The organism is Streptomyces sp. NPDC085481, assembly GCF_044541845.1.
GTDB lineage: Bacteria > Actinomycetota > Actinomycetes > Streptomycetales > Streptomycetaceae > Streptomyces.
The window spans coordinates 959,658-1,017,328 of record NZ_JBITTJ010000001.1 but is presented as its reverse complement, the minus strand read 5'-3'; the positions used below and the strand labels follow the sequence as shown (position 1 = coordinate 1,017,328).

The following is a 57,671-nucleotide window of genomic DNA, read 5'->3' as shown; positions in this document are numbered from 1 at the left end:
CCGGGCCGCACCCTGCCGCTGCGCGTGGAGGCGGTACGCCAGCTGAAGCGCCGCCGCACCCTGGTCATGGGCGCGATCCTGGCCGCCCTCCCCTTCATCCTGATCGCCGCCTTCGCGATCGGCGGCGGCCCGGACGGCCGGGAGAACGGCCGGATCACCCTGATGGACACGGCGACCGCCTCCGGCGCCAACTTCGCGGCGACCTGCCTCTTCGTCTCCGCGGGCTTCCTGCTCGTGATCCCGGTGGCGCTGTTCTGCGGCGACACGGTCGCCTCGGAGGCCAGCTGGTCCTCCCTGCGCTACCTCCTCGCCGCCCCCGTCCCGCGCGCCCGCCTCCTGTGGTCCAAGCTCGCCGTGGGCCTCGGCCTCAGCGCCACCGCGATGCTCCTGCTGCCCCTGGTCGCCCTCGCCGCCGGCACCGTCGCCTACGGCTGGGGCCCCTTGAGGCTCCCCACGGGCGGCTCCCTCCCGGCCGGCGACTCCCTCCTGCGCCTCGGCATCGCGGTCGCCTTCGTCTTCGTGTCCCAACTCGTCACCGCGGGCCTCGCCTTCTGGCTCTCCACCCGCACCGACGCCCCGCTCGGCGCGGTCGGCGGCGCCGTCGGCCTCACCATCATCGGCAACGTCCTCGACGCGGTCACCGCCCTCGGCGACTGGCGCGCCTTCCTCCCGGCCCACTGGCAATTCGCCTGGGCCGACGCCCTCCAGCCCCAACTGGAATGGCCCGGAATGGCCAAGGGCGCCGCCATCTCCGTCACGTACGCCCTGATCCTCTTCGCCCTCGCCTTCAGGGGCTTCGCCCGCAAGGACATCGTTTCCTAGGGCCCGGTCCGTGCGGCATCACACCCACCCCGTCACACCCACCCCCTCCGAGCCGCTTCCGCCCCCGCGCGGAAGCGGCTCGTCGTGCCTAGCGCGGCCATCAGTTCGCCCACGCGGCGGCTGTACGTGCGGGGGGACATGCCCAGGCGGGTCGCGGCGGTCTCGTCGGTGAGGCCGGCGAGGAGGGCGTCGAGGACGGGGCGGAGTTGTGGGGGGAGGTCGCGGGAGGGGGCGGTGAGGCCCGCGAGTTCCTGGCCGGTGTCCCAGCAGGCGTGGTGGGCGCGGACCAGGGCCTGGACCACGACGGGGTCGCGGATGAGGAGCAGGCCGTTGTAGTGGAGCTCCAGGTCGAGGGGGACGGCGGCGACCGTGCGGTCGACGACGATCATCTTGAACGGGATGGAGTCGGCGACCCTGGCCCGGCCCGGCATCCGGATCGCGTCCGCCACCTGGGGGAGGGCGTGGCGGGGCACGATCCGGCGCACTTCGTCGGCCCGCTCCGCCGCCGCGCGCATGCACGCTCCTGCCAGCTCCAGGAACGGCTCGGGGATCGCGCGGGTCGCGGAGGCGGCCGGGTCGTCGAAGGTCAGCAGCTCGTGCCGGGCCGAGGCGGCGAGCCCCGCGAGCGCGGCGCTGACCCGGCGCGTGCCGCGGACCGGACGCCCCGGAGGCCGTTGCAGCTCGGGACCGGCACGGCCCATCGCCGAACGGGCGAGCATCACGGAGCCCGCAGTGTCTGCCACCGGTGACCACCCCCGCCCGTACGTGTGCCACTCCATGTACGCATGCGACTGCACACGGTGACAACCCCTGTTGACAAGGATGGCGAGTCCCTGCCACGGCAGCCCGCCCCCGCCGCCGTTGCCGCATTGAGATCCATCCGCAACTCCTTCGTCTGCTCCTTCCGGCCTGCTCGGACGTCACATTCACAAGTGCGTTACTACGAGGGGGAGATGTCATGGAGTCACGGAAAGCCGCAGCGGCGTTCGCCGGACTGCTCGCCGGTGTACTCGTGCTCACCGGCTGCGCGGGGGGCGAGAACGGCACCAGGCAGACCAGTGCCGATCACGCGGTGCCCGACGCCGGACCCGCGCCCGCACCCGACGGGCGGCGGCCGTCCGGTGCGCCCGAAGCCGCCGACCGGCTGTCCACGTTCGCCCTGGACGTCGACACCGCCTCGTACGGCTACGCCCGCCGCACCCTCGCCGAGGGCCGGCTGCCCGAGCCGAAGACCGTACGGCCCGAGGAGTTCGTCAACAGCTTCAAGCCCGACTACCCGCGGCCGCGGGACAACGGCTTCAGCGTCACCGTCGACGGCGCCCGCTCCGACGCCGACGGCTGGTCGCTGGTGCGGGTCGGGCTCGCCACCCGGCCCAGCGAGGGCGAACGGCCGCCCGCCGCCCTCACGTTCGTCGTGGACGTCTCCGGGTCCATGGGCGAGCCCGGCAGGCTCGACCTCGTCAAGGAGTCCCTCGGCCTGCTCGCCGACCGCCTGCGCGACGACGACTCCATCGCCCTCGTCACCTTCAGTTCCGAGGCCGAGACCCGGCTGCCCATGACCCGCGTCGGCGGAAACCGCGAGCGCCTCCACCAGGCCGTCGACGCCCTGGAGACCAGCTCCTCCACCAACGTCGAGGCGGGCGTCCGCACCGGCTACGACGTGGCCGTCGAGGGGCGCCGCGAGGGCGCCACCAACCGGGTCGTGCTGCTCTCCGACGCGCTCGCCAACACCGGCGACACCGACGCGGCGGGCATCCTGGAGCGGATCGACGAGGAGCGCAGGGACTACGGGATCACCCTCTTCGGCGTCGGTGTCGGCAGCGAGTACGGCGACGACTTCATGGAGCGCCTCGCCGACAAGGGCGACGGCCACACCACGTACGTCTCCACCCCCGAACAGGCCCGCAAGGTCTTCGTCGACCAGCTCCCCGGCCACATCGAACTGCGCGCCCGCGACGCCAAGGCGCAGGTCGCCTTCGACCCGAAGACCGTGGAGAGCTTCCGGCTCATCGGCTACGACGACCGCAAGGTCGCCGACGAGGACTTCCGTGACGACCGCGTCGACGGCGGCGAGATCGGCGCCGGGCACACGGTGACCGCGCTGTACGCCGTCAGGCTGCGCCCCGGGAGCAGCGGGCGGGTCGCCACGGCCACGGTCCGCTGGCTCGACCCCGCCAGCCGTGCCCCGCACGAGCGGTCCGGCTCGGTGGACTCCGGCGCGCTCACCGCCCCGATCTGGGGAGCGGGCCACGACAGCCTCCAGCTGACCGCCATCGCCGCCTACTTCGCCGACCGGCTGCGCGGCGGTGAACTGCCCGGTGCGCCCGCCCTGTCGAGCCTGGCCGCCCGCGCCTCCGCCCTGGCCGAGCGGGCCCGCTCGGCGTCGGTGCGGGAGCTGGCCGAGGCGATCCGCCAGGCCGACGGCTTGGGCGGTTCGGCCGACCCGTACGCGGGGTGATCCGTCATCATGGAGCCCATGCCCGCCCTGCTGCTCGCCCTCGCCATCGTCTCCACCGGCCTCTACGCCGGGTTCATGCTGATCTTCCAGACCGGCATCATGCCCGCGCTCGCCCGGTTGTCGGACGAGGAGTTCGTCCACGCGATGCGGCGGATCAACGAGTGCGTGCCGAAGCCGGTGTTCCTGCTGGTCTTCTTCGGGCTCGTCGCCTTCCCGGCGGCCGCCCTGTTCGTCCCTGTCGACGGGCGGACGGACACCCAGAAGTGGCTGGTCCTGGCGGGGCTCGTGTGCGCCGTCCTCAACCACGTCGTCACGGCGGGCGGGAACATCCCGCTCAACAACGCCCTGGCGGCGTCCGAGCCGGCCGACGAGCCGGCGGCCGCGGTGCGGGCGGCCTTCGAGAAGCGCTGGAACGGCTTCCACCGCATCCGCACCCTGCTGATCCTCGCCTCCTTCGGGCTGCTCACCGCGTCCGCGGTCGTCACCTCCTGACCCCGGCGGCGGGTCCTTGGCGACCGAGAGGTCGGTTTTCCCGTCGCCCTGAGTGACGTTGACGGTCCGCCGGATCCGGCGGACCGTCCGGACCTGACGTTCTGTGGAGCGGGAGGGTTAGGATCAGTGCAGGTCAGAGCACTGCAGATCCGCTTGGTGAGACTCTCTGGTTCACTGCCGACAGGGCTTCGGGTATCTTCCAGCTGCCGGAAAATTGGTACCCCCAGGTTTGTTTTCTCGGGCCACCGGGATGCCGGTTCGGGCGATGAGAGGGACGTGACTCCCATGGCGAAGCAGGATCGGGCGATCCGCACCCGTCAGGCGATCCTGGAGGCGGCCGCGGCCGTCTTCGACGAGCGGGGCTACGAGGCCGCCAAGCTCTCCGACATCCTCGAGCTCGCCCAGGTGACCAAGGGCGCGCTCTACTTCCACTTCGACTCCAAGGAAGACCTCGCGCACGCGGTGATCGACGCCCAGGTGTCGGTCGTGCCCACGGCGCCGCCGCAGATCTCCAAGGTGCAGGAGTTCGTCGACGTCGGCATGGTGTTCGCGCACCAGCTGACGCGCGACAGGGTGCTGCGCGGCAGCGTACGGCTCACCCTCGACCAGGGCGGGCACGAGCTCAACCGCAGCGGGCCGTACCGGGAGTGGACCGAGATCGGCCGGCGGCTGCTCGACGCCGCCAAGGAGGCGGGCGAACTGCTCCCGCACGCCGACCCGGCGGAGGTCGCCCCGCTCTTCGTGGGTGCCTACGCGGGGCTCAACCTGATGACCCATGCGCTCGAGGGTGACCGGATGTCGATGGAGCGCTGGGCCTCCACGCTCTACCAACACTTATTGCCGAGCATCGTCGTGCCCGCCGTGCTGACCATGCTCGACCTGGAGCCCGGCCGCGGAGCCCGCGCGCTCGGGGTGTCGGACGGCGTCTCCTAGGGAAGCCTCCGGGCAAGACAAACAGACCGTCTTGCCTGTTTTCGCGATGGCCTGGCCAGAAGCCGCCCGCACCTCTGCCTGAAATCGATCCCCAAATCATACCCCCGGGTCCAGTAACTGGATCCGGGGGTACGTTTACCTGCTCGTTGACAGCTCGTTGACGAACGCATACGGGGTGAAAAAGGGCGAAAGTGCCGTCCTTTGGGCCCGGGGATTCCGTACCGTCCGGTTTCTTATTGACATGCACCGCGGTCTCTTTTCTAATCGTCCAGGGTCATCCCGTGCACAGACACTGAGGGGGCAAGGTGGACGTCCGGATCCTGGGAGGGCTGTCGGTACGCGAGAACGGGGTGTCGATCACCCCGACCGCCGCCGCGCCGCGACAACTGCTCGCCCTGCTCGCCGCAAGCGCCGATCAGGTCGTACCCGCCAGCGTCCTCATGGAGGAGATGTGGCCGTCCGGCGCGCCGCGCGGCGCGCGGGTCGAACTCCACTCGCACGTCCTCGGTCTGCGGAACCTGATCGGCGCTGCACTGCCCGGCGGCCGGACCGGCGCGCCGGCCGACGGCCGTACCGCCGAGACCGTGCTCGCCGCGCAGTCCGGCGGCTACCGGCTCGACACCGGTGGCGGCTCCCATGACGTCTGGCAGTTCGAGCGTGCCGCCGGCGCGGGATACCGCGCCATGGAGGCGGGCGATCTGCAGCGCGCCGCGCTCCGCCTCGGCGAGGCCCTCGCCCTGTGGCGCGGCGAGCCGTACGCGGGCGTCGACGCCGGACCGCGGCTGCGCGCGGAGGCCGAGCGCCTCGAAGCCTCCCGGCTCAGCGTGCTCGACCAGTGGATCGAGGCCCAGTTGGGGCTCGGCCGTCATGTCGAGATGGTCCCCGAACTCGCCGTACTCGCCGCCCGGCACCCCGCCGACGAGTCGCTGCACGGCCAGTTCATGGTCGCCCTGCTGCGCTCCGGGCGCGCGGACGACGCCCTGGAGGCCTACCGCAGGCTCTGCGCCGGCCTTCAGCGGGACGGCGGCCGGGAGCCCTCCGCGCGACTGCGCCGGCTCCACCGCTCGGTCCTGACCGTACGGGGCTCCGGCCTGCCCCGGGTGCCGGCGCAGGCGACGGGGGGCTGGGTCCGGCCGCGACCGGCCCCGGTCATGGCGGGGATCCTCGTCTGACGCGACCGAAAGACGCGCCGACGGACTCGCCGTCCGAGGCGACCGACTGACGCTCCGTCCGACGTACCGGAGCGAACGGGAATGAAGTGGTCGAACTCACCGTTGACCGACGTCGACGACCGAATTAGTTTCGGCCAGGGGTACGGGTTTCCACTGAGGTGCCCGATTCTGCTCAACAGCGGGAGTTGAGGCATGACCAACCACAGCGCGGACGGGGACGGGGCCGCCGACGCGCTCACCGTCCTCGAGCTGCTGGCCGGGCAGGCCCCGCCGGAGCGGTTCGCCGAACTGCTCGACGAGGCCCGGGCGGCGGGCCTCCCCGAGGACCGGCTCGCCTCCCTGCACAAGGCCGTCGACCTCGCCACGGGCGTCAGCCGCTCCCTGACGGCCCAGGGCCAGCGCGAGGCGGGGTTCGCCGCCCTCGTCGACACCGCGCGGGACCTGACCCACCCGTACGACCTGGACGGCCTGCTGCGGGTGGTCACCCGCCGGGCCCGTCGGCTGCTCGGCCTCGACCTCGCCTGCGTCACCCTGCGCGGCGCCCACGGCGGACGACTGCCGCACAGCGTCGACGGCGCCCTCAGCCCGGTCGACCCGACCGCCGTCCCCGCGCTCTTCGACGCCGACGGACTCGGCGGCCACGCCCATGCCCGGGGCGGGCCCGCCTGGACCGAGGACTACCTCGCCGACGGGAGCTTCGCGCATACGGCCGCGATGGACGAACTGGTACGGGGCGAGGGCCTGCGGGCCATGGTCGCCGTGCCGTTGCGGGCGGGCGACACCGTGCTCGGCGTGCTCTACGGCGCCGACCGCACCGCCCGCCGCTACACCGACGAGGAGATCGGGCTGATCGCCGCGCTCGCCGACCTCGCAGCCGTCGCCACGGAGAAGGCCGGCCTCCTCGCCCAGTCCAGGGCCGAGGTCACCGAGCTCGAACGGGACAGCTCCCGCGCCCGCACCCGCCTCACCCGCATGCGCTACATCGGCGAGGCGCACAGCCGCATCATGAACCTGATCCTGGCCGGCGGCGACCTGCGCAACGTGGCCAAGGCCGCCGGTGACGCGCTCGACGGCGCGGTCCTCGTCCGCGACCCCGGGGGCCGCACGCTCGCCTCCGCGGGGGACATCCCCGGGCTCGACGAGGAGGCGGTGGCGAAGGCCTCGCTCGACGCCCACGCGGGCCGCCGCCCCGTCCGGACGGGAGCCGAGGAGGACGGCGACGGCCCGGACGGCGGCGCCGCCGACCAGACCTGGGTCGCCCCGGTCATCGCCGGTTCCGAGGACCTCGGCGTCCTCGTCGTCCGCGCCGCCACCCCGCTCACCGGCGAGGACGAGCGGCTGCTCGAACTCGCCGCCCAGTCCGTGGCGTTCCTGCTCCTCATGCAGCGTTCCACCGCCGTCGCCGAGGGCCCGGTCCGCGACGAGCTCCTCGACGACCTGCTCGCCGAACCGCAGCACGCCCCCCAGCAGATCGCCCAGCGCGCCCGCCGCCTCGGCATCGACCTGCGCAAGCCGCACGTCGTGGTGGTGGCCCGCCCGGAGGGCGGCGAGCAGGGGCGCGCGGTCGTGTGGGCGTCCTCGTACGCGTACCGCATGTCGGGTCTCAAGACCGTGCAGGGCGGCGCCATCGTGCTGCTGCTGCCCGGGATGGACGCCTCCGCCGCCGCCAAGGCCGTCTCCGGCGAGCTGTCGCCGCTGCTCGGCCACCCGGTGTCGGTCGGCGCGGCGGGACCCGGCTGGAGCCAGGACAGTGTGGCCCGGCTCTATCTGGAGGCCATGCGCTGCCTGGACGCGATGGGCGCGCTCGGCGGGGCGGGAGCGGCGGCGTCCGTGCAGGATCTGGGATTCCTGGGGCTGCTGCTGTCGGACGACCACGACGTCGACGGGTTCATCGAGACGGCGATCGGGCCCGTACTGGACTACGACGCCGAGCGGTTCACCGATCTGACCCGCACCCTGGAGGCGTACTTCGCCTCCGGTGGCAGTCCCACCAACGCGGCCGAGGCGCTGCACGTCCACCCCAACACGGTCTCGCGCCGCCTGGAGCGGATCGGTGAACTCCTCGGCACCGAATGGCAGAAGCCGGGCCAGGTCCTTGAGGTCCAGCTCGCCCTGCGCCTCCAGCGCACCCGCGACGTCCTCGCCCGCCAGCGCACGGCCTTGCGCGACGCCCGCACGGTCACGCCGTCCTGCGAGCGCCCGGGGGCGTGAGCCGCCTCCCGGCGCCCGGCGAACCGAACCGTCGGCCCACCGCCGTGTGCACGCCCTACCCGTACGGCACGGCCCACCGCCGTGTGCACGCCCTACCCCTCCGGCACCCCGGGCCCGGGGAAGCCGGGGTGCCGGACGGGTGTTCACGGGGACGCGCGACCGGTCACGCGCCGCCGGACCCGCCGGCCCCGCGCCGACGGACCCGCCGGCCACGCGCCGCCGGACCCGCCGGCCACGCGCCGCCGGACCCGCCGGCCACGCGCCGCCGGACCCGCCGGCCCCGCGCCGACGGACCCGCCGGTCTGCGGATACGGGCCCGCGCCGCGCCGCCGGGCCCGTATCCGCATGCGAGTCGCGCCGCCGCATGGGACCGGTCGCGCCGCAGGATCAGCCCGCCGAGCGGCCCTGGAGCCTGCCGTACGCCGTGTCGCGGTCCGGAGCGAGGACGGTCGCCGCGTGGGCCGCCGAGGCCAGCGTGATGTGGCGGTGCCAGCCGCGGAACGAGCGGCCCACGAAGTCCCGCAGGCCCGCACCCTCGCCGACCGCGCGGAAGTCCCGCTCCACCCGCCGCGACAGCTTCGTCAGCCGCAGCAGCGGGCCGACCGCCGAGCCCGTCAGGTCGGTGATCCACAGCCGGGCCGGGGCCCGCCGCGGGTCGTCCCACTCGCCGAGCAGCAGCAGCGGCCGCTGCCGCTCGCCCGCCGGCACGGGCAGGGTGACCCGTACCGCCGTGGCGAGCGAGGTCCGCGAGGTGCGCACCCCGGCCACCGAGTCCACCCAACTGACCGGCCGCCGCAGGCCCTTCAGGGACTCCAGGATCTGCTGCGCGGTCAGCGGGCCGGCACCGAAGCCGGGCAGCGAGCGGTCCGCGACGGTCAGCCGGCAGCCCGCGCCGATCCTGGCCACCACCGGGACGCCCGCGACGGCGAGCCGGTGCAGCGCCGCGCGCCCCGCGCCGCCGCGGATGTCGAGCAGCAGCGGCTTGCGGGTCACCTCCGGCAGCCGGGCGGTGTCGAGCGCCGCGTTCACCGCGCACTCCTCCAGCGTCTCCTCCGCCGCACCCTCGGGTACCTCCGCACGATCGCGCCGCGTGCGGTCCTTGACCCAGGGGTCCGGCAGGAAGAGCCGCCAGTTGACCGGGACGCTCAGCTCGTCCGAGGCGAACCACACCCCGAACGCCTGCTGTCCGCGGAAGACCTGGCCGCGCTCCGGATCGAAGCGCCGGTCGACGCCGACCGAGTGCTCCCCGGCCTTGGGTATCGGCATCGGCCGCACCACCCAGGCCTGCGGGGCACTGTTCTGCTGGACGAAACGGGCCAGTTCGGCCCGCATCGGCCGCCAGTCCCAGGTGGAGCTGGAGATGAAGTGGTGCAGGCTCTGCTCGGCGGCGGGCCCGCCGATCTGGGCGGCGATGTTACGGATGGACTTACGGCCCTGCGCGGTCAGCAGCCCGCTCAGATACTGCTCGGCCTTGAGACGCTGGTCGCGGCGCGGGAAGCCGGAGAAGAGCGCGGCGCACAACTCGCCGTACACGTCCTCGTCCGCCGCGTCCCGATGCGCGACGACGGTCCTCAATCTGGTTGCGACGGATGTACTCACGACACTCACGACACTCCTGACGGACGATGGCGCAGCCCCCTCCAGCTGCACCTCTACCGTCGCGTGTCGCGGCCGCCAGGAGGAGGTGTACCCGGCACCCGTCTGGGCCGCCGGATGGTGGCCGGACCACCGCCATACCCCGCGGGGGGATCTGACAGACTCGCCGCACCGCCTTTGACCCGTGTCCTGCCCGGCCCGGACCATCATGGTGAGGCAGCACGGGCCGGACTCCGGTTAATGCCCCAGGCCGGGGACCGTGCCTGTGCGCCTCGCTCACCGGGCGCGCCCACCAGCGCGCCCGCCGGCACCGGGGGTCCGTCCACCCCTGGTCCGCCGGCCGGACGCCGGGGGCCCGCACGCCCCCGGCCGGCCGGTCACCGCCCAGGGCTGTCCGGCGGACAGGCCCTAACCTGGTGGCATGTCCTTCCGCGCCCAGCTTCCGATCGTCGGAGCGGTCGCCGCGGGCGGCGCGCTCGGCGCCACCGCGCGGTACGGCGCGACGCTCGCCTGGCCCACCCCGGCCGGCGCCTTCCCCTGGACCATCCTCACCGTCAACGCGGCAGGCTGCGCGCTCCTCGGTGTGATCATGGTCCTCGCCACCGAGACCCCCACCCCGCCCCACCCGCTGCTGCGCCCGTTCATCGGCACCGGCGTGTGCGGCGGCTTCACCACCTTCTCCACGTACGCGCTCGACGCCCAGCGGCTGCTCGCCGGCGGCGAGGTCCCGCGCGCCCTGCTCTACCTGGCGGGGACCGCCGTCACCGCGCTCGCCGCGGTCTGGGCGGGCGTCACCGCGGCCCGGGCCGCCGCCCGCGCCGTACCTGCAAGGAGGCAGCGATGACCCGGATCACGGGCCGCGCCCTGCGCCTGACCGTCCTCGTCGGCGAACGCGACACCTGGCACCACCGGCCGCTGTACACCGAGATCGTCCACCGCGCCCACGCGGCCGGTCTCGCCGGTGCCTCCGTCTTCCGCGGGATCGAGGGCTTCGGCGCCTCCTCCCTCGTCCACACCACGAGGTTGCTCTCGCTCGGCGACGACCTGCCGGTCGCGGTCCTGATCGTGGACACCGAGGAGCGGGTACGGGCCTTCCTGCCGCGGCTGGAGGGGCTGGTTTCGGGCGGTCTCGTGTTCCTCGACGCCTGCGAGGTCGTCCAGTGCGCGGGCGGCCGGGAGCCCGCGCCGTCACCATCGCCGTCGCAGGGGTCGCAGGGGTCGCAGGGGTCGCAGGGGTCGCAGGGGTCGCAGGGGTGAACTGGCTGCTCGTCGTCCTGGGCGCCGCCGTCGGCGCGCCCCTGCGCTACCTCACCGACCGCGCCGTCCAGGCCCGCCACGACTCGGTCTTCCCCTGGGGGACCCTCACGGTCAACGTCGTCGGCTCGTTCGTCCTCGGCCTCCTCGCCGGCGTCGCCTCCGGCCGCGCGGGCCTGCTCCTCGGCGTGGGCCTGTGCGGGGCGCTCACCACGTACTCGACCTTCTCGTACGAGACGCTGAAGCTGTACGAGTCGGGCGCCCGGTCCTACGCGCTGGCCAACGTCCTCGGGAGCATCGCGGCCGGGCTCGGTGCCGTCTGGCTCGGGGTGGAGCTCGTCGCACCGCACTGACCCGCGGGTTTCAGCCCCCGAAATCGCCGGGCCCGCGCTGTGCGGAGGGAGACGGGCGCGGCGGTCTCCCGGCTGCGGTTCCGGATCCGGGCCGTGCCGCAGGGTGTCCCGCGCCCGTACCCCACGGCGGTGCCCGACCCGCCCTGACCGAAACCGGCGTAGGGGATGCGTCAAGACGGACATCAGCGGCGTTAGGGGCCCGTCAACGACGGCCGTGACGTGGCTGAAAAGCGGTTCCCTCGTCATGTCAGACAATCCGCTCTCATCCCTGTCAGGAGCTCACGATGGCCGACCTGGCCTTCGTGGTCACCACGATCGCGATCTTCGCGCTGGTGGCCTTCATCGCCAAGGGGGTGGCAAAGCTGTGACTGCCGAGAACATCGTCGGCCTGGTCGTAGCCGCCGCCCTGCTCGGGTACCTCGTCCTCGCCCTCGTCAAGCCGGAGAGGTTCTGAGCCCCGACATGAGCCCCGTGGTCGCCGACGCGGCCCAGCTCTCCTCGCTCGCCGACGAGACGCCCGAGGGCCGCTCGATCGTCGTCCTCGCCAAGGAGAAGTACGGGCTGCGCGAGCGCCACCAGGGCGAGCTGGCGCACGCCACGTGGATCGAGTTCACCGCCTAGACCCGCGTGTCGGGCGTGGACCTCACCGAGAACGGCACCGGCCGCCGCGTCCGCAAGGGCGCGACCGGCTCGGTCATCGCCTGGGTCGAGGAGCGCGGCGGCACGGTCGCCGCCGACGCCCGCACCCTCACCGACACGATCTCCCAGGCCGGCGGCACCCCGCTGCTGGTCGCCGTGGAGGACGCCGAGGGCGCCCGCATCCTCGGCGTCGTCCACCTCAAGGACGTCGTCAAGGACGGCATGCGCGAGCGGTTCGACGAACTGCGCCGCATGGGCATCAAGACGATCATGATCACGGGTGACAACCCGCTGACCGCCAAGGCCATCGCCGAGGAGGCGGGAGTCGACGACTTCCTCGCAGAGGCGACGCCCGAGGACAAGATGGCGCTGATCAAGGGCGAGCAGGCCGGCGGCAAGCTAGTGGCGATGACCGGCGACGGCACGAACGACGCTCCCGCGCTGGCGCAGGCGGACGTCGGCGTGGCGATGAACACGGGCACGTCGGCCGCGAAGGAGGCCGGCAACATGGTCGACCTCGACTCGAACCCGACCAAGCTCATCGAGATCGTCGAGATCGGCAAGCAGCTCCTGATCACCCGGGGCGCGCTCACGACCTTCTCCATCGCGAACGACGTCGCGAAGTACTTCAGGATCATCCCCGCGATGTTCGCGGTCGCCTACCCGTCGCTGGACCGGCTCAACGTCATGCAGCTGTCCTCGCCGGAGTCCGCGATCCTCTCCGCGGTCGTCTTCAACGCGTTGATCATCATCGCGCTCGTCCCGCTCGCCCCGTTCATCGGCATCAAGATCATCGACCTGCTCCTCTCCCTCATCCCCGGAATCGGCTGACGGATCATGAACAACTCTGTTGGAAACGCGGGACGGTTGCTCTGGGCGGGCCTGCGCGCCCTCCTCGTCCTGACCGTCGTGACGGGAGTCCTGTACCCCCTCGCCGTCACGGGTGTCGCCCAGGTCGCCTTCCCCGGCAAGGCGAACGGCTCCGAGATCGAGGACGCGAGCGGGAAGGTCGTCGGCTCCGAACTCATCGGCCAGACCTACGACCTCCCCCTCAAGGAGGGCGAGGAGACCGCGAGCCCGGACCTGAAGTGGTTCCAGCCGCGCCCGTCCAACGGCCTCGGCAGCAACAGCGTCAACACCCAGTACAAGATCATCCTCTCGGGCGCGACCAACCGCTCCGGCGACAACGCCGACCTGATCACGTGGGTGACGGAAGCCAAGGCCGCCGTCGTCACGGCCAACTCCACCGCCGGCTACCGGGTGAAGCCGTCCGACGTCCCCGCGGACGCCGTCACCTCCTCCGGATCGGGCCTCGACCCGCACATCTCCCCGGAGTACGCGAAGCTCCAGGTCCACCGGGTAGCGGAGGTCAACCACCTCCCCGCGGCGCAGGTCGACAAGCTCGTCGCCGACCACACCGACGACCGGATCCTCGGCTTCGTCGGCGAGCCCCGGGTCAACGTCCTGCGGCTCAACATCGCGCTGAAGCAGCTCGTGGCGGCCAGGAGCTGACCTGTCCATACGGCAGGACCGCGGGCCCGGGACCCCCGTCCCCGGGTCCGCGGGCGCGTGAACCGGCGGTCTCTAGGCCCCCGGCTTCCGCCAGCCCCCGCTGACCTCCTTGACCGGCTTGTGCGGGAAGCGGCGCTGCGCGTACTCCTTGGCGGGCGAGCCGGGCAGGACGTACAGCGTCTCCTTCTTGTCCTGGAGGGGGCGCAGGACGGTGTCCATGAAGTGTTTGCGGTCGTCGAGGTACGGGCCGAGGACGTCCTCGCCGGCGGGGCAGACGGCCAGGCAGTAGGCGGCCTTGTAGTTGGGTTTGAAGGCGAGGCTCTGCCACATGGAGGCGTTCTCGGCGTCCGTCACCCGGGAGCGGAAGTCGGCGGCGTCCTCGCTGTCGGCCACGGTCTGCACGTAGTCGGTGAACCCCGCCATGAACTCCCGGTAGTTGTGCGTCGCGCAGGCCAGGAAGTCGAAGTCGCCGTCCTTGGAGATCGCCCCGATCGGGCAGGCGGCGACGCAGAGCTTGCACTCCACGCAGGGGTTGTAGTCGAGGGGTTCGCCGTACGAGGAGACCTCGGCCTCCACGAGGACGGTGGCGAGCAGGACGAAGCTGCCGAACCGCGGGTGGATGACGTTGCGGTGCAGGCCCATCACGCCCAGGCCGGCGGCCACCGCGACCGTCTTGTGGGCGACGACCCAGATGCGACCGGGGAATCGGTCCATCTCCATGGGGAAGGTCGCCGAGGGGTTCACCGCCCGGTAGCCGGCGTCCTGGAGTTCGCGCACCACGGTGCGGGCGGCGTCGTTGACCAGCTCTCCGGCCCGGTGGAACTCGTGGTTGGCGACGCTGCGGGCCGCCGACCGCACGTCGTCCCGGTTCATCCGCACCACGAGCGAGACGAGCGCCCGCGCCCCGGGCAACGCTTCCTCCACGTGCTCCCGTTCGCCGGCCAGGTCGGGGTGGTCGAGGCTCACGGCCGCCGCGTCGTCCGCCCCGGCCCGCAGGCACAGCTCCCGCAGCCACGCGGCGTCGATCACCGCGGGCGGCCCGCTGCGGGGCTCCGCCTCCCGGGCCGCGAGCACGGCGCGTACGGACGGATGGCCGGCCAGCCGGGCCGGAAGCTTTCTGGCTCCCATGGAACGCCACGCCCCCTATAGTGAGTCCGTTTGATTTCTGGACTCACTATAGGGGTGGCGGGTTGGAAAACAAGACCGACTGGGGAGTTCGGGGCGGGTGCGTGCTCAGTCGGTGCTGGACCTGCCCGGCAGGAAGAGGGCCGGAACGACGGCCAGGGCCAGCAGGACCGCCGCGACCGAGAAGGCGGTACGGAAGCCGGCCGGGTCCGCACCCGCCTGGCCGAGCACGACCGAGCACAGGGCCGTACCCACCGAGGCGCCGACCTGCGAGTTGATGCTCAGCGCGGTGCTCGCCGCGGCCATCCGCTCCTTCGGCAGGGCCCGGCTCGCGGTGGTCATGGCCGGCATCAGGACCATGCCGGCCCCCGCGCCCATCACCATCGCCGAGACCACCAACCGCCACGCCGCCACGCCTTCCATGCCGGCGTGCAGCCCGGTCAGGGCCATGCCGAGCGCGGCGATCGTGACGCCCACGGGGATCAGCTTCCGGGGCGAGACGGTATCGATCCGCCGGGCGGCGATCTGCATGGTCACGCCGACGGTGAGCCCGACGGGCGCGCCGAGCAGTCCGGCCGTGGTCGCGCTGAACCCCCGTACGCCCTGCCAGTACATGGGCGCGAGCAGCATCGAGCCGAAGTAGCCGCAGGTGAACAGAGCCAGCGTGCCGACCCCGAAGGCGAAGGTGCGGTCGCGGAGCAGCCGCAGGTCGAGCAGCGGCTCACGGGCCGTCAGCGCCCGCCGGGTGAAGGCCGCGACGAGCAGGGCGCCCAGAGCCGTGAAGTCGCCCCTCTCGCCGCCGAGCGAGAGCCCGTACAGGAGCAGGGCGAGACCGGGCGAGAGCATCAGCAGCCCCGGCACGTCCAGGCGGGGAGCGGCGCCGCCCCCGGCGCGCGGCGCGTCGGGCCGCAGCAGCCGTGCCGCGAGGGCCAGTGCCGCCGCGCCCACGGGGAGGTTGACCAGGAAGATCCAGTGCCAGGATGCGGTGTCGAGCAGCCAGCCGCCGAGCGTGGGCCCGGCCACCGGCCCCACCAGGATGGGCAGTCCGAGCAGGGCCATCGCCCGCCCCATCCGCGCCGGGTCGGCGGCCCGCATCACCATCGCCATGCCGACCGGCATGAGCAGACCGCCGCCGAGCCCCTGGAGCGCGCGGAAGGCGATCAGGCTGGCCGCGTCCCACGCGAAGGCGGCGAGCAGCGAGCCGAGGGTGAAGAGGGCGAGGGCCGTGAGGTAGGTGCGCTTGGCGCCGATCCGCCCCATCGCCCAGGCTGCGCTCGGGATCACGGTGGCGAGCGCGAGCGTGTAGGCGGTGGCGGCCCACTGGATGGTGGCCAGCGGGGCGTGGAAGGCCTCGGAGAGGCTGCGCAGGGCGACGTTGACGATGGTCATGTCGAGGACGGACATGACGGAGCCGATGACGACGACGGTCAGGACCCGGCCGAGCGGCGTGCCGGGCGCGGCGCCGGCCGCCGCGCTCGGCGTGGGCGTACGGAGTCGTGCGGTGCTCATGGCGCGTTCCCCCCTCAGGCCTCGTAGGGCAGGGCGGCCCGGGCGTCGCGCAGCGCCCGTCCCCACCAGGTGAGCTGGCCGAGCATGCCCTTCGCGGCGCCCTCGGCGATGGTCGTGTCGCGCGGTACGCCGTCCTCGCCGAGCCCGGACCAGGGGCCGTGCAGGCTGACCGAGTCGCGGACGGTGGTGGCGTGCAGCTCGGCGAAGACCGGCCGGAGTTGCTCGACCGCGCGCAGGCCGCCGCCGAGCCCGCCGTACGAGACGAAGCCGACCGGTTTGGCCTGCCACTGCCCGTGGTGCCAGTCGATGAGGTTCTTCAGGGTGGCAGTGCTGTCGGACATGGCGGTTTCCCCTCCCGTAGCGGTTCCGGACGCCCGGGGTGCGTCCGGCCCTTCGATAAAGTACAACGCACGTTGTCGAAAATGCAACGCACGTTGTACTTGACGGGGGAAGGGTGCCGTGGCGACTACGCTGCGGTGTCGACGAGGAGGAGTGGATGGGCAGCAGCAACGACGCCTGGATGGAACGCGCCCGGCGCGAGGTCCCGCCCCGCAAGCTGGAGAAACAGCTCGTGATCGTCCGTGCGGCCTGCGGGGTCTTCGGCCGCGAGGGCTACGCGCGCGCCTCGGTCGACTCGCTCGCCGCCGCGGCGAGCGTCTCCACCCGGACGCTCTACAACCACTTCCCCGGCGGCAAGGCCGAGCTGTTCCGTACGGTCGTCACCTGGACCTCGAGCGAGGTGCGGGACGCCCAGCTCGCGCGCCTCCGCGCCATCCTGGACCCCGAGCGGCTCCCGCACCCCGACACGCTCGAACGCGACATGGTCGCCCTCGCCCGCGCGTTCACCGACCTGATCGCCGAGTATCCGGACCACTTCGCCCTGGTCCGGCACATCCACGCCGAGGCGGACCACGTTCCCGCCGAGGTCATGGCCGCCTGGCAGGAGGCCGGCCCGGCCCCGGTCACCGCCGCACTCGGGGAGGCCCTGGCCGCCCTCGCCGACGGCGGGCTGCTCGACCTGCACGGCGACGCCTCCCTCGCGAGCATCCACTTCGCGGCGCTCAGCTCGGCGACGATCGTCCAGCGCTCCCACTACGGCGTCCTGCCACTCCCGGCCGCCGAGGCCGACCGCCTCCTGAGAGGCGGTGTGGCGGCCTTCCTGCGCGCTTACCGGCGTACGGCAGGCACGGACGCTGCGGCGGGTACGGCAGGTGTGGACGGCACCGACGGCACCGACGGCACCGACGGCACTGGCGGCACTGACACGACCGGCGGCACCGACGCCACCGGCGGCGCATAGGCGCGGGCGACGGCCCGCCCCCCGGCGGCCTGCGGGGCGACGGCGAGCGCGAAGCCGTGGTTGGCGGCGACCGACCGGATGTGGTCGGCCGACAGCGAACCGTGCCGCTCCAGGGTGAGCGCCGGCAGCCCGGACCGGCCGCGCCCGGCCGGGCGGTGGAACGAGACCACACTCGTCGGCACCGGCTCATGGTGCGGATAACGCCGCCGCGCCGCCAGGTCGTCGGGGTGCGGCAGGACCCGTACCCCGGACTCGTGCCCGAAGTCGGCGACCACGCCGTCGGCGCGCCAATGGGGCGACTCGTGCGGGCGGTTGGCCGCAGCGAGGAACAGGAGATCCGCGCCGGTACGCTCGAGCGCGGCACCCAGGAAGGCGTTGGAGGGGCAGGCCCGCCCCGGTCCCACGACCCGCACCGTCGTCACCCCGTCCCGGACGCAGGTCAGATGCCGGGGCACCCACCCCGCGGCCGGCCCCCGGAAGCCGAACGGGCCGAGCTCGTACAGCTCCTCCATCAGCGACCGCACCTGCCGCCGGGGCAGTTCGGCGGGCAGCAGGGTCCAGTCGAAGAGGCCGGGGATCGCGGACGGCACGGTGGTGACGCTGCCGACGTGCCCGTCAGGGCGCCCCGTCAGCCGGTTGACCCGCCCGACGTCGACGAGGTCGGCGCGCGAGGCGAGGGCATACCGATTGGCGAACCCGTGCGCGACGACGCACCCCGCACCGAGGTCGCGGGCCGCCCGCAGGGCACTGTCCGAGCAGCGGAGGCCCGACTCCCCACCCGCCACACCGCCCATGTCGATCTCCCCGCCCGGCCCCTCCGCCGGCTCCTCCGCCGACCCCTTCACCGGCTCCTTGACCAGCACTGCCCGCTCGTCACCCACTGCCGCGCACCTCCGCAACGTGATTGTTTACGGCGTGCAACGAGCCCGGCCCGATCCGGTCACAACGGGGCGAACGCCGCTTCCCGGAACGCGTCGCGCACCGCCGTCACCGGACCGGTCTCGCGGGTGAAGTAAAGCTTGTTGGTGAGCAGCACGGCCCAACGGCGGCGGGTGGGGCTGACCCACATGCCGGTGCCGGTGAAGCCGTAGTGCACCCACACGTCCTCGCGGACCCCCGTGCCGGGGGCGAGGTGCCAGAACAGGCCGCGTGGCGGGGCGAGTTCGCCGGTACGGATGCGCAGCGACTCGGCGACCCAGCCGGGCCCGAACGGTGCCGGGCCCGGGGTGAGCACGTACCGCAGGAAGCGCCCGAGGTCGCCGACGGTGGAGAAGGCACCCGCTATTCCGCACGACCCGCCGAGCAGCCGGGTGGAGAAGTCGTGCACGGTTCCGCGCAGATGGGCGCCGGTCTCGTCGTCGTACTCCGTCGGCGCACAGCGCGCGGCCACGGCCGCGGGCAGCGGCCCGAACCGCGTCTCGCCCATCCCGAGCGGCCCCCAGATCCGGACGGCCGCCAGCTCGCCCAGGGGCCGCCCGGTGAGGTGCTCGGCCAGATAGCCGAGGACGAGCGCTGCCCGGTCGGTGTACTCGACGGCCTCCCCGGGCCGCCGCCGCAGCGCCTCGCGCAGCACCCCGTCCCGTACGTCCTGGGGGTCGGTCCCGTACAGGTACCGCAGATTGGCCCGCAGCGGCAGCCCCGCGGTGTGGGTGAGGAGCTGATGCGGGGTCACGGCGGCCAGCGGACGCCCGGCGACCTCGGGCCAGAAGGTGCCGAGCGGGGTGTGCAGCTGGAGCTTGCCGGCCTCGACCAGCGTCCCGACCACCGGCCACACGGCGATCACCTTGGTGAGGCTGGCCAGGTCGTACGGCGTGTCGAGCCGCGCGTCCGCCCCGCCACGCCCGGCTTCGAGCGCCCCGACGGCCCCGCTCGCCACCGCCCCGTCACCATCGCCGACGGCCCACACGGCCCCGGGATAGACCCGCTCCCGCACACCGTCCCGAACGAGCTGCTCAATGCGCTGGATGTCGAGCGTCATGGCCTTCCGATCTGCACGGCGCCGTATGCGCTCGGAATCTCTACCCGCCCGCCCCCGTCTCTAGAACCCACGGCACCCGATCGGCCCGCGACAGCCGCCACGCCGGCAGCGCCGCCGCCGACCCCGCTGACCGGTTCCACCCGGACAGATCGAGCCACCCACCGCCCCCCGCCCGACGCCCGCTCCGGCGTCCTGAAACCGCCCACCTGGCCAGGGCATGTGACCGGTACACCGAGCAAGCTCCGCGTGGCCGATCAGGGGCCCGGAGATCGTGACGAACGGCAGGGACAACGCCGTCCGCCGGCAGTCCATGATGGCGATGACGGGCACGCCCGGCTCGACGCGGTACGTCCCCTGAGAACAAGGAAGACCATGGCTGGAGGTGGCCGCTGACCGGAGGGTCAAACCACGTCGACGCCATATCCACGTACGAGGGCTGCCAGACCATGGTCGTAGCCCTGGCCGACGGCGCGGAAGCGCCAGTGCGAGCCCCGACGGTAGATCTCGGCCAGGAGCAGGGTGCGTTCGCTGGTTGCGGCATCCAGAGTGGCCTGGGCCGTAGCCGAAGCATCGATGCCCGGCGCGAGGGTCATCTGGACCGCTCCGATGTCCCCGAAGGTGGCGACACCGTCGATGGCGGCGGCGATTGCGATCCTGTTCGCGGAGGGAGGCAGTGCGGCGAGGTCGACGGCGATGGTCTGCTCGGTCGGACCGTCGCAGAGGAGACGGGTGGCTCCGTCGGGGCTTTCCGGCGCGCTGTAGAAGACGAAGTCCCCGTCGCAGGAGACCTGCTCGTCCTCGTCGAGGACGAAGGCGACGACATCGATCTCGCAGTTTGTCTGCTGTGCCCAGGAGGCACTCACGTGCCACCGGCCGGCGGTGGGAAGTGGGGGAAGGTCGATGACTCCGCCGCGCGGCAGGACGTCGGTCATCGCGTCGCCCTGGGCGTGGAGTTCGGGCGACTCGGGAACGGGGGCTCCGAGCCAGGCGTGGGCGTGGACCGGAAGCCCCAACGCGGTGATGCGGGTCATGCGGCGGTCGAGTTCGCCCCCGGGGAAGAGGACTACGTCGGTGACGCTCGCCGAGAGGTTGATCGCGGCGGCCCCGCCCAGCTCGACGACCCTGGCCCGGGCGGCGGACGCCTCCTCGTGGGTGCCGCCCAGAATCAGGACCCGCCGACGACCGAACGGCTTGGCGGAAGGCGTGGACCCGGGCCGCCTGGGGGCCGGCACGTCTGCGGTCGCGGCGGCAGGCACAGCGGGGGGCGGCGTGGGCATCGCAGGGGGCGTCGATTCCGGGGGTCGCTTCGTTGTCCGAATCTCGTGCGGGGTCCCGGGACGCACCTCTCCCAGCAGCTTGAGGAAGGTGTGTTCGTCGACGACCGTGACCCCTTCGGCGAGCGCGCGCCGTGCCTTCGTCGAGCCCGAGGCGGCGTCGTCGGTGACGAGAGCGCTGGTGTGCCGGCTGACCGACGACATGATGTTCAGGCCGGCGGCGACGGCTCGGGCCACTAGTTCGGCCCGGGAAGTCGCGGTCTCGCCCGTGATGGCGATCTTCATGCCCTGGACGAGCGGACCGCCGGGCGTCAGGCGGCCGGGGTTCCGGTATGCGCACGGGGTCTTCGGCGGGTTCGGCGCGAACTGCGGATCCTGTCGGGGAGGGCAGGGCACCAGCGGCAGCGGGACGTCCAGCCGTGCGGCTTCGGAGAGGGAGGACCGGAAGATCCCCGCAAGGACGCGCGTGTCGTCCAGCGCGTCATGAGCGCTGGTCTGCGGCACGCCGTAGTGAGCGGCCAGCGACGCCAGGCTGAGGTCGACGGCGGGTGGCTCCACGCGTCGGTTCAACGCCAGGGTGCACAGCCGCTGGGTGACCGGGAGATAGAGCCGGGCGCGCGCGAACTCATGGGCCAGGAAGTCATAGTCGAACTGGGCATTGTGGGCCACCATGACGCGGTCCTGTAGGAGCGCTCCGATCCGTCCGGCTACCTGCTCAAAGGTCGGGGCGCCGCTCAGCCGTTCCGCGGTCAGACCGTGGATGTGCACGGGGCCGGGGTCGCAGCCTGGGTTCAGCAGGGTGGAGTACTCATCGGTCTGGGTCCCGTCCGGCCCGAAGGTCAGCACTGCGATCGAGAGGATCCGGTCACGCCGGGCGATCAGGCCGGACGTCTCGACGTCGACCAGAGCCCAGTCGTACGCGTAGTCGGGCAGGTGTGACACGTCGAGCGCGGCGGCGAGAGACATGACGTCAAGGATGATCCGGGCGTGATCGCGGCTTCAACCCGAATGCCGATTTGTCCCCCTCGGCCCTGCGGAGGGATAGTCCCGAAACTTCGGGCCGTTTTCGGGTCGAACGACCGCCGGAGGTCGCCCATGGCCGGTTTCAGCCGGACAGATCCCGCCATCCCGGGGCCTCTGCCCGACCCTCCCGCCCCGACCGAAAACCACCCCCGACCAGCAAAAAGACCCTCCCGAAGGAGGGTCCTCGAATGTGCGCCCCCGGCAGGACTCGAACCTGCGGCCAAGTGCTTAGAAGGCACCTGCTCTATCCGCTGAGCTACGGGGGCCGGTGGTGGCCCGGTGGGTGGCCGGGGACCCACGGGCTGGTGGGGTTCGGCCTTGCCGGGTCAAGGATAGGGCTCTGATCACCCTGGCCCGGTTGCTTCACCTGCGTGACACGATGTGGAGGTTCGGTGAAGCGGTCCGATAATCGCAGGCAGGTGCGATTCCCGCAGCGCTTTTCGCGCCACTCGCGCCGGGTGTTGTGCACTCGTTATGCCCGGGGCCCCCGGCCACATCCGTTCGGTCGGCGCGCAGGGCCCCTATACGCTTCAAAAAGCCTCCAAAATTGGGCATTCTTCACATGTGGTGACCTTGGACGAACGGCCTCAGCTGATCGACGCACTCTCCGCCCTGCGCGACCGTGTCGCCGCCGTGCGTCTCCCCCTTCCGCTCCCAGGCGCCCCCCGCGCCCGGCAGACCCGCGCCGAGCTGCTCGCCCAGCTCGACGACTATCTGGTGCCCCGGCTCAAAGATCCCGACGCACCGCTGCTGGCCGTCGTCGGGGGATCCACCGGGGCGGGCAAGTCCACGCTCGTCAACTCCCTCGTCGGGCGCCGGGTCAGCGAGGCCGGGGTGCTCAGGCCCACCACCCGCACTCCCGTCCTGGTCTGCCACCCCGAGGACCACCACTGGTTCGCCGGCATGCGGGTGCTGCCCCAGCTCACCCGCGTCTGGCTGCCCCAGCAGGACGAGGAGCACCCCGCCGACGAGCCCCCGGAGGACAACTCCCTGCGCGTCGAGACCGCCGCCACCCTGCCCCGCGGGCTCGCCCTCCTCGACGCCCCCGACATCGACTCCCTCGTCGTCGAGAACCGGCTGCTCGCCGCCGAGTTGATGTGCGCCGCCGACATCTGGGTCATGGTCACCACCGCCTCCCGGTACGCCGACGCCGTCCCCTGGCACCTGCTCCGTACGGCCAAGGAGTACGACGCCACCCTCGTCACCGTCCTCGACCGCGTGCCCCACCAGGTCATCGGCGAGGTCTCCCGCCAGTACGAGGCCCTGCTCCACAAGGCCGGGCTCGGCGACCTGCCCCGGTTCACCATCCCCGAGCTGCCCGAGTCCGCGGGCGGCGGCAGCGGCCTGCTGCCCGACAACGCCGTCGCCCCGCTGCGCGGCTGGCTCGCCCACTGCGCCCAGGACCCGGCCGCCCGCCAGCAGGCCGTCGGCCGGACCGCCGCCGGGGTCATCGACTCGCTCGACACCCGCATGCCCGAACTCGCCGGCGCGGTCGCGGCGCAGTACGCGGCGGCCGTACGGCTCGGAGGCGCCGTCGAGGCCGCGTACGAGGAGCAGGGGCAGCGGGTACGCGAACAGCTGCGCCGCGGCGCGGTCCTGGCGGGGGACGCCCGTACCCGCTGGCGCGGCTACCCCCGCGACAGCTCCGCCGAGGAACTCCTCGACGCCCTCGTGGAATCCCTCGCCGCGCTGGTCCAGTGCGCCGTCGCCGCCGCCGACGAGCGGATCCGCGAGGCCTGGCGCCGCGAACCGGCCGCCGGCGCACTGGCACCCCGGGACCGTACGGCGCCGGGCAAGGACGCGGGGGAGCGGATCGCGCTGACCGTACGGCGCTGGCGGCGCGTCCTGGAGGAGATGGTCGAGGAGGAGGTAGGGGGGATGGAGCGCCCGGCGCCGGGCAGCCGGGGGCCGGGACGGGGCTTGGGGGGCGGTTCGGGCGGCGGCTCCGGCGGCGGCTCTGGCGGGGGCTCCGGACGCGGCTCCGCACGTGGCTCCGGCCGGGGGGCCGCCGCGGCGCCCGACACCGAGACCCTCACCGGCCTCCTCGCCGCCGTCCTCCTCGGCGGCCGCCGCACCCGGGCCGCCGGCGACCGGCTGGCCGAACTCCTCGGCGCCCAGGGCGCCCTGCTCCTGCGCGACAAGGGCGGCGAGCTGCTGCGCACGTACCTCGACCGCGCCCTGCACACCGAACGCGACCGGCGCCTCGCCCCCCTCGACGCCCTCGACGTGACCCCCGAGCCGCAGGCCGAGCTGATCGCCGCGCTCTCCGTACTGAAGAAGGAGAAGTGACGCAGTGACAGTGGACGACGACGCACGCGAGTCCCTCGGTGAGAAGGGGGACGGGGAGGCGAGCCGGGAGCGGGAGTCGGGCCCCGCTCCCGAACCCCTCGCCACGCCCACCCGCTGGGACGACGGTCTGATCGCGCGCCGCGCCGCCGAGCGGGCCGTCCCCGCGAGCGAGCAGGAGCCCGTGGCCGAGGACGACGAGGCCGGGCTGCCGCCGCTCGGCGGCGCCTACGGGGGCACCCTGCGCACCCGCCTGGACGCCCTGCACGAGCTCGTCGGCCTGTCCCGTACGCGCGTCGAGAGCGAGGCACTCGCCGAGGCGGGCCGGGTGCTCGACGAGGCCGCGGCGCGGCAGCGGCTCTCCGCGCGGCACACGGTCGTCGCGATCGCCGGCGCGACCGGCAGCGGCAAGTCCACGCTCTTCAACGCCCTCGCGGGGGTCCCGGTCTCCGAGACCGGGCTGCGCCGCCCCACCACCGCCGCGCCGCTCGCGCTCAGCTGGTCGGAGGGCGCCGCGGGCCTGCTCGACCGGCTCGGCATCCCCGGGCGGCTGCGGCGCAGGCCGCTGGCCGGCGGCGCGGCAGACGCCGATCTGCAGGGGCTCGTCCTCATCGACCTGCCGGACCACGACTCGGCCGTCACCGCCCACCGCGACCAGGTGGACCGGCTGCTCGGTCTCGTCGACGCGGTGATCTGGGTGGTGGACCCCGAGAAGTACGCGGACGCCGCCCTGCACGAGCGCTATCTGCGGCCGCTCGCCGGGCACGCCGAGATCACCTTCGTCGTCCTCAACCAGATCGACCGGCTCGGCACCGAGGCCGCCGACCTCGTCCTCGACGACCTGCGCCGCCTCCTCGACGAGGACGGCATGGCGCTCGGCGAGCACGGCGAGCCGGGCGCCACCGTGCTCGCCCTCTCCGCGCTCACCGGGGAAGGCGTGTCCGAACTGCGCGACATGCTCGGCCGGTTCGTCCAGGAGCGCGTCGCACCCGAGCGGCGCATCTCCGCGGACGTGGACGCCGCCGCGGCCCGGCTGCGGCCGGTGTACGTCGCGGACGGCCGCCCCGGGCTCGGCGAGCGGGCCCGGCAGGACTTCGCCGACCGGCTCGCGGTCGCCGTCGGCGCCCAGGCCGCGGGCGAGGCCGCCGAGCGCGTCTGGCGGCGCGGCGCCATCCGCGCCTGCGGCACGCCGTGGCTGCGGCTCTACCGCTGGTACGAGCGGGTCCGCGAGCACGGCAGCACCGACTCGCGCCTGCAGGCCCCGGTCGAGGACGAGCTGACCGCCCGGCAGCGCGTCGAGCAGGCGGTACGGATCGTCTCCGACGAGGCCTCGCGCGGACTGCCGGGCCCGTGGGCCCAGGCGGTGCGCGAGGCGGCGCTGCGCGGGGCGGACGGCCTGCCGGAGGCGCTGGACGAGCTGACGGTGTCCATGGGCGACCCGGCGGCCCGCCCGCCGCGCCCCGCGTGGTGGCCGGCCGCGGTCCTCGCCCAGGTGGTCATGACCTGCCTGCAGTTCCTCGGTGCGCTGTGGCTGGTGGGCCAGATCGTCGGGGTCATGGAGCCGGGCATCCTCGCGCCGGTCCTGATCATGATCGCCGGGATCGTGGGCGGCCCGCTGGTGGAGTGGGCCTGCGCGGCGGCGGTACGGGGCCCGGCCCGGAGGTACGGGCAGGAGGCCGAACGCCGCCTGCGCGAGGCGACGGCCGCGTGCGGCCGGGACCGGGTCCTGGACCCGATCGCGGCGGAGCTCATGCGCTACCGGGAGGTGCGCGAGCAGTTCGTGACGGCCTCGGGTGCGACGCGGGTGGCGAGCAGGATCGGCGGTACGCGGCTGGGCGGGACCAGGCTCGGCCCCACGCGGGGAGGCGTCGCCCGCGCGAGATGACCGGGAACAGCCCGGTGCGGCCCACGACCGGGTGACGAAGTTGTCCCCAACTCCCCATTTGTCCACAGCCTCCAGCGGGCAGGCCGGTTCGGATCCACCATGAAAGCGATCTGAACCGAACGGGAGGAGTGGGCACATGAACGAGACGACGGTGACACTGGTGGGCAACGTCGCGACGAACGTCGAGTACCGCGAGACGGCGACGGGAGGGGTGGCCCGGTTCCGCTTCGCGGTGACGGCGCGCCGCTGGGACCGGGAGCGGGCGGTCTGGACGGACGGACCCACCAGCTTCTACTCGGTCTCCGCATGGCGCTCCCTGGGGGCCAACCTCGCGGCCTCGGTCTCGGTGGGCGAACCACTCGTGGTGCACGGGCGGCTGAAGGTGCGTGAGGAGGAGCACGAGGGCCGCTGGAAGACCTTCGTGGACGTCCACGCGCTGGCGGTCGGGCACGACCTGAGCCGCGGTACGGCGGCGTTCCGCAGGGCCGCGCGACCCACGGCGGAAGCCCTTCTACCGGAATCATCCATTCCGAATCCATCACCCGCTGATGACCCGTCGAACGTCCTGGTAGCGGCCCCCTGACCTTGCGTTGTGGGTATATGTCGATAGCGTGACCAGCGGTTTCGTGCTCAACTTCCGCCGCTGATAACGATTTCGAGTCGGAATGGTTATCAGACCGTACGGCGGGACACGCGGGGCTTCCCCGTCCCTAGGATTCCCGGGTACTCATGAGGCGCTTGCTTCCAGTGGGTCAGTGAGTCTGCTGGCGGGTGCTCCCCCCACGCGTATCGAACGGCGACGCGGAGCAGCCTGCCCGGAGGGGAAATCCATGTTTTCTGTTCAGAGGCGCGGCGCTGCCCGCCTTGCCGCCGCGACCCTGGTCTCCGGCCTCGTCGCGGCGGGTTCGATAGGCCTGGCCGCTCCGGCGATGGCCGACGACGGCACCGGCGGCGCCAGCGCCACGCTCGGTGACCTCAAGATCTACGACAAGGTCACGATCAAGGACAAGGGCTGGCAGGTCAACGCCGGTCTCTTCGAGATGGACGTCAAGTCCGGTGGGTCCATCCAGACCTACTGCATCGACTTCCACACCGGCGCCATCAAGGGCCAGGAGTACGGAGAGGTCGGCTGGGACCAGTCGTCCCTGCACGACAACCCGAACGCGGGCAAGATCCGCTGGATCCTGCAGAACTCCTACCCGCAGGTGAACGACCTCGACGACCTGGCCAAGAAGGCCGGCGCCGAGAAGCTCACCAAGCAGACCGCGGCCGCCGCCACCCAGGCCGCCATCTGGCACTTCTCCGACAAGATCGAGGCCACGCCCGTCGACAAGGGCGCCGAGAAGCTGACGGACTACCTGGAGAAGAACGCGCAGAACCTGGAGGAGCCGAAGGCCTCCCTCAGCCTGTCGCCGACCTCCGTCGCCGGCAAGGCCGGTGAGCGCCTCGGCCCGATCACGGTCGACACCAACGCCGACTCCGCCGCGGTCAAGCTCGCCCCCGGCGCGCCGGCCGGCGTGCAGGTCGTCGACAAGGACGGCAAGGTGATCTCCTCCGTCTCCAAGGGCGAGAGCAAGATCTACGTCGACGTTCCCGCCGGCACCGCCGACGGCAGCGCCGAGGTGACCGTCCAGGGCGACACCACCGTCCCGATCGGCCGCGCCTTCGTCGCCAAGAAGGTCAAGAGCCAGACCCTCATCCTGGCGGGCACCAGCACGTCCACCGTCTCCGCCAAGGCGACGGCCACCTGGGCCAAGCAGGGTGCGGTTCCGGCCGTCACGGCCGAGAAGAACTGCGCCAAGGGTGGCGTGGACATCACCGCTTCCAACAAGGGTGACGAGGCCTGGACCTTCGAGCTGAAGGGCGAGAAGCACACCATCGCCCCGGGCAAGTCCGAGACCTTCACCGTCCCGGTCGCCGAGGACGAGGCCTACAAGTTCACCATCACGGGCCCGAACGGCTTCGAGAAGGTCATCGAGGGCGTCCTCGACTGCAAGACGGCCACCCCCGGCCCGACGCCGCCGAGCCAGAACCCCTCGCCGTCCCCGACCCCGGCCACGGGTGGCACCACCGGTTCGACCACCGGTGGTGGCGACCTCGCCGAGACCGGTGGCTCCAGCGCCACCCCGATGATCGCCGGCATCGCCGCGGCGCTCGTCGTGATCGGCGGCGGCGCGGTCTTCTTCCTCCGCAAGAAGAAGCCGGCCGGCCAGTAACCCCCGGCTGAACCCCTGAACGGCCCCGTCGCGCTCAGCGCGGCGGGGCCGTTCCGCTGCGCCCACACCACCGACGGTGACCCGTCGGCTACCGAAGCGTTCCGGGACGTCGCAGGTCAGCGGGGCGCCGGGGTACTGGTTCGCCCCCGGGGGTGGCGGTCAGGCAAGATGGGGTGTATCTGCCCACCATCGATCTGCCGGACGGTTTCTCTTGGCTGAGTACATCTACACCATGCGCAAGACGCGCAAGGCGCACGGTGACAAGGTGATCCTTGACGATGTCTTCCTGAACTTCCTGCCCGGGGCGAAGATCGGTGTGGTCGGCCCGAACGGTGCCGGCAAGTCCACCGTCCTCAAGATCATGGCGGGCCTTGAGCAGCCGTCCAACGGTGACGCGTTCCTGTCGCCCGGTTACAGCGTCGGCATCCTCATGCAGGAGCCCAAGCTCGACGAGTCCAAGACCGTCCAGCAGAACGTCGAGGACGGCGTCGCGGAGATCAAGGGCAAGCTCGACCGGTTCAACGCGATCGCCGAGGAAATGGCGACGAACTACACCGACGAGCTCATGGAGGAGATGGGCAAGCTCCAGGACGACCTGGACCACGCCAACGCGTGGGACCTCGACGCCCAGCTCGAGCAGGCCATGGACGCGCTCGGCTGCCCGCCCGGCGACTGGCCCGTGACCACCCTCTCCGGTGGCGAGAAGCGCCGCGTCGCGCTCTGCAAGCTGCTGCTCGAGGCCCCCGACCTGCTGCTCCTCGACGAGCCCACCAACCACCTCGACGCCGAGTCGGTGAACTGGCTGGAGCAGCACCTGGCCCAGTACAAGGGTGCCGTCGTGGCCGTGACCCACGACCGGTACTTCCTCGACAACGTCGCCGAGTGGATCCTGGAGCTCGACCGCGGCCGCGCCCACCCCTACGAGGGCAACTACTCCACCTACCTGGAGAAGAAGGCCGAGCGCCTCAAGGTCGAGGGCAAGAAGGACGAGAAGCGCGCCAAGCGCCTCAAGGAAGAGCTGGAGTGGGTCCGCTCCAACGCCAAGGGCCGTCAGGCCAAGTCCAAGGCCCGTCTCGCTCGCTACGAGGAGATGGCGGCCGAGGCCGACAAGATGCGCAAGCTGGACTTCGAGGAGATCCAGATTCCGCCGGGCCCGCGCCTGGGCTCGATCGTCGTCGAGGTGTCCAACCTCTCCAAGGCCTTCGGTGACAAGGTCCTCATCGACGACCTGTCCTTCACGCTGCCGCGCAACGGAATCGTCGGCATCATCGGTCCGAACGGCGCCGGCAAGACCACGCTGTTCAAGATGATCCAGGGCCTGGAGCAGCCGGACTCCGGCGAGATCAAGGTCGGCGAGACCGTCAAGATCTCCTACGTCGACCAGGGCCGCGCCAACATCGACCCCAAGAAGACGCTGTGGGCCGTCGTCTCCGACGAGCTGGACTACATCAACGTCGGCCAGGTCGAGATGCCCTCGCGGGCGTACGTCTCCGCGTTCGGCTTCAAGGGGCCGGACCAGCAGAAGCCGGCCGGTGTCCTCTCCGGCGGTGAGCGCAACCGCCTGAACCTCGCGCTCACCCTCAAGCAGGGCGGCAACCTGCTGCTCCTCGACGAGCCCACCAACGACCTCGACGTCGAGACCCTGGGTTCGCTGGAGAACGCGCTGCTCGAGTTCCCCGGTGCGGCCGTGGTCGTCTCCCACGACCGCTGGTTCCTCGACCGAGTCGCCACCCACATCCTGGCGTACGAGGGCGAGTCCAAGTGGTTCTGGTTCGAGGGCAACTTCGAGTCGTACGAGAAGAACAAGGTCGAGCGGCTCGGCCCGGACGCCACCCGTCCGCACCGTGCCACCTACAAGAAGCTGACCCGAGGCTGAGAGCTTCATGAGGCACATCTACCCCTGCCCCCTGCGCTGGTCGGACATGGACGCCTTCGGGCACGTCAACAACGTGGTCTTCCTGCGGTATCTGGAAGAGGCGCGGATCGACTTCATGTTCCGGCTCGCGCCGGGGAACGGGAGCCCGTCGTTCTCCGGCGGGTCCGTCGTGGCCCGGCACGAGATCGACTACCTCAGGCCGCTGGTCCACCGGCACGCGCCGGTGACCATCGAGTCCTGGGTCACGAAGATCGGCGCGGCCTCGCTCACGATCGCGTACGAGATCAAGGACCCCGAGGTCACGTACGTACGGGCGAAGACGGTCGTCGTGCCCTTCGACCTCGAGGAGCAGCGCCCGCGTCGGATCACCGAGGAGGAGCGGTCGTTCCTCCAGGAGTACGTCGACGACGGGATGACGTCCGCAGCATGACCGCCATAGCGCCGCTGCACTTCTCCGACGCCAGGGAGGCGGCGGGCCTCGCCGCCTTCCTGCGCCGGCTGCTGCACTACGACCGCGCCGCCGCCGTCCGCCTCCAGGCCGGCGGGGGCGCGCTCGCCGTGTTCGGGCGCCCGCCGTCGTTCGAGGTGCTGGCGATCCGCACGGCGCGTCTCGTCGACGCGGTCGACCTGGACGTGACCGTGTCGGCCGGTGAGTTCCTCGAAGGCATCGAGGAGGGGGCGGGCAAGGCGGTCGTCCCCGGCTCCGTCACCGGCCCGCCCTGGGCCGGCGTCCTGCCGCCCCGCGGCGGCTGGGAGCCGGTCGCCGGGCTGCAGTCCGCCGCCGAACTGCGTGCCGCGGTCGGCGCGGCGGTCGCCGAGTTCCGCAGCCGCGACGAGGCACTGCCCGAGGACCGGCGCACCCGCGCCGAGCGCGACCGCATCGGCCGCGAGATCTGGTCCCGGACGCTCGCCCCGACCGGGCTGCCGCTGCGCGCCGTCCACGCGGCCCAGTCGCTCGGCTTCCTGCCCGACCAGGAGCTGCCGGTGGGCCTGCTCGCCGCCGGCCCCTGGCTGCGGCTGCGCACCCCGTACGGCTCGATCGCCCTGCGCAGCGTCCCGATGTCGCTGAGCGTCGCCCCGGGCGGCGTCCGCTAAAGGCGCGTCGCCTCAGGCGCGTCAGCAAGGCGCGTCGCCTCAGGCGCGTCAGCAAGTCGCGTCGCCACAAGCGCATCAGCAAGGCGCGTCGCCAAAGGCGCGTCACCAGATCCGCTGTTCCGTGCCCTCCGCCGCGACCGCCAGCACCGAGAGCGCCGCGCACAGGAACAGCAGGACCGACGGGATCACCAGGGACCCGCGGGAGACGTTGTCGCTCGCCAGGACCGGGTCCATGCGATGCGCGGGGTCGTACGCGATGCGCACCGGGCTGCCCGCGTCGCCGGCCTTCTGCTCGGCCGAGAACTCCGACGGATAGCCGCCCGGGCAGGTCAGCGTGTGGTGGTACAGGGTCTTGGCCGCCGGCGCGCCCTCGCCGAAGGCCGGGTGCTCGGTCACCTTCACCCTGCCCACGACGACGCACTCGACGACTGCACCGCGGACCGCGGAGTCCCGCGCTTCCACCCACACCGCGGCCAGGCCCGCCACGAGCAGCACCGCCGCGAGGACGCTCCCGCCCTCCCGGAAGAGCGCGTTGTGCGCGCCCAGGGCCGCGGCGGTCAGGACGAGGCCGACGAGGACCGCGAACAGGGTCGGGATCCGTACGGGGCTGTGCATGCTCCAGCCCGCCCACAGGTGCAGCAGCAGGCCGGCGGCGGCGGGGACGAGCACCGCGCCGAGCAGCGACGGGACCTTTCCCGGGTACGACAGGGCCATTCCCATGAGTCACCCCCCCGGGTAGGGGGACGCGCCCGGGCGTCCGTACGGTTTCGTCAGCGTTCCGCGTCGTCCGGCCAGACCCCGATGTGGTCCTGCTCCAGTTCGAGCGCCACCCGGTGCTCCATGCCGAGCGCCTCGGTGTACTCCGCGGGCAGCTGGAGCCGGCCGGCCCGGTCGAGCATCGCGTACTCCCGGGCCACCAGCGACTCCTGGCCCTCCGCGTCGATCTCCGTGCGGCGCAGCACCTCCGACGAGGTGCGGCCGTCGCGGATGGCGACCGTACGGCGGACCTCGGAGGCGACGGCCTGGTCGTGGGTGACGATCACGATCGTGGTGCCCAGCTCCTCGTTGGCCCGCCGGAACGCGGCGAAGACCTGCTCCCCGGTGGCCGAGTCCAGCTCGCCGGTCGGCTCGTCGGCGAGCAGCACGGACGGGTCGTTGGCGAGGGCGACCGCGATGGCCACCCGCTGCTGCTGGCCGCCGGAGAGCTGGTGCGGGCGCCGGTCGCGGATCTCGGCGATGCCGAGCATCGCGAGCAGCTCGTTCGCGCGCTGCGCCTTCTTCTTCGCCCGGCCCTTCAACTGCATGGGCAGGGCGACGTTCTGCACTGCCGTCAGATACGGCAGGAGGTTGCGCGAGGTCTGCTGCCAGACGAAGCCGACGACCTCGCGGCGGTAGCGCAGCCGGGCCTTGCCGTCCATGGCGAGCAGATCGCAGCCCGCGACCTTCGCCGCCCCGGCGGTGGGCACGTCGAGGCCGGCGAGGATGTTCATCAGGGTCGACTTGCCCGAGCCCGAGGCGCCGACCAGGGCCATCAACTCGCCCTCCTTCACGAGGAGATCGAGGCCCTGAAGCGCCTGCACCTCCACCCCGTCGGTGGTGAAGATCCGGACCAGACGGTCGCAGGCGATGAGCGCGTCATGACCGTACGAGGGCCGGTCGCGGTGTGCCGTCGCCCGCCGCTCCAGCTCCTCGAGGGTGGCCGTAGGAGTTCCCGAGGTCGTCGTCATCGTGCGTCTCCTGCCCTGAGTTCCTTGATCGAGCCCTTGCGCGCCGCCCACCACGCCTGCACCGCCGCCGCCAGGCCCGCGAGCACCACCACGCCGGCAGCCGGAAGGCCGAGCGACCAGACGTCCGCCCGCAGCGCCGCGCCCACGTCCGTCGCCTCGCCCGGCTCGGCCGCGAGCGCGAGCCGGGCCAGGTCCACGCCCGGCGAGAGCAGCAGGATCGTCGCCCAGCCGACCAGCGCACCGCCCGCCGCCGCGAGGACCGCCTGCGGCAGCGCCTCGAGGCCGAGCAGGCGCCGGCCCTGCCGCCGGGTCAGGCCCATGGTGCGCAGCCTGGCGAGCAGCGTGGTCCGCTCGGGGGCGGTCTGGAGCAGCGAGAGCAGTACGGCGAGGACGGCGTAGCCCGCGCCCGCGCCGATGGCGGTGAGGTAGATCCGCTCCGCGCCGGTCTGCATCGGCGAGTCCACGTAGGTGGCCCGCTGTTCGCTGCGCAGCCGTACCCGGGAGTCCTTGGCCTTCGCCGTCACCGCGGCGCGCAGCGCCCCGCCGTCGAGGGATGCGCCGGAGACCAGGAGCGCGGTGTCCGTGTGGTGGGTCAGGTCGGCGGCGTTGACCAGCAGGAAGTCCTTGCCGGGCAGGGCCGGGGTGGTGGCGCGTACGGCGACCACCTTCACCTGGAACACGCCGGCGGCCGCGACGATCTCCAGCGGCTTGTCGCCGAGCCGCTCGGCGACCTCGGGCGAGGCGATCACCGGGACGACCCGGCTGGTCCTGCCGACGGAGGCGGGTCCGCCCGTGCCGGTGGACCTCAGGAGCCCGGCGGGGAAGGCGCCGAAGCCGGTGCTGGCCGCGAGCCGGGTGTACGAGGCGGGGTCGACGCCGATCAGCGGCGCGCTCATGCCCTGGGCCGAGGTGCCCTGGTACGAGGGCAGCGACACCCCGTACTCGATCTGTACGGGCGCCACCTCCCGTACCCCCGCCGTGCCGCGCACCGCCTCGGCGACGCCCGGCGCGAGCGGGGTCCACTCCAGGGGCCCGGTGACCCTGGCGTCGGCGCCGGTCGTGAGCAGCGCCGCCCGGTCGCGGGCGTCGGCGACCCCGGCCAGCACGGAGCCGCCGAACGCGGCGGTGGTCAGCGCCACCAGGAGCGCGAGCAGGGGCAGGGTGCCGGTCGCCGAGGAGCGCCCGGCGCGCGCCAGCGACAGATAGCCGACCGCGCCCCGCAGCCGGCGCGCGGGCCGGGCCGCCCAGCGCAGCGGCAGCGGATACAGGCGTACGAGGACGAGCGCGGCGATCAGTCCGACGAGCACCGGCGCCGCGCTCACCAGGTAGTCGCCCGCGTCGCCGGTGCCGCGGCGGCGCAGCGCGGTGACGGCGCCCACCGCGAGGGCGAGCAGGGTGAGTTCGGCGACCGTACGGCGGCGCGAGGGGCGGGCGGAGACGAGGTCCTCGCGCCCGCCGTGCAGCAGCGGGCGGCGGTGCCGGACGACCGCGCGCAGCGGGAGGACCAGGGAGGCGATCAGGGCGACGCCCGCGGCGGCCAGGAGCGCGGGCAGCATCCGGGCGCCGCTGTCGGCGCCGCCACCGTCGCCGCCGACGGCGAACCGGGCGAGCAGCAGGCCGAGTGCGGCGGCGGGCACGGCGACCACGGCGGTCTCGCCGAGCAGCCGGCCGCCGATGCCGGGCAGGGAGCCGCCGCGCGAGCGCAGCAGGGCCAGTTCGGCGTGGCGGCGGGCGGTGAACAGGCCGCCGGTCATGGCGAGGACGACGGCGGCGACCGCGCCGATGCCGAAGGCGGCGACGGCGACGACGGGGGCGATGGCGTCCCGCATGCCGCGATAGCCGTCGACGACGTCGTCGAGGCTGGTCTCGAAGGCGCCGTTCGGGCCGAGTTCGCCGCGCAGCCGCACCAGGTCGGGTCCGCTGGTCGCCGAGTCGAGCGCGGCGCTCAGCCGGTCGGCGTCCTGGGCGGTGAGGTGTTCGGCGGTGGTCGCGAACTGCCAGTACAGCTCGGGCTCCCCGGTGGTGCCGAGCAGCCCGGGTGCGGCGGCGGGCGGCAGGAGCAGGGCGGCCTGCCAGTAGTAGACGGGGTCGGCCGAGCCGGGCTTCAGGGCGAAGGCGGGGGTGCGAAGCAGTGGCTGCACGGCCCAGTAGGCGCGCTCGGGGTCGCGCGGCTCGACGATCCCGGTGACGGTCACGCCCTCGGGCTCGCCGTCGCTGCCCGGCACGTGGACGACCGAACCGACCTTCAGCCGGAGCGACTTCGCGGTCTCTGTCGTCACCACGGCCTCAAGGGCCCCGTCCGCTCCGGCGCGCGCGGCGCGGCCGGTCTTCAGGATCGAGTGGGCGGTCAGCCCGGAGGGCGCGGCGAGCACGAACTCGGGCGCCTCGCCGTACGGCTTGGGCAGCCAGGCGTCCAGGCCCTGGAGGCGCTGCACGGTGCGCACCCCGTGGACGGAGTCCTCCGGGACGGTGCGCAGCGGCTGTGGGAGCAGGCCCGTCAGGCGGCCGCGGGCGCGGTCCAGGCCCCCCGGGCGGAGCTGGGCGGCGCGCTGGGCCAGGGTGTCGCTGGAGTCGAGTGGGGTGGTCACGACGAGCGCGGTGTTGCGCGGCTCGGCCGAGGCGACGGCGTGCCGCAGGCCCTCCGTCTCGTACGTGTCGACGGACCGCGGCAGCGCCGCCGCCAGGAACGCCGTCACCAGGACGAGCAGCCCGAACGCGGCCGCCGCGCCCGGGGCGGTCCGCAGCCGGGTGCGCACCCAGGGGGCCACGGCACGGGCGGGCTTGCGGGGCATGGCGTTCGCCTTTCCGGGGGCAGGGGTGGCCGACGGCATCAGTGGTCCCCCTGGGTGCGCAGGGTGACGGCCGGGTCGGTGCGGCGCAGCGCGATCGCGGCGACGATGAGCAGCGGCAGGACGGCGACCCCGGCGAGCAGCAACGCCACGTGGCCGAGGGGGAGTTCGACCAGGACGGCGGGGACGGGACGCTCGGCCCGGCCGGTCAGCACGACGAGCGGGACGACCGCCCGGGTCAGGACGGTGCCGATGAGGACGCCGACCAGCAGTCCGATGCCGACGAGCAGCCCCTGTTCGGCGGCGATCAGCCGGGCGAGCTGGCGGCGCGGTGCGCCGAGCGCCCGCAGCACCCCGAACTCGGCCGACCGCTCGCGCGTCGAACCGGCCGAGCTGACCGCGAAGCCGACCGCGGCGAGTGCGGCAGCGGCCGCCGCGACCGCCATCAGAGCGGAGTTGGGGCCCGCGCCGAGCGGGTCGCCGAGCAGCTCGGCGGCCGCCTCGTCCCGTACGAGCACCTGGGCGGGGTCGGCGTCGGGGCGGGCGCGGAGGGTCTCGGCCACGGCGGCGGCCCGGCCGGGCTCGGTGGTCAGCCACCATTCGGTGGGCGCAAGGCTCGCGTTCGGCCTGGCCGAGAGGGAGCGGTTGGCGGTGTCGAGGTCGACGAGGAGCGCGCCGCCGTCCTGCGGGGTGGCCGCGGGGGCGGTCGCCGAGACCGACACGGCGCCCGGCCCGGTGGTCGGCAGCTCCCGTACGACCTCGGCGATGGTCACGTCGAGGGTGAAGCCCCCGATCATGACCGCGACGGCGTCGCCCTTCTCGGCGCCTGCCGCCGCCAGGTACGCGTCGGTCGCGACGGCAGGGATCCGGGGGACCGGTGCGGAGTGCCGGCCGGGCTTCGGGGCGATGGCTTCGAGACGGGCGGCGGGGGAGCCGTTCGCGAGGTCGGGGCGGAAGAGCATGCCCTCGGCGGCCCGCCGGGTGTCCACGGCGAGGACGGCCGCCGTCCGGCCCGCGACGTCGGTGCTGGCGCGGTGCACGGGCGCCGCCGCACGGACCCCGGGCACGGCCGCGAGCCGGTCGGTCTGCGCCCGGTCGCCGGGGCCCGCACCGAGCACCCGTACCGTCGCGCCCGTACGGAAGTCGGCCTGGTCGCGCTGCGAGCGGTCCCAGGAGTCGCTCTGCCCGATCGCCAGCATGCCCATCGCTACGGCGAGCACGAGCAGCAGCACCGGGCCCGCGCCGCGCAGCGGGCGGCGGCTGAACTGCCAGCCCGCGAGCGCCGCCGGCAGCCCGCGCCCGCCGGCCGCGCGCCGCTCCGCCAGCTTGGCGGCGGGCGGCAGCAGCCGCAGCGTCAGGACGGTGCCGGCGAGCAGGGCGAGGGCGGGCGCGGCGACCAGTAGCGGGTCGATGCCGAGGGCGCCGGAGCGGTCGCCCGCGATCGCCCCGCCGCCCGCGCCCTCGCCGGTCTGCCGGTCGAGCTGCCAGTAGGCGACGCCCGCGATGAGGAGCAGGCCGATGTCGGCCCCGGCACGTACGGGAGCGGGCAGCGTCGCCGCCCTGCCCTTGCGCAGCGACACCATGGCGCCGTCACCGGACGCGAGCGCGGGTGCCACGACGGCGGCCGCGCAGCACAGGGCGACCGCGGCGGCGACCAGCCACACGGTGGGCGGGGGAGTGGCGTCGAGGCCGGGGCCGAGCGCGTCGAGCGCGGACCGGTCCGCGAAGAGCCGGGTCAGCGGGCCGGCCAGCAGCGGGGCTGCGACGGCGGCGGGCACGGCCAGGAGCAGCGCCTCGGCGGCGGCGAGCCCGGCGATCCGGCGACGGGAACCGCCGCGGGCGCGCAGCAGTTCGGTCTCCCCCGACCGCTCGGAGCTGAGCAGCCGGGCGACGAGCAGCAGGGCGTACGCGGCGAGCAGCACGAGCTGCACGGCCACGATCGACAGGGTGGAGCGGGAGACGAGGAGCGCCCGGTCGGTCTGGTCCAGGACGGTGGGCAGCGAGGTGTAGGCGTTGACGGTGGTGCCGAAGCCGGCGGTGTCGGCGGCCAGCGCCCTGGGGCCCTCGGTCGCGGCGGCGCGCAGGGCGTCCATCCGGCCGGTCGTGACGCCGGTGTAGTCGGCGGCGCCGAGCCAGGAGGTCTCACCGGTGGTGAGCCGCCCCGAGGCGAGCACGGCCGGGTCGGCGAGCAGCGGGCCGTAGGTGGTGAAGACGACCGTCCTGACGCCGCGGCCACCGGCCGGGTCGAGCTGCCAGTAGAGATCGGCGCTGTCCATAGGCCGGTAGACGCCGGTGATCCGGGCCTTGACGGGCTTCCCGCCGAGCCGGTCGGCGAGGTCGAGGACCGCGCCGGGGGTGATCTTCAGGCGCTTGGCGGCCTCCTCGGGGAAGGCGGCCTCGACCGCTTCCCGGGGGCCGGTCGCCTTCGGCCAGGCGCCGCTGACCAGGGAGAGGCGTGAGCGGTCGAGCGCGGCGAAGTCGGTGAGGTCGGGGTCGCCGGCGCGGGCGGCGGGGGCCTGGAGGCCGCGGGGCAGCGCGTACGGGCCGGAGCGCTCCAGCTTCCGTACGGTCACGGGCAGACCGGCGAAGGTCTTGCGGGCCCCCTCGCGGGCGGCCGCGTCGGCGCTCGCCCGCTTGTCGGCGGGGACCTGGCCGCTGACGACCAGGGCGGCGGCGGGCGCGGAGCGGCCCTGGAGGGTGCCCTGGAGCGCGGCGTCGCCGATGGAGCCGGAGAAGGCGGCGAGGGTGGCGAGCACCGAGGTGGTGAGCAGGACGGCGAGCAGGGCTGCGGTGAGCAGCAGCCGGTGTGCCCTGACGCGCAGTAGTACGAAGCCCGTCACCCGTCCCCCTGAAAACCCCGTGATCGTTCACTTTCGAACGTTCATCGGATGGTTTCAGAGGGCATCGGATTCGGTAACCGCTTTCGGTCTCACCTTGATCCGATCGTGACCGATATTTGGGGTCCACTCACCGGAATGCGTCCGTCCGCGGACGGACGGGCGATCAGTCCGCCGTGTTGATCATCGAGGCGGCCGCGTAGGCCAGATACCGCCACAGCTCCTTCTCGTGCTCCGGTGCGAGCCCCAGCTCGTCCACCGCGTCCCGCATGTGCCGCAGCCACGCGTCGTGCGCCGCCCGGTCGACCGTGAACGGGGCGTGCCGCATCCGCAGCCGGGGGTGGCCGCGGTGGTCGCTGTACGTGCGGGGGCCGCCCCAGTACTGGATGAGGAACAGCACCAGGCGCTCCTCCGCCGGTCCCAGGTCCTCCTCCGGGTACATCGGCCGCAGCAGCGGGTCCTCCGCGACCCCCTGGTAGAAGCGGCGGACCAGGCGCCGGAAGGTCTCCTCGCCACCCACCTGCTCGTAGAAGGTCTGCTCCTGAAGCGTGCCGCGCGGAATCTCGTTCACCGTTCCATCGTCTCAGATGACCCGGCGGAGGACCGGGGGCTTAGGACCTCCCGCGGCCGGACCCCGCGAGCGGTGGCCGGAAACGGGGGGTGCGCAGGACAGTGGAGCCATGGATGCAGAGCGCGATGAGGCGGAACGGGCGCGGCGGGCCCTCGTGCGCGAGATCGACGCGTACGGGGTCCTGCGCGACCCCGCCTGGCGGGCCGCCTTCGACCAGGTCCCGCGCCACCTCTTCGTCCCCTCCTACTACGTCTCCGGTGCCGGCGGCTACGAGCGCCTCTGGTACGGCGACCCCGACCCCGTGCGCCGCACCCGCTGGCTGCGCGGCGCCTACCGGGACACCGCCCTCGCCACCCGGGTCAAGGACGGCGAGCTGGTCTCCTCAGCGAGCCAGCCCTCCCTCATGGCGCAGATGCTCGAAGCCCTCGACCTCCGCGACGGCCACGACGTCCTGGAGATCGGCGCCGGCACCGGCTACAACGCGGCCCTGCTCTGCCACCGCCTCGGAGACGCGCACGTCACCACCGTCGACCTGGACGAGGAGATCGCCGAGTCCGCCCGCGCCCACCTCGCCACCGCCGGATACCGGCCCGCCGTGCTCGCCCGGGACGGCGCCCGCGGCTGCCCCGAGCGCGCTCCGTACGACCGGATCGTGGCCACCTGCGCGGTGCCCTCGATCCCGTACTCCTGGCTCGACCAGTGCCGGCCCGGCGCGCTCGTCCTCACGCCGCTCTCCACCGGCCTGATCCTGCTGCGGGTGGACGACCGGGGGCATGCGGAGGGGCGCTTCCTGGCCACCTCGGCGTACTTCGTCGCCCTGCGCGGCGGCAGCGCCCGGCCCCCGCTGCGGCGCGCGGCCGGGCTGCCCAGGCGGGTGTACGACGACGAGCGCTTCCAGTTCCTCTCCACGCTGGCGGCGGGGGGCCTGGAGACGCGCGAAGCGCTCGCGCTCTGGCAGCGGGAGCGGCGGCCGGAGCGGGAGCGCTTCGGGGTGACGGTGAGCGGCGGCCGGCAGTGGGCCTGGCTGGACGACCCCGAGGGGCCCTACGCCTGGCCACTGCCGGACCTGTGAGCTGCCGGTGCCGGGACCTGGGGCCTGTCCGACGGATCAGGCCGGGCAGGCCCTAACCCCGTCGGACGGTGATCGTCGTCCAGGCGCCGACGTGCACCCGGTCGCCGTCCTGGAGCTGCACCGGCACATAGGGCTGGATCGGGTCGGGGGCGCCGTTGATCGTGGTGCCGTTGGTGGAGTTCTGGTCCACCACCGCCCACGAGCCGTCCGGCTGCTGCACGAGCACCGCGTGCTGGTGCGAGACGCCCGGGTCCTCCGGCGGCACCGACAGGTCGATGTCGGGCGACTCGCCGGTGGAGCGCCGGCGGCGGCCGATGCTGATCTGGTTGCCCTGGAGCTGGATGCGCTGCTCGGGGGAGTACGCGGGCAGGTTGAGACCCGAGGCCTCCGGGCCGCTGCGGTGCATCATCGCCATGAAGTACTCGCGGTCCGGGCCGATCACCGCGCTCCAGCCGACGGGCGGGCCCGGCTGCTGGTACTGCTGCGGAGGAGCCTGCTGCCCGGGGGCGGCCATGGGCGCCGGGGGCTGCGGCTGCGACGGCGGCGAGATCATCCAGTCGTCGTCGGCTCGCGGCTGCGGCGGTACGGGCTGGGGCGGCGCGGGCGGCTGGGGTGCGGGCGAGTGGGGTGCCTGGTGGAACGCCTGCGGGGCCTGGGGCTGCTGGTGCGGCTGTTGCTGGTGCGGCGGCTGCTCGTGGAAGGCCTGCTGCTGCGGCGGGGCCTGGTGCGGCGGCGGCGCCTGGTGGGGCGGGGCCATCGGCGGGCGCTGCGGCGGGGCCTGGTGGTGCGTCGGGTCGGCGCCCAGCGGCTCGGCCGGACGGTTCACCTGCGAGGGGCGCGAGCCCTGGTACTCGTACGGGTCCGGGTGCTGCGGCTGCGGCGGGCTCGGCGGCGACTGGAAGCCCGGCGGCAGGTTGAGCCCGGGCGGCGGGCCCTGCTGCTGGCCCTGCTGCGGGGGCGGCGCGATCGGCGTGTACGAGGTCGCCGTGTTGGTGAGGAAGTTCCAGCGGCACTCCTCGCAGAACGGCGCCATGTGCTCGCGCGGCGTCCGGCACTGCGGGCAGAGCTCGGCCTGGGCGGTCGCGTTCGGGTCACCGCCGGGGCCGAAGCCGCCGGGAGCGGCCGGCGGCGGCACGGGGCCGCCCATCTGGCCGGGACCACCCGGGCCGGGATATCCGTACGCGGGCGGCGGCGGGGGAGGCGGCGGTACGGCACCCGTCGGCGCACCCGCCCCGGCCGCCATGCGGTGGCCGCAGACCTCGCACCAGTCGTCGGAGACCGACTGGTGTCCGTTCGGGCAGGTCGGCATGTCGGTGCTTCCCCCTCTCTCGCTCATTTCTTCACGCGAACGGTTTTGGTGGAGCGGGTCTCGAGAGTCATCTCGTCCGCTTCCGCGACCTTCGCCTTCAAACGCACAGTACCCGTCGCCGCGTCGACCACGTCCACCACCTTCGAAAGGAGTTTCGCGGTATCGGCGTTGCCGGAGGCGGCGGCGAGCTGCACCGCGCGCCCGAGTTTGGCCGTCGCGCCGTCCCTGTCGCCCGACTTGCGCGCGTCCAGGCCCTGCTGGATGGCGTCCGCCAGCTCGGCCTGCCCGGTGTAGTGGGCGACCTGCGGATTGATCGAGGTGGACATCGCCATGTCGTCCGTCCACACCGCGCGTACCAGCCCCTGGGACAGCGTCGTCGGCGTGCCGCCCGCCGGGTCGGGGACGATCAGCGAGACCCGGGCGGCCAGCATCTCCTGCCCGATCGCGGCCTGCGGGACCCGGACGGACACGTGGTAGTCGCGGGACTCGTCTCCCCAGGATCCGGTCGGGTAGTCCCCGGCGCGCGGTCCCGCATCGGTGCGACGGCCGGTCAGGTCGTCGACGGTCGGGGCCACCTGCTTCACGAAGGAGATCTCCACGCCCACCGGGGTCCACAGGCGCAGCGCGACGTCCGCGAGCTCCTTGCCCATGGCGTGCTCCATCATCGTCGTGAAGTCCGCGGCGAGGCCCGCCGGATCGGCGACGATGTCGGCCGTGCCGAGCAGCGCCGAGGCGATGCCGGTGACCTCCTTGACCTCCCAGTCGGTGCCCACCCCGCGCGCGTCGCAGGTGAACCGGCCGGCGCAGTCGTCGAGCGCGGCCCGCAGCTCCTCGGGCGCCTCGTGCTCGTTGCGCCCGTCCGTGAGCAGGATGCCGTGCCGGATCGATACGTCGGCGGAGGACAGCAGCCGGTCGGCGAGCCGCAGCCAGGTGCCGATGGCCGTACCGCCGCCCGCGCTCAGGGCGCGCAGCGCGTCCTTGGCCTGGGCGCGGGTGCGGGCGTCGGCGACGGCGAGCCGGCCCCCGCCCGGGTAGACCTCCTTCGCCACGTGCGTCCCCGCGACGACGGCGAAGGAGGTGCCGTCGCGCAGGGTGTCGATCGCGGCGGCCGTCGCCTCGCGCGCTCCGCGCATCTTGGTCGCCGGGTAGTCCATCGATCCGGAGCAGTCGAGCATCAGGACGACGGCCGCGGAGCCGCCGGAGGCCGGCAGGACCGCGCCGCCGGCGGTGCCGCCGCCGGTCGAGGTGACGGTGACGATCGCGCTGACGTCCCGCCCGCCCTCGGGCAGGTACTCGTTCTGGTAGACGTCCACCGAGAACTGCGGCCCGGTCGGCTTGGAGAAGTTGGCCATGGTGATACGGCTCCTCGGCGTACGAGAGGGGCGGAAGGATCGGGTCGGGTTCGGTGGCCGCTCAGGCCGATCCTGCCCCGGGGGACGGGACCGCGAACGGCAGCAGCGCGACCGTGACGTTGTCGTGGCCTCCGCCGTCCAGCGCGTGGCCCACCAGGACCTGGGCCCCGTGCAGCGGGCGGTCGGCGGCGTCCGGGGGCACGACCCTGGCCATGTCCTCGGCGCCCTCCGCGTAGTTCCACAGGCCGTCGGTGCAGACCACGACCACGCCGGGCCGGTCCGGCTTGAACGCGGCCGTGTGCGGTTCCAGTTCGTACGCGTCGGCGCCGAGCCAGCCGGTGATGGCGTGGGCGCGTTCGTCCGCGTACGCCTCTGCCTCGTTCATCAGGCCGGCGGCGACCATCTGCGCGGCCCACGAGTCGTCCTCGGTGAGCCGGGCGGGCGGCGTGCTGCGGTCGTCCGGCACCCAGTAGACCCGGCTGTCGCCGACCCAGCCGACCACGAGCAGTCCGCCGGCCACGATCGAGCCGACGATGGTGCAGGCCGGGGAGTTCTGGTGCTCGTGCTCCTTGGGGGTCTCCTCCGCCAGGGAGTTGACCGCCTCGGCGGCCGCGACGATCGCCTCGTGCATGGCCTGCTGCGGGTGGGTGCCGCGGGGCAGCGCGGCGAGCAGCGCGGCGCCCGCGGCGGACGCGGCGGCGCTGGACGCCTCGTCGGGCCGGGTCGCCGAGGAGACGCCGTCGCAGACGATGGCGAGCGCGGCGGGGGAGCCGTCGGGCAGCGCGGTCGAACAGACGGCGAAGGCGTCCTCGTTACGGTGGTGGCGCAGGCCGCGGTCGCTGACGGCGGCGACCGTGGGCAGCTCCTCCTCCATGTGGTCGCGCTCGCGGGGCTGGGCGTGGCCGCAGTGCTCGCAGTACCCGTCGCGGTCCACCCACCCGGTGCGGCAGGCCACACATACCTTCCGGTCGTCGCCCGCGTCCGGGGAGCGCAGGGCGGCGCGCGGGTCGGGCGCGGCGAGCGTGAAGTCCCCCTCGGCCTCGGCCTCGGCCTGGGCCCTGCCTTCGGCCGGCTCGCCGGCGTCCGGTTCGGCCGCGGCCCGTCCCGGTGCCGCCGGCCCCGGTGCGGCCGCCCCCGGTGCGCCGCTCGCCTCCGGCACGCCGTCCGTGCGGACCGGGATCGTCGGCAGGTCGTGGCCGCCCGAGTCGGTGCCCGGCAGGTCGCCGGGGTGCTGGGTCGCCGTCGTGAGGGAGTTCGGGTCGCGCGGCGGCGGCTCCGGCCAGGACGCCGGCAGGCTGATCGGCACCGTCGGCCGGTCCGGCCGTGGCGTCGCCGACAGGTCGTGTCCGCACGCCCCGCAGAAACGGTCCCCCGACTCGAGCGGCTCCGAGCACTCGGGGCAGGTCCCCAGCGGGTGCGGGGGCTTCGGCTTCTGGGACATACTCACACCCACGTCCTGGGGCGGAAACGGTTGGCCCGCTCCACCAGTTCGATCCTCTCCTCGCCCTGCTGGGCGAGCCGGGCGAGCACCCGGTACGAGCGTTCGAGGCCGAAGCGCAGTCCGCGCTCGTCCAGTGCGCTGCCGAGCAGCACCGTGCCGGCCGGACCGGCGCCGGGACTCCCGGAGAGTACCCAGTCGAGCGCCGTGCCGAGCACCTCCGTCGACAGCCGCTCGCGGCGCACCGCGTCGAGCCCGAAGCCCTGCAGCGCCGACACCTGCGCCGCGGCCGCCGTCAGGTCGGCGCCCAGCGGCTCGTTCGCCGGGCGGCGGCGCAGCCGGGCCCGTACCGCCGCGACCCGCGCGGCCGTGTAGTGGATGGACGACTCCGGCACGGACTCCAGGGTGCGCACCGCACCGGCCCGGTCGCCCGCCGCCAACTGCACCCGGGCGAGCCCGAAGGCGGCGCTCACATAGCTCGGGTCCGTCGCCCAGACCAGGCGGTAGTACTCCGCCGCGTTGTCCAGCTGGCCGAGCACCTCGGCGCAGATGCCGAGCGCCAGCTTGGGCGCCGGCTCACCCGGGAAGGCGTCGTAGATCGCGTCGAAGGAGAGCGCGGCGCCCGCCTGGTCGCCGGTGACCAGGGACGTGATGCCCCGGTACCAGACCACCCGCCAGTCGTCCGCGTGCTGCTGCTCCAACGTGGCGAGCGCCCGCACGGCCGCCGCGAGGTCGCCCATCTCCACGCGCGCCCGCAGCTCCCGCAGCCGCAGCTCCAGCGAGGCGACGGGCGCCGCGTGCAGCGCGGTGATCAGCTCCGCGGGGGCGGCGGCCAGCAGACCGGCGAGGAAACCGGCGTTGGGGTCGCCCGGGTCGACCCGCGGCACCGGCAGAGCGAGCGCCGTCGCGGGCACCGCGAGCGGCCGCAGGAAGCTGCCGCCCCGGCCGGCGACGGCCGTCGGCAGCGCCTTGCGCCCGCGCCCCGCAGTCCGCGCGCCGAGCACCGACGCGTCGTCCGTCAGCTCGTCGAACAGCTCCGTGTCCGTCACCCGCACCTCGGCGCCGAACAGCGTCGACAGCGCCGGGCGCGGCCGGCCCGACTGCAGCGCGACGACCTCCCGCAGCACGCCCGTCAGCTGCTCCGCCATCTCCTGCGCGGAGCCGAAGCGGCGCGCCGGGTCGGGGTCGGTGGCCCGCACCAGGAGGCGGTAGAACGACTCGTAGGTGCGGAAGACCTCGATGCTGTCCGGCTCGGGCAGCGAGTCCGCGAACACGTTGGTGTAGCCCTGGAAGTCGAAGGTCAGCACGGCCAGGGTGCGCGCCACCGTGTACAGGTCGCTCGCCACCGACGGGCCGACCTCGGCGACCTCCGGCGCCTGGTAGCCCACCGTGCCGTAGATCGCCGACTCGTCGTCGTCCATCCGGCGGACCGCGCCCATGTCGATGAGCTTCAGCTGGTCCTCGGTCTGGATCGCGTTGTCGACCTTGAAGTCGCAGTACAGCAGGTTGCGGCTGTGCAGGTGGCCGAGCGCCTCCAGCGCCTCGATGCCGTACGCGCAGGCCTGCTCGACCGGCAGCGGGTCGCGCCGGCCGTCCGGGGTGCGCCGGTCGTTGGCGATCTCCTTGAGGGACTTGCCGCCCACGTACTCCATGACGATGTAGCCGTCCATGGAGCCGGTGCGCTGGTCCAGGTGCTCGACGAAGTTGTAGATGCGGACGATGTTGGAGTGCTCGATCTCCGCGAGGAAGCGGCGCTCCGAGATCGCCGCGGCCATGGCGTCCTGGTCGCCGGTGTCGAGCAGGCCCTTGAGGACCACCCAGCGGTCGGAGACCGCCTTGTCGACGGCGAGGTAGACCCAGCCGAGGCCGCCGTGGGCGAGGCAGCCCACCACCTCGTACTGCCCGTGCACGACGTCCCCGCCGGTCAGCTTCGGTACGAAGGAGTACGGGTGGCCGCACTTGGTGCAGAAGCCCTCGGTCCGGCCCGGCCGGTCGCCGCGCGAACGGCCCACCGGGGCACCGCAGTCGGAGCGCGAGCAGAATCGCTTCCGCTCGGGCACCTCCGGGTTCGCCATCACCGCGGCACGCGGGTCGGGGCGCGGCACCTCGGGGACGGTGACCAGGCCCGCGCCCAGCCTGCCCCGGCCCGACTGGCCACCGGTCGAACCGGAGCTGCGCACCGACACCGAACGGGCCGTGGCGGGACCGGACAGCGAGCGCGACAGCCGGCCGGAGACCGAACGCCGGGACGCCGAGGAACGCGCGGAACGCGAGGACGTGCGCGAGGAGGCCTGCGAGCCCGACCGGACCGACTCCGAGCCCTTCCCGGCCGCGGCCATCCCGGTCCGCGTCGACGCGAGCAGCCCCCCGGGCGCGACGACCGGCGCCAGACCGCACATGTCGCAGTACAGCTCGCCGCCTCCCATGTCCTCGTACGAGCCCTCGCACGACGGACGCTGACAGCTGCTCACTCCGGATCCCCCGCTCACCACTGACCTCCCCTGGCGTCCCTCGGTCCCGACAGCACCTCGGCCACCGCCTGCTGGTAGCGCAGCACCGCCTGCTCGGCGACGCGCAGATCGCACGGGGCGCTCCACAGCATCCGCCGGGCCGTGTCGTACCGCTCGATGAGCAGCGGATCCTCCGCCGCCCCGAGCCGGGCCACCTTCGCCTTGTAGGCGTCGAGCCGGCCGCGCAGCTCGGCGCGGACGGCCAGCGGCGCGGTCACCGCGGTCAGCGACTCGCGGGCGCGCAGCAGTTCGTCCTCCGCCTCCTCTTCGAGGGAGTCCAGGAGCGGGGACAGCCGGTGCCACTGGGCGTGCCTGCGGTACTCGGCGGCCGTGGCGAGCCGCTCCTGGAGCGCCGTCGGCGGTCCGCTGACGGCCGGCACCTCGGAGGCGGCGATCTTCGCGAGGACCTCGCCGCGGGCGGCCCTCGCCTCGGCGAGCGTACGGTCGGCCCGCGACAGCACGTCCCGCAGCCGCAGCAGCCGGTCCTCCGAGTCCTGCCGGACCGCGAGCACCGCCTCGATCTCGCGCCGGATGTCCTCCAGGGCGCGGGCCGCCGTGTCGTACCGCCCGGTGTCGGGGCGGCCGCCGCCGGGGGCCGAACTGCCCGCCGCGGGCTGCCAGAAGGCCAGCGGGTCGGAGACCACCTGGGAGCGGAGCGCGGTCAGCTCCTGCGTGATCGACTCCAGCTCGTCGCCGGCCGGGTGCTCGCCCGGCCGCACCCCGACGGAGTGCGCGAGCGAGCGGGTCCGGCCCAGCTCGGCGGCGAGCAGGTCTATCCGGGCGGGCAGGGCCGACCAGACGGCGTCGGCGGTGACGACCACGTCGAGCGAGGCCGCGTACAGCTCGTTCATCCGCTGCACGAGCCGCTCCAGGCTGAACGACTCGGCGAGCAGCGCCTGCTGCTGCGCCCCGCCCGCCACGTGCACGCTCTCGCCGCGCAGCCGGTCGGTGAGCTCGGCCAGCTCCTCGCGGCCGGGCCAGCGGCGCCGGGCCCGCAGCTCACGGGCGTCGTGCAGGGCGGCGGTGTACGCGTCGAAGTACGCCCACAGCAGGGTGATCGTCCGCTCGGTGGACTGCCAGCGGTCCCGGGTCGTCCCGGTCAGCTCGGCGCCTTCGAGCAGTCTGCGGCCGGCGTGGTCCTGGAGCGCGAGGAGCGAGTCCTCGACGGCCTTGTGCTCCGCGCCGAGCCGTGCCAGCGCACGGTCCACCTCGTCCCGGTCCATCACCGGCCCGGGGGGTCCCGCGACGCCCATCGATCACCTCTCGCTCTACTTGTACTTGGGTGCGGGCGGCCCGGATATCCCGGGCAGGTCCGCCTTCAGCCACTTGTCGTACGCCGCCTGCCAGGGGCCCTGCCGGTACTGCACGAGGACCTGGTTGACCCGGCGGACCAGGTCGTCGTTGCCGAGCTTGGCGGCCACTCCGTAGTACTCGGTGGTGAAGGGCTTCCCCTTGAGCTCGACCGCCGGGTCCTGGGCGGCCTGTCCCGCGGCCAGCGCGTTGTCCGTGAGGACCGCGTCGACCTCGCCCATCTGCAGCCGGGCCAGGCAGTCCAGCTGGTTGGGGACGGTGACCAGGTCGGGATCGTCCTTGGTGCCGTCGCCCACGTCCTTGTAGACCGCGCCGAACGACTTCTCCTCCAGCGCCTCGTAGGCCGTGGAGCCCTCGGCGGTGCAGACCCGCTTGCCGCTGAGCGAGGCGTCGTAACCGGTGACCGAGGAGGCCCTGGGCGCGAGGATCTGCTGGCCGACCTGGAAGTAGGCGGTGGAGAACGCGACCTGCTGGATGCGCTTGCAGTTGATCGTCATGGTGCGCACCACGAGGTCGACCTTGCTGCTCTCCAGGGCGGCGATCCGCTGGTTGGTCGGGATCGTGCGGAATATGACCGCGTTCTCGTCGCCGAGGATGTCCTTGGCGATGGCCTTCGCCAGGTCGATGTCGAAGCCCTCCACGGTGCCGCCGGTCTTCTTCAGCGAGCCGTCGGGCTGTCGCGCGAGCGTGGTCGGGGTGCGGTAGCCCCAGCGGTAGCTGGACTGGTCGACGCCGACGACGAGCTTGCCGCGCTTCTTGATGGCGGCGATGGTCGGCCCGTCGGCGCCCGACGGGGTCAGCGAGGCGTCCGGGTCCCGGCAGGTGTCGACCTTGACCTGCAGTCCGGTGCCCACGCCGGGGCCGGTGCCGCCGGTGGGCGGGGTGTCGCCGGGGCCGGTGTGCGGCAGCGACAGCAGGGTCAGCGAGGCGGTCAGACCGCAGGCCACGGCCATGGCGGCCACCCCGCCCCAGCCGCGCAGCCGTCCGGCGACCCGGCGCGCGGCCGCGCGGGCCGTGCGGGCGCCGCGGCCCGCGGGGGCGGTGGGCGTGCCGCCGCCCGGCAGCCCGCCCGCCCGGTTCGTGTGCTCGACGCCGTCCGGCATCCCGCCCCCTCTCACCGGTACTCCGACAGTCTGCGGTTGACGCCCGTCACGGCGCAGGCCGCGCCGAGCACGCCGAGCACGGCCGCGCCCAGCGGCAGCCCGGTCAGCGCGTCCCGGCCGCCCGCGGCGGCCCGGGTGAACTCGTCCTGCTCGTGGGCGAGGGCGCGGCCCAGGGCGGCGTCGACCTGGTCGAAGGACTGGCCGGTCGACTCGCTCGCACCGATGATCCGCTCCATCGCGCTGTCGAAGTCGCCCGCGTCGTCCTTCTCCCGGGCCTGCGCGTGGCGTTCGCGCCACTCGCCGGTGCGGTCGGCCGCCTCGGTGAGCGGTCCGCGGCCCTCTTCGTCGTCGGCGAGCCGGCCGGCCGCGTCGAGCGCGCTCGTCAGGCCGGCGACGCTACTGGCGTAGTCCGCCTCGTACTTGTCGCTCTTGCCGTCCTCGGTGAGGACGGCGCCGCGCGCGACCACGGCCAGGTTCTCGTTGGCGCGGGCCTTCAGGGAGGCGATCCGGGCCTCGTTGAGCACCTGCAGGGAGTCCTGCCCGTGTTCCCTGGCGTCGGTGAGACCGGCCCGGGCGAAGCCGTGTCCGGCGAGCAGCCACACCAGGGCGACCACGCAGGCCGCGCTCGCGGCGACGAGGCCGCGGTTGAACACCCGGTTGGTCATCGCGTAGTTACGGCGCTGGGCCCACAGCAGGACCCCGAGGGCGAGCACGCCGAGGGCGAGCGACGGGAGCGGCCAGGCGCGGGCCTCGTCGTCGTCCTGGTGCAGGCGCCGGGTCTCCGCCGCGTACAGCCGCTCGGCGGCGGGCAGAAGCTCCTTGGCCATCGTCTGGTTGGCGTACCGCAGATAGGCGCCGCCCAGCGGCAGGCCCTGCCGGTTGGCGGCGCGGGCGCGCTCGATCAGGCCGGTGTAGCGCGGCAGGTGCTCGCTGAGCGTGGCGATCTCGCGGGCCGAGTCGCCGCCGGCGTCGGTGGCGGCGGCGGCCGTGACGAGAAGCCGGGAGGCGGTGGTGATGTCGTCCGCGTACCGCCGGCGGATCTGCTCGGGTTCCTGCGGTCCGGCCAGGAAGCCGCTCGCCGCGGTGGCGTCCGCGTCGGCGAGCGAGCGGTAGATGTCGGCGGCGTCGGCGCTCAACGGCTGGCTGCGGCCCACCACGTCGTCCGCGGACGAGGCCCGGTCGGCGACCTCGAAGGCCGTCACGGCCCCGAAGGCCACGACGAGCAGGGCGAGCACGGCGCCCAGGATGCGCAGCCGGCCGGGCTCGGTCGTGGCGGCCCTGCGCAGCACCTCGCGGCCCTCCGCCCAGGCGCCGGGCGCGGCGGGCGGCGCCACCGCGGCGGGCTGCGCGACGCGGCCGTGCGGCGCGGCGGCACCGGCCGGCGGTGCCGCCTGCGCGGGCACACCGGAACCCGGCCGCGCGGACGCGGCTGTTGTGCCCTGCGCCGCCGAGGCGGCGGACGCGTTCGGCGGGTTTGTCACGTGACCTCCCCCTCGGTCTGAGACGTCGACCCGTCCTGCCGGTTGAGTGGCGGACGACTCCCCGGCCAGCAGTATGGCCGCAGCGCTCCACCCGCACACCGGGATTGACTCGATCTTGTTCCTATCGTGCCCCATGCCCGCGCCGCTTCCGCAGGCGAACCCCCTTCGAACTCCTTCTCGCCCCCTTCATCTTGAATACGTCCCGCGGCCGAAATCGGTTCCACCCCGAACGTCCTCGAACGAGTGAACATGCGTGCGGGGCGCCCCCGTAGGGACGCCCCGCACCCACCCACCACCGGGCGTCAGGCCCCGTAGTGCTCCCGCAGCCGCGCCGCTGCCTCCGCGCCCGCCGCGATCTCGTCCAGGGCCAGCAGCCCCGCGCCGAGCACCGGCGGTGCGGTCACGACGCCGATCACCGCCTTCGGGGCCTTCGCCGCGAGGAGTTCGGCGATCCGCGCGTCCAGGTGCGGGTGGCGCGCGGCGAGCACGCTGCCGCCCAGCATCACCGGCGCCGCCTCGTCGAGCAGCCCGAGCCGCCCGAGGGCGACCGCGGCCATCGCCACGACCTCCTCGGCCAGCCGCTCGACCAGGCCGCGGGCCACCGGATCGCCCTCCGCGCCCGTACGGAACAGCACCGGCGTCAGCTCGTGCTTCCGCTCGTACGGGATGCGACCCAGGTGCAGCGCCTCGATCAGCGCGTACATCGTCGGCAGCCCGAAGTGCCCGGGCAGCGTGCGCGCCAGCGCGGTCGGCTCGCCCCGGCCGTCCTCGGCGCGCGCGGCGAACCACAGTGCCTCGTCGGCGAGTCCGCCGCCCCCGCCCCAGTCGCCGGAGATCTTCCCGATCGCGGGGAAGCGGGCGGTCCGCCCGTCCGGCAGCATGCCGACGCAGTTGATGCCCGCGCCGCACACCACGGCCACGCCGCGCGGCTCGTCGAGCCCCGCCCGCAGGATCGCGAAGGTGTCGTTGTGCACCCGGACCGAGCGGCTCCACCGCCGCGCGTGCAGGGCGCGCTCCAACCCCAGTTCCTCGACGGGCAGATCCGCGTTGGCGAGACATGCCGTGACGTGGCCGAATGCCGGCGGAAGGGCTTCGCCCCCGGCCGCCGCCCAGGCCCGGCCCACGATCTCGGCGAGCGCGTCGACCGCCGCCTCCACCCCCACCACCGGCGGCTGGAACCCGCCGCCGCGAGCCGCGCCGAGGACGGTGCCGTCCCGCGCGACGACCGCGACGTCGGTCTTGCTGTTCCCCGCGTCGACGGCGAGGAGCACACCGTTCAGGCCCACGCCAGGTGCTCCCGGTTGTGGGCGATCAGCCGGTCGGTCAGCCCCTCGGCGTACCCGAACTGCCCGACCAGCGGGTGCGCGAGCAGTGCCCTGAACACCCGGTCGCGGCCGCCGCGCAGCGCCGCCTCCAGGGCCAGGTCCTCGTACGCGGTGACGTTCGCGATCAGGCCCGCGTACAACGGGTCCACCGGCGCCACCGGCAGCGGAACGGCGCCCTTCGCGCCCACCGCCGCCTGCACCTCGATCACGGCGTCGTCCGGCAGGAAGGGCAGCGTGCCGTTGTTGTACGTGTTCACCACCTGGTACGGAGAGCCGCCCCCGCCGAGCAGCGACGCCGCCAGGTCCACGGCAGCCTCCGAGTAGAAGGCGCCGCCGCGCTTGGCGAGCAGGGCCGGCTTCTCGTCGAGCGCCGGGTCGCCGTACATCTCCAGGAGCTGCTTCTCCATCGCCGCGACCTCGGCGGCCCGCGAGGGCTTGCTGCCGAGCTCCTCGACGACGGCGTCGTGCGCGTAGAAGTAGCGCAGGTAGTACGAGGGGACGACGCCGAGCCGGTCCACGAGCGCGCGGTCCATGCGCAGGTCGTCGGCGATGGCGTCACCGTGCTCGGCGAGCAGCCGCGGCAGCAGGTTCTCGCCCTCGGGCCCGCCGAGCCGTACCCCGGTCTCCCAGGTCAGGTGGTTGAGCCCGACGTGGTCGAGGTGGACCTCGCCCGGAGCGACGCCCAGGAGCGCGGCGAACCTCCGCTGGAAGCCGATCGCCACGTTGCACAGGCCGACCGCCTTGTGTCCGGCCTGGAGCAGCGCCCGGGTGACGATCCCGACGGGGTTGGTGAAGTCGATGATCCAGGCGCCGGGGTTGGCGCGGCGCACCCGCTCGGCGATGTCCAGGACCACCGGGACCGTGCGCAGCGCCTTGGCGAGACCGCCGGCGCCGGTGGTCTCCTGGCCGACGCAGCCGCACTCCAGCGGCCAGGTCTCGTCCTGCTCGCGGGCGGCCTGCCCGCCGACGCGCAGCTGGAGCAGGACGGCGTCGGCGCCGTCGACGCCGGCGTCGAGGTCGGAGGTGGTGACGATCCGGCCCTCGTGCCCCTGCCTGGCGAAGATCCGCCGGGCCAGGCCGCCGACCAGGTCGAGCCGCTCGGCGGCCGGGTCGACTAGGACGAGTTCGGTGATGGGCAGGGTGTCGCGCAACCGCGCGAACCCGTCGATCAGTTCGGGGGTGTAAGTGGAGCCGCCCCCCACGACAGCGAGCTTCATAACGTCGGCTAGCCCTTCACTCCGGTCAGTGTGACACCCTCGACGAACGCCTTCTGGGCGAAGAAGAAGACGAGGATCACGGGGGCCATGACCAGGACGGTCGCGGCCATGGTCAGATTCCAGTCGGTGTGGTGCGCGCCCTTGAAGGACTCCAGGCCGTAGCTCAGGGTCCACGCCGCCGGGTTCTCGGAGGCGTAGATCTGCGGCCCGAAGTAGTCGTTCCAGGCGGCGAAGAACTGGAAGAGCGCGACGGCCGCGATCCCCGGCTTCGCCATCGGCAGGACGACCCTGACGAGGGTGCCCAGTTCGCCGCAGCCGTCGACCCTGGCCGCGTCGAGGTATTCGTTGGGGATGGTCAGCAGGAACTGGCGCAGCAGGAAGATGGAGAACGCGTCGCCGAAGGCCATCGGGATGATCAGCGGCCACAGCGTGCCGGACAGGTCCAGCTGCTTCGCCCAGAACAGGTACATCGGGATGACGACGACCTGCGGCGGCAGCATCATCATCGAGATGACCAGGATCAGCGACAGATTGCGCCCGCGGAAGCGGAACTTGGCGAGCGCGTACGCCACCGGGAGCGAGGAGACCACGGTCAGGACGGTGCCCACGCCCGCGTACAGCAGGGTGTTGCGCCACCAGGTGAGGAAGCCCGGCGTCTCGAAGACGCGGACGTAGTTGTCCCACTCCCAGGTGTCGGGGGTGAGGTCGCGGGTGAGCGCCTGCTGGTCGCTCATCAGCGAGGTCAGCAGCACGAAGACGAACGGCAGCACGAAGAACAGCGCGGCGGCGACGCCGAGCGAGTGCACCGCGATCCAGTGCAGCAGGGCCTTGCGGCGGGCGGTCCGGGCGGCCGGGGTGGGCCCGGCGTCCGTACGGTGCACGACGTCGGGCGCGTCGAGCACGGTGGGGGACTGGCTCACGGTTCACTCACCTGCCTGGATCAGGCCGCCGCGGCGGCGCATGAGCAGCCCGGTGAAGACCATGGCCAGCGCGAAGAGGATGAGGGCGATGGCGCAGGCCGCTCCGTAGTCGAAGCGCTGGAAGCCGAGGTTGTAGACGAGCTGCGGCAGGGTGAGCGTGGACTTGTCCGGGTAGCCGGGCTCGAACTGCTGCCCGGAACCGCCGATCACCCCGGAGGCGACCTTCCCGGCCACCAGCGGCTGGGTGTAGTACTGCATCGCCTGGATGACCCCGGTGACCACGGCGAACATCACGATCGGCGAGATGTTCGGCAGGGTCACGTAGCGGAACCGCTGGAGCGCCGATGCCCCGTCCAGCTCGGCCGCCTCGTACTGCTCCTTCGGTACGTCGAGGAGCGCGGCCATGAAGATGACCATGAGGTCGCCGACGCCCCACACCGCCAGCATGGTGAGCGCGGGCTTGGACCAGGCGGCGTCCGTGAACCAGCCGGGGGCGGCGATCCCGGCCCCGTCGAGCACCGAGTTCACCGGCCCGGTGCCGGGGTTGAGCAGGAAGACGAAGGCGAGCGTCGCCGCGACCGGCGGGGCCAGGTAAGGCAGGTAGAACAGGGTGCGGAAGACCCCCGCGCCCGTCTTGATCTTCGTGATGAGCAGCCCGACACCGAGTCCGAACACGACCCGGCAGGCCACCATCACGACCACCAGCCACAGAGTGTTGCGCAGCGCGGGCCAGAACATGGGGTAGTCGACGAAGACATACGTCCAGTTGTCCAGCCCGTTGAAGGACGGGGCGGTGAAACCGTCGTAGTCCATGAAGGAGAAGTAGACGGTCGAGACCATCGGGTATGCGAAGAAGACGCTGAACCCGATCAGCCACGGCGACATGAACGCCGCCGTACGAAGCGCCGCCAGCCGGCGCTTCGAACGGAGAGTGTGCGTACGCGTGGTCATGGACGGCTACTTCGCCTTGGTGATGTCGGTGTCGATCTGCCGGGCGGTCTGCTCCAGGCCGGCCTTGAGGTCGCTCACCGAGCCCTTCTCGTACTGGAAGGCGAAGTCCTGGAGGGTGTTGAGGTACGCGGCGCCGTTGATCGCGCCCGCCGGGGTGTTGGACTTCGGGTGCCGGGCGATGTCGAGGAAGGTCGTGAAGCGCGGGTCGAACTTCAGGTTCGGCGACTTCAGCGCCTCGAAGGTGGAGGGCACGTTGCGGATGTCGTTGGCGAAGGCGACGACGGCCTCGGTGTCCGTGGTCATGAACCGGACCAGTTCCCAGGCGGCGTTCTGCTTCCTGCTCTGCGGGGCGATGCCCATGATGGTGCCGGAGAGGAAGCCCTTGCCGTAGTCGCCCGCCTGGCTGTCGGGGACGGGCATCGGGGCGACGCCGACCTCGAAGGGCACCTTGGCGTCGGTGGCCATGCCGAGCCGCCACTCGCCGTCCATCTGCATGGCGACCTGGCCGGTGTGGAAGGGGTGCTTGGCGCTCCACTCGTCGCCGAAGGAGGTGCGGAACCTCTCCAGCTTCTCGTAGCCGCCGAGCTCGTCGACCATCTTCTTCTGGGTCGTGATCATCTCGGCGACCGCCGGATCGGTGCCGACGGTGGACTTGCCGTTCGCGTCGAAGTACGTGGGGCCCCAGCTGCCCAGGTAGTGCTCGCTGGTGGTCTCGTAGCCGTGGTAGTTCGGCATGAAGCCGAGCTGCTCGAAGCCGTCGTCCTTGGTCTTGGTGAGCTTCTTGGCGACGGCGAGGAGCTCGGAGTAGGTCTTCGGGGGCTTCGCGGGGTCAAGGCCGGCCGCCTTGAAGGCGTCCTTGTTGTAGTAGAGCCCGTAGGCGTCCGTCAGCAGCGGCATCGCGCAGCGCTTGCCCTCGAACCGGGTGTACTCGAGCAGCGTCTTGGGGATGATCTTGTCGAGGTCGAGCCCGGACTTCTCGATGAAGGGCTTCAGGTCGGCGAAGGCGCCCGAGGAGCAGAACTTGCCGAGGTTGGACGTCGTGAACGACGACACGACGTCGGGGCCCTTCGAACCGCCCGTGCGCAGCGCCTGGTTGAGCTTGTCGTCGTTGATGTCGCCGACGACCTTGACCTTGATGCCGGGGTGGGCCTTCTCGAAGCGCTTGATGCTGTTGTCGATGGCCTGCACCTCGGAGGGGGCCGACCAGCCGTGCCAGAACGTGATCGTGGTCTGCGCGTTGGGGTCGTCGTTCGCGCCGTTGCTCGGGGAGCCCGTACAGGCGGAGGCGAACAGGGCTATCGAGGCGGTGGCGGCGAGCGTGGCGGCAAGCCGGCGCGGGCGTGCGGGCATGACGGGTCCTCCCTGGGACGGGCTGGGATGAGGGACGGTGTCGGGCTACCGGGAGGTGTCGAAGACCTCGTCCCGGGTGGCGGCGAGCGCGGATTCGAGCGCCCCGCGCAGCACGGGGCGCCGGTCGACGGCGGCGAGGACGAGCCGCGGACGGGAGGCGGCGAGGTCGGCGAGTTCGGACTGGACGCGGGCGCGCAGCGGCTCCCCGCCGGCGGTGATCGCCTCGCCGGACAGGACGAGGAGTTCCGGGTCGAGGACGGCGACGAGGGAGGCGAGGCCGGTGGCGAGGCGTTCCGCGTAGGTGTCGAGGAGCCGGGCGTAGCGCTCGTCCTCGGCGTGGTGCTCGGCGGCGTGCGCGAGGAGGCCGGCCGCGACCTCCACGTACGGCTGCTCGCGGGTCTCGATGCCGACGGCCTTGGCGATCCGGGGGACCGACTGGACCCCGGCGAGCTCCTGGAAGCCGCCGGAGTTGGCCTTGGTGACCTGCCGTACGAGCGGGGTGCCGGGCACGGGCAGGAAGCCGACCTCGCCGGCGCCGCCGGTGAAGCCGCGGTGCAGCCGGCCGCCGAGGACGAGGGCGGCGCCGAGGCCGGTCTCGTTCCACAGGAGCACGAAGTTCTCGTGGCCGCGGGCGGCGCCCAGGCGCTGCTCGGCGATGGCGACGAGGTTGACGTCGTTCTCGTACTCGAACGGCATGGGCAGGGCGACGGCCAGCTCCGCCAGGAGCGTGGGGGAGTGCCAGCCGGGCAGGTGCGAGGCGTAGCGCAGCCGCCCGGTCGCCGGGTCGAAGGCACCGGGGGTGCCGATCACCAGGCGGTGTACGTCTCCGAGGGCGAGCCCGGCGTCCTTGACGGCCCCGTCGAGGACGTCGACGACCTGCCGGACCACGTCGTCGGCGGCGCGGCCGGGGGTGCGCAGCTCGGACTCCCCTACGACCTCGCCGGTGATGTCGGCGACGGCGGCGCGGATGCGCTCGGGGGTGACGTCGAGGGCGGCCGCGTGGGCCGCGCGCGGGTTCACCGCGTACAGCTGGGCGTTGGGGCCGGGCCGGCCCTCGGTGGTGCCGGTGGCGATGACGAGACCGGCGGCTTCGAGCCGGGCGAGCAGCTGCGAGGCGGTCGGCTTGGACAGGCCGGTGAGCTTGCCGATCCGGGTCCGCGAGAGGGGCCCGTGCTCAAGCATCAGTTCGAGTGCGGCCCGATCGTTCATGGCGCGCAGCACGCGCGGGGTGCCGGGGGTTCCCGGGGTCGTACCGGCCATGTCGGATCCACCTGCCTAGCTGCCACGAGCCACTGCACTGTTAGGAAAGTTTCCTATTCGGTGGGAGGAAGGTAAGACCCCCGTCGACAACGCGTCAATACCCGGGAACGCACGACGCCCGCGAAGGCAACGAAAGCGT

At 73.3% G+C, this 57,671-nt stretch carries 44 protein-coding genes, 1 tRNA gene and 3 pseudogenes (1 of these 48 only partly in view); 21 read left to right on the top strand and 27 right to left on the bottom strand.

The features are described from left to right. Positions 1 to 822: the 3' portion of an ABC transporter permease gene (locus ACIGEZ_RS04690; protein ID WP_399825617.1), read on the top strand. 36 nt of this gene lie to the left of the window's left edge; only the last 822 of its 858 coding nucleotides appear in the window; the start codon falls outside the window, past its left edge; it ends in the stop codon at positions 820 to 822. Between the two features lie 32 nt (positions 823 to 854). On the opposite strand, the gene ACIGEZ_RS04685 is transcribed toward ACIGEZ_RS04690, so the two are convergent. Further along, complete coding sequence (locus ACIGEZ_RS04685) at positions 855 to 1,565, bottom strand: DNA-binding response regulator (protein ID WP_399825614.1); 711 nt, start codon at positions 1,563 to 1,565, stop codon at positions 855 to 857. A gap of 215 nt (positions 1,566 to 1,780) precedes the next feature. On the opposite strand from ACIGEZ_RS04685, the gene ACIGEZ_RS04680 reads away from it, so the two are divergent. The 5 genes from ACIGEZ_RS04680 to ACIGEZ_RS04660 all read left to right on the top strand — a co-directional run bounded on the left by ACIGEZ_RS04680 (position 1,781) and on the right by ACIGEZ_RS04660 (position 8,088). Beyond that, the gene (locus ACIGEZ_RS04680) at positions 1,781 to 3,280 is read left to right on the top strand and encodes a von Willebrand factor type A domain-containing protein (protein WP_399825611.1); all 1,500 of its coding nucleotides are present in this window, start codon (positions 1,781 to 1,783) and stop codon (positions 3,278 to 3,280) included. 18 nt (positions 3,281 to 3,298) lie between these two features. After that, positions 3,299 to 3,772 carry a DUF1772 domain-containing protein gene (locus ACIGEZ_RS04675; protein WP_399825609.1) on the top strand — a complete coding sequence of 158 codons (474 nt, stop codon included), beginning with the start codon at positions 3,299 to 3,301 and terminating at the stop codon, positions 3,770 to 3,772. Positions 3,773 to 4,057: 285 nt separating this feature from the next. Beyond that, positions 4,058 to 4,705 (top strand): ScbR family autoregulator-binding transcription factor, encoded by a 648-nt coding sequence (locus ACIGEZ_RS04670; RefSeq protein ID WP_399825607.1) that lies wholly within the window; start codon positions 4,058 to 4,060, stop codon positions 4,703 to 4,705. Positions 4,706 to 5,010: 305 nt separating this feature from the next. Further along, the gene (locus tag ACIGEZ_RS04665) at positions 5,011 to 5,877 is read left to right on the top strand and encodes a BTAD domain-containing putative transcriptional regulator (protein ID WP_399825604.1); all 867 of its coding nucleotides are present in this window, start codon (positions 5,011 to 5,013) and stop codon (positions 5,875 to 5,877) included. Positions 5,878 to 6,069: 192 nt separating this feature from the next. Then, positions 6,070 to 8,088, top strand: a complete 2,019-nt coding sequence (locus ACIGEZ_RS04660) for a helix-turn-helix domain-containing protein (RefSeq protein ID WP_399825601.1) — start codon at positions 6,070 to 6,072, stop codon at positions 8,086 to 8,088. Between the two features lie 387 nt (positions 8,089 to 8,475). Here ACIGEZ_RS04660 and ACIGEZ_RS04655 read toward each other — a convergent pair whose 3' ends face one another. Next, on the bottom strand, positions 8,476 to 9,687 hold the full coding sequence (locus tag ACIGEZ_RS04655; protein WP_399825600.1) for an IS701 family transposase: 1,212 nt from the start codon (positions 9,685 to 9,687) through the stop codon (positions 8,476 to 8,478). A 418-nt stretch (positions 9,688 to 10,105) separates the two neighbouring features. Between ACIGEZ_RS04655 and crcB (ACIGEZ_RS04650) the strand changes: the two genes are divergently transcribed. The 6 genes and pseudogenes from crcB (ACIGEZ_RS04650) to ACIGEZ_RS04625 all read left to right on the top strand — a co-directional run bounded on the left by crcB (ACIGEZ_RS04650) (position 10,106) and on the right by ACIGEZ_RS04625 (position 13,442). Then, positions 10,106 to 10,528, top strand: a complete 423-nt coding sequence (crcB, locus tag ACIGEZ_RS04650; RefSeq protein ID WP_399825598.1) for a fluoride efflux transporter CrcB — start codon at positions 10,106 to 10,108, stop codon at positions 10,526 to 10,528. Beyond that, complete coding sequence (locus ACIGEZ_RS04645; RefSeq protein ID WP_399825596.1) at positions 10,525 to 10,941, top strand: DUF190 domain-containing protein; 417 nt, start codon at positions 10,525 to 10,527, stop codon at positions 10,939 to 10,941. Before crcB (ACIGEZ_RS04650) ends, ACIGEZ_RS04645 begins: the two co-directional genes overlap by 4 nt. Next, positions 10,938 to 11,291 (top strand): fluoride efflux transporter CrcB, encoded by a 354-nt coding sequence (gene crcB, locus ACIGEZ_RS04640; protein ID WP_399825594.1) that lies wholly within the window; start codon positions 10,938 to 10,940, stop codon positions 11,289 to 11,291. The genes ACIGEZ_RS04645 and crcB (ACIGEZ_RS04640) overlap by 4 nt, the downstream gene beginning before the upstream one ends. Before the next feature lie 364 nt (positions 11,292 to 11,655). Further along, positions 11,656 to 11,745 (top strand): K(+)-transporting ATPase subunit F, encoded by a 90-nt coding sequence (gene kdpF / locus ACIGEZ_RS04635; protein ID WP_361896819.1) that lies wholly within the window; start codon positions 11,656 to 11,658, stop codon positions 11,743 to 11,745. A gap of 20 nt (positions 11,746 to 11,765) precedes the next feature. Next, positions 11,766 to 12,761, top strand: a pseudogene (locus ACIGEZ_RS04630) (HAD-IC family P-type ATPase); the annotation flags it as partial. 6 nt (positions 12,762 to 12,767) lie between these two features. Next, positions 12,768 to 13,442, top strand: coding sequence for a potassium-transporting ATPase subunit C (locus tag ACIGEZ_RS04625; protein WP_399825592.1), 675 nt, complete (start codon positions 12,768 to 12,770; stop codon positions 13,440 to 13,442). A gap of 72 nt (positions 13,443 to 13,514) precedes the next feature. Here ACIGEZ_RS04625 and ACIGEZ_RS04620 read toward each other — a convergent pair whose 3' ends face one another. The 3 genes and pseudogenes from ACIGEZ_RS04620 to ACIGEZ_RS04610 all read right to left on the bottom strand — a co-directional run. Then, positions 13,515 to 14,570, bottom strand: coding sequence for a 4Fe-4S binding protein (locus tag ACIGEZ_RS04620; RefSeq protein ID WP_399825589.1), 1,056 nt, complete (start codon positions 14,568 to 14,570; stop codon positions 13,515 to 13,517). Between the two features lie 105 nt (positions 14,571 to 14,675). Then, positions 14,676 to 16,076, bottom strand: coding sequence for a DHA2 family efflux MFS transporter permease subunit (locus ACIGEZ_RS04615; RefSeq protein ID WP_399825586.1), 1,401 nt, complete (start codon positions 16,074 to 16,076; stop codon positions 14,676 to 14,678). A 14-nt stretch (positions 16,077 to 16,090) separates the two neighbouring features. Continuing rightward, positions 16,091 to 16,402: pseudogene (locus tag ACIGEZ_RS04610) on the bottom strand (NADPH-dependent FMN reductase); the annotation flags it as partial. A gap of 170 nt (positions 16,403 to 16,572) precedes the next feature. Between ACIGEZ_RS04610 and ACIGEZ_RS04605 the strand changes: the two are divergent. Then, positions 16,573 to 17,190, top strand: a pseudogene (locus tag ACIGEZ_RS04605) (TetR/AcrR family transcriptional regulator); the annotation flags it as partial. 53 nt (positions 17,191 to 17,243) lie between these two features. Here the strand turns inward: ACIGEZ_RS04605 and ACIGEZ_RS04600 are convergent. From ACIGEZ_RS04600 to ACIGEZ_RS04585, 4 genes are all read right to left on the bottom strand, one after another. Further along, positions 17,244 to 18,257, bottom strand: coding sequence for a hypothetical protein (locus tag ACIGEZ_RS04600; protein ID WP_399825584.1), 1,014 nt, complete (start codon positions 18,255 to 18,257; stop codon positions 17,244 to 17,246). Between the two features lie 59 nt (positions 18,258 to 18,316). Continuing rightward, positions 18,317 to 19,354, bottom strand: coding sequence for a serine hydrolase domain-containing protein (locus ACIGEZ_RS04595; protein WP_399825583.1), 1,038 nt, complete (start codon positions 19,352 to 19,354; stop codon positions 18,317 to 18,319). 401 nt (positions 19,355 to 19,755) lie between these two features. After that, complete coding sequence (locus ACIGEZ_RS04590) at positions 19,756 to 21,594, bottom strand: TerD family protein (RefSeq protein WP_399825580.1); 1,839 nt, start codon at positions 21,592 to 21,594, stop codon at positions 19,756 to 19,758. A 250-nt stretch (positions 21,595 to 21,844) separates the two neighbouring features. Beyond that, positions 21,845 to 21,917 (bottom strand) — tRNA-Arg (locus ACIGEZ_RS04585). 307 nt (positions 21,918 to 22,224) lie between these two features. On the opposite strand from ACIGEZ_RS04585, the gene ACIGEZ_RS04580 reads away from it, so the two are divergent. From ACIGEZ_RS04580 to ACIGEZ_RS04550, 7 genes are all read left to right on the top strand, one after another. Further along, complete coding sequence (locus tag ACIGEZ_RS04580; RefSeq protein WP_399825578.1) at positions 22,225 to 23,940, top strand: dynamin family protein; 1,716 nt, start codon at positions 22,225 to 22,227, stop codon at positions 23,938 to 23,940. 4 nt (positions 23,941 to 23,944) lie between these two features. Then, positions 23,945 to 25,822 carry a GTPase gene (locus ACIGEZ_RS04575; protein ID WP_399825575.1) on the top strand — a complete coding sequence of 626 codons (1,878 nt, stop codon included), beginning with the start codon at positions 23,945 to 23,947 and terminating at the stop codon, positions 25,820 to 25,822. A 136-nt stretch (positions 25,823 to 25,958) separates the two neighbouring features. Next, positions 25,959 to 26,405: a single-stranded DNA-binding protein gene (locus tag ACIGEZ_RS04570; RefSeq protein WP_399825572.1), complete on the top strand. Its 447-nt coding sequence runs from the start codon at positions 25,959 to 25,961 to the stop codon at positions 26,403 to 26,405. Between the two features lie 247 nt (positions 26,406 to 26,652). After that, entirely contained in the window at positions 26,653 to 28,038 is a 1,386-nt protein-coding gene (locus ACIGEZ_RS04565) for a Cys-Gln thioester bond-forming surface protein (RefSeq protein ID WP_399825569.1), read from the top strand. A gap of 211 nt (positions 28,039 to 28,249) precedes the next feature. Next, positions 28,250 to 29,914 carry an energy-dependent translational throttle protein EttA gene (gene ettA, locus ACIGEZ_RS04560; protein WP_399825567.1) on the top strand — a complete coding sequence of 555 codons (1,665 nt, stop codon included), beginning with the start codon at positions 28,250 to 28,252 and terminating at the stop codon, positions 29,912 to 29,914. Between the two features lie 7 nt (positions 29,915 to 29,921). Continuing rightward, entirely contained in the window at positions 29,922 to 30,344 is a 423-nt protein-coding gene (locus ACIGEZ_RS04555) for an acyl-CoA thioesterase (RefSeq protein WP_399825564.1), read from the top strand. Further along, positions 30,341 to 31,009, top strand: a complete 669-nt coding sequence (locus tag ACIGEZ_RS04550; protein ID WP_399825561.1) for a hypothetical protein — start codon at positions 30,341 to 30,343, stop codon at positions 31,007 to 31,009. The genes ACIGEZ_RS04555 and ACIGEZ_RS04550 overlap by 4 nt, the downstream gene beginning before the upstream one ends. A 102-nt stretch (positions 31,010 to 31,111) precedes the next feature. Here the strand turns inward: ACIGEZ_RS04550 and ACIGEZ_RS04545 are convergent, their stop codons facing one another. The 5 genes from ACIGEZ_RS04545 to ACIGEZ_RS04525 form a co-directional block, all read right to left on the bottom strand. Next, complete coding sequence (locus ACIGEZ_RS04545; RefSeq protein WP_399825559.1) at positions 31,112 to 31,729, bottom strand: hypothetical protein; 618 nt, start codon at positions 31,727 to 31,729, stop codon at positions 31,112 to 31,114. Positions 31,730 to 31,779: 50 nt separating this feature from the next. Continuing rightward, on the bottom strand, positions 31,780 to 32,736 hold the full coding sequence (locus tag ACIGEZ_RS04540) for an ABC transporter ATP-binding protein (protein WP_399825557.1): 957 nt from the start codon (positions 32,734 to 32,736) through the stop codon (positions 31,780 to 31,782). After that, positions 32,733 to 35,528, bottom strand: coding sequence for an FtsX-like permease family protein (locus ACIGEZ_RS04535; protein ID WP_399825555.1), 2,796 nt, complete (start codon positions 35,526 to 35,528; stop codon positions 32,733 to 32,735). The genes ACIGEZ_RS04540 and ACIGEZ_RS04535 overlap by 4 nt, the downstream gene beginning before the upstream one ends. Before the next feature lie 38 nt (positions 35,529 to 35,566). Further along, complete coding sequence (locus ACIGEZ_RS04530) at positions 35,567 to 38,365, bottom strand: ABC transporter permease (RefSeq protein WP_399825553.1); 2,799 nt, start codon at positions 38,363 to 38,365, stop codon at positions 35,567 to 35,569. Between the two features lie 163 nt (positions 38,366 to 38,528). Then, complete coding sequence (locus ACIGEZ_RS04525; protein WP_399825550.1) at positions 38,529 to 38,933, bottom strand: globin; 405 nt, start codon at positions 38,931 to 38,933, stop codon at positions 38,529 to 38,531. A gap of 109 nt (positions 38,934 to 39,042) precedes the next feature. Here ACIGEZ_RS04525 and ACIGEZ_RS04520 point away from each other — a divergent pair, with 109 nt between their 5' ends. After that, a complete protein-coding gene (locus ACIGEZ_RS04520) occupies positions 39,043 to 40,005 on the top strand; it encodes a methyltransferase domain-containing protein (RefSeq protein ID WP_399825548.1) in 963 nt (320 codons plus the stop codon). Between the two features lie 52 nt (positions 40,006 to 40,057). On the opposite strand, the gene ACIGEZ_RS04515 is transcribed toward ACIGEZ_RS04520, so the two are convergent. The 13 genes from ACIGEZ_RS04515 to ACIGEZ_RS04455 all read right to left on the bottom strand — a co-directional run bounded on the left by ACIGEZ_RS04515 (position 40,058) and on the right by ACIGEZ_RS04455 (position 57,532). Beyond that, on the bottom strand, positions 40,058 to 41,314 hold the full coding sequence (locus ACIGEZ_RS04515) for an FHA domain-containing protein (protein WP_399825545.1): 1,257 nt from the start codon (positions 41,312 to 41,314) through the stop codon (positions 40,058 to 40,060). 23 nt (positions 41,315 to 41,337) lie between these two features. Then, positions 41,338 to 42,666 carry a VWA domain-containing protein gene (locus ACIGEZ_RS04510; protein WP_399825542.1) on the bottom strand — a complete coding sequence of 443 codons (1,329 nt, stop codon included), beginning with the start codon at positions 42,664 to 42,666 and terminating at the stop codon, positions 41,338 to 41,340. Between the two features lie 61 nt (positions 42,667 to 42,727). Continuing rightward, on the bottom strand, positions 42,728 to 44,107 hold the full coding sequence (locus ACIGEZ_RS04505) for a PP2C family serine/threonine-protein phosphatase (protein WP_399826222.1): 1,380 nt from the start codon (positions 44,105 to 44,107) through the stop codon (positions 42,728 to 42,730). A gap of 2 nt (positions 44,108 to 44,109) precedes the next feature. Further along, on the bottom strand, positions 44,110 to 46,530 hold the full coding sequence (locus ACIGEZ_RS04500) for a tetratricopeptide repeat protein (protein WP_399826220.1): 2,421 nt from the start codon (positions 46,528 to 46,530) through the stop codon (positions 44,110 to 44,112). 59 nt (positions 46,531 to 46,589) lie between these two features. After that, entirely contained in the window at positions 46,590 to 47,867 is a 1,278-nt protein-coding gene (locus ACIGEZ_RS04495) for a hypothetical protein (RefSeq protein ID WP_399825539.1), read from the bottom strand. A gap of 15 nt (positions 47,868 to 47,882) precedes the next feature. Beyond that, the gene (locus ACIGEZ_RS04490; protein WP_399825537.1) at positions 47,883 to 49,028 is read right to left on the bottom strand and encodes a glutamate ABC transporter substrate-binding protein; all 1,146 of its coding nucleotides are present in this window, start codon (positions 49,026 to 49,028) and stop codon (positions 47,883 to 47,885) included. An 11-nt stretch (positions 49,029 to 49,039) separates the two neighbouring features. Further along, positions 49,040 to 50,509 (bottom strand): hypothetical protein, encoded by a 1,470-nt coding sequence (locus ACIGEZ_RS04485; RefSeq protein WP_399825535.1) that lies wholly within the window; start codon positions 50,507 to 50,509, stop codon positions 49,040 to 49,042. A 302-nt stretch (positions 50,510 to 50,811) separates the two neighbouring features. Further along, positions 50,812 to 51,795 (bottom strand): N-acetylglucosamine kinase, encoded by a 984-nt coding sequence (locus tag ACIGEZ_RS04480; protein ID WP_399825532.1) that lies wholly within the window; start codon positions 51,793 to 51,795, stop codon positions 50,812 to 50,814. Then, positions 51,786 to 53,051, bottom strand: coding sequence for a 6-phospho-beta-glucosidase (locus tag ACIGEZ_RS04475; protein ID WP_399825530.1), 1,266 nt, complete (start codon positions 53,049 to 53,051; stop codon positions 51,786 to 51,788). The genes ACIGEZ_RS04480 and ACIGEZ_RS04475 overlap by 10 nt, the downstream gene beginning before the upstream one ends. Positions 53,052 to 53,059: 8 nt before the next feature. Then, positions 53,060 to 53,953, bottom strand: coding sequence for a carbohydrate ABC transporter permease (locus ACIGEZ_RS04470; protein WP_399826217.1), 894 nt, complete (start codon positions 53,951 to 53,953; stop codon positions 53,060 to 53,062). Positions 53,954 to 53,974: 21 nt separating this feature from the next. Beyond that, positions 53,975 to 54,922, bottom strand: a complete 948-nt coding sequence (locus ACIGEZ_RS04465; RefSeq protein WP_399825527.1) for a carbohydrate ABC transporter permease — start codon at positions 54,920 to 54,922, stop codon at positions 53,975 to 53,977. Positions 54,923 to 54,928: 6 nt separating this feature from the next. Further along, positions 54,929 to 56,272, bottom strand: a complete 1,344-nt coding sequence (locus ACIGEZ_RS04460) for an ABC transporter substrate-binding protein (protein ID WP_399825523.1) — start codon at positions 56,270 to 56,272, stop codon at positions 54,929 to 54,931. 45 nt (positions 56,273 to 56,317) lie between these two features. Next, on the bottom strand, positions 56,318 to 57,532 hold the full coding sequence (locus ACIGEZ_RS04455) for an ROK family transcriptional regulator (protein ID WP_399825522.1): 1,215 nt from the start codon (positions 57,530 to 57,532) through the stop codon (positions 56,318 to 56,320). Positions 57,533 to 57,671 lie beyond the last annotated feature (139 nt).

Bases quoted from the DNA above. Each gene is read 5' to 3' on its own strand.
- ACIGEZ_RS04555 (WP_399825564.1), top strand. From the start codon at position 29,922: ATGAGGCACATCTACCCCTGCCCCCTGCGCTGGTCGGACATGGACGCC.
- ACIGEZ_RS04590 (WP_399825580.1), bottom strand. From the start codon at position 21,594: ATGTCTCTCGCCGCCGCGCTCGACGTGTCACACCTGCCCGACTACGCG.
- ACIGEZ_RS04490 (WP_399825537.1), bottom strand. From the start codon at position 49,028: ATGCCGGACGGCGTCGAGCACACGAACCGGGCGGGCGGGCTGCCGGGC.
- ACIGEZ_RS04510 (WP_399825542.1), bottom strand. From the start codon at position 42,666: ATGGCCAACTTCTCCAAGCCGACCGGGCCGCAGTTCTCGGTGGACGTC.
- ACIGEZ_RS04680 (WP_399825611.1), top strand. From the start codon at position 1,781: ATGGAGTCACGGAAAGCCGCAGCGGCGTTCGCCGGACTGCTCGCCGGT.
- ACIGEZ_RS04570 (WP_399825572.1), top strand. From the start codon at position 25,959: ATGAACGAGACGACGGTGACACTGGTGGGCAACGTCGCGACGAACGTC.
- ACIGEZ_RS04475 (WP_399825530.1), bottom strand. From the start codon at position 53,051: ATGAAGCTCGCTGTCGTGGGGGGCGGCTCCACTTACACCCCCGAACTG.
- ACIGEZ_RS04645 (WP_399825596.1), top strand. From the start codon at position 10,525: ATGACCCGGATCACGGGCCGCGCCCTGCGCCTGACCGTCCTCGTCGGC.
- ACIGEZ_RS04535 (WP_399825555.1), bottom strand. From the start codon at position 35,528: ATGCCCCGCAAGCCCGCCCGTGCCGTGGCCCCCTGGGTGCGCACCCGG.
- ACIGEZ_RS04495 (WP_399825539.1), bottom strand. From the start codon at position 47,867: ATGGGCGTCGCGGGACCCCCCGGGCCGGTGATGGACCGGGACGAGGTG.
- ACIGEZ_RS04550 (WP_399825561.1), top strand. From the start codon at position 30,341: ATGACCGCCATAGCGCCGCTGCACTTCTCCGACGCCAGGGAGGCGGCG.
- ACIGEZ_RS04565 (WP_399825569.1), top strand. From the start codon at position 26,653: ATGTTTTCTGTTCAGAGGCGCGGCGCTGCCCGCCTTGCCGCCGCGACC.
- ACIGEZ_RS04515 (WP_399825545.1), bottom strand. From the start codon at position 41,314: ATGCCGACCTGCCCGAACGGACACCAGTCGGTCTCCGACGACTGGTGC.
- ACIGEZ_RS04460 (WP_399825523.1), bottom strand. From the start codon at position 56,272: ATGCCCGCACGCCCGCGCCGGCTTGCCGCCACGCTCGCCGCCACCGCC.
- ACIGEZ_RS04625 (WP_399825592.1), top strand. From the start codon at position 12,768: ATGAACAACTCTGTTGGAAACGCGGGACGGTTGCTCTGGGCGGGCCTG.
- ACIGEZ_RS04595 (WP_399825583.1), bottom strand. From the start codon at position 19,354: ATGACGCTCGACATCCAGCGCATTGAGCAGCTCGTTCGGGACGGTGTG.
- ACIGEZ_RS04465 (WP_399825527.1), bottom strand. From the start codon at position 54,922: ATGACCACGCGTACGCACACTCTCCGTTCGAAGCGCCGGCTGGCGGCG.
- ACIGEZ_RS04615 (WP_399825586.1), bottom strand. From the start codon at position 16,076: ATGAGCACCGCACGACTCCGTACGCCCACGCCGAGCGCGGCGGCCGGC.
- ACIGEZ_RS04520 (WP_399825548.1), top strand. From the start codon at position 39,043: ATGGATGCAGAGCGCGATGAGGCGGAACGGGCGCGGCGGGCCCTCGTG.
- ACIGEZ_RS04540 (WP_399825557.1), bottom strand. From the start codon at position 32,736: ATGACGACGACCTCGGGAACTCCTACGGCCACCCTCGAGGAGCTGGAG.
- ACIGEZ_RS04675 (WP_399825609.1), top strand. From the start codon at position 3,299: ATGCCCGCCCTGCTGCTCGCCCTCGCCATCGTCTCCACCGGCCTCTAC.
- ACIGEZ_RS04455 (WP_399825522.1), bottom strand. From the start codon at position 57,532: ATGGCCGGTACGACCCCGGGAACCCCCGGCACCCCGCGCGTGCTGCGC.
- ACIGEZ_RS04545 (WP_399825559.1), bottom strand. From the start codon at position 31,729: ATGGGAATGGCCCTGTCGTACCCGGGAAAGGTCCCGTCGCTGCTCGGC.
- ACIGEZ_RS04670 (WP_399825607.1), top strand. From the start codon at position 4,058: ATGGCGAAGCAGGATCGGGCGATCCGCACCCGTCAGGCGATCCTGGAG.
- ACIGEZ_RS04620 (WP_399825589.1), bottom strand. From the start codon at position 14,570: ATGGGAGCCAGAAAGCTTCCGGCCCGGCTGGCCGGCCATCCGTCCGTA.
- ACIGEZ_RS04505 (WP_399826222.1), bottom strand. From the start codon at position 44,107: ATGTCCCAGAAGCCGAAGCCCCCGCACCCGCTGGGGACCTGCCCCGAG.
- crcB (WP_399825598.1), top strand. From the start codon at position 10,106: ATGTCCTTCCGCGCCCAGCTTCCGATCGTCGGAGCGGTCGCCGCGGGC.
- ACIGEZ_RS04500 (WP_399826220.1), bottom strand. From the start codon at position 46,530: ATGGGAGGCGGCGAGCTGTACTGCGACATGTGCGGTCTGGCGCCGGTC.
- ACIGEZ_RS04660 (WP_399825601.1), top strand. From the start codon at position 6,070: ATGACCAACCACAGCGCGGACGGGGACGGGGCCGCCGACGCGCTCACC.